Origin of the sequence: Rhizobium sp. Nf11,1, from assembly GCF_050587665.1 — a bacterium.
Classification (GTDB): Bacteria; Pseudomonadota; Alphaproteobacteria; order Rhizobiales; family Rhizobiaceae; genus Rhizobium.
Genome location: NZ_JBOBHU010000029.1, coordinates 1 through 54,033, shown reverse-complemented (window position 1 = coordinate 54,033; position 54,033 = coordinate 1). Strand labels below are relative to the sequence as shown.

Annotated in this window: 65 protein-coding genes, 3 tRNA genes and 1 pseudogene (1 of these 69 only partly in view); 44 read left to right on the top strand and 25 right to left on the bottom strand. The window is 57.1% G+C overall.

The genetic code is table 11. From position 1 onward, the window contains the following. Positions 1-382: the final stretch of an ABC transporter ATP-binding protein/permease gene (locus ACQ7C1_RS28790; protein ID WP_430960745.1), read on the top strand. It extends 1,565 nt beyond the left edge of the window; 382 of the gene's 1,947 nt are visible here — the last part of the coding sequence; its start codon lies off the left edge, out of view; its stop codon occupies positions 380-382. Between the two features lie 149 nt (positions 383-531). Here the strand turns inward: ACQ7C1_RS28790 and ACQ7C1_RS28785 are convergent, their stop codons facing one another. Both ACQ7C1_RS28785 and ACQ7C1_RS28780 read right to left on the bottom strand, forming a co-directional pair. Continuing rightward, positions 532-2,022, bottom strand: a complete 1,491-nt coding sequence (locus tag ACQ7C1_RS28785) for an MDR family MFS transporter (RefSeq protein WP_221128505.1) — start codon at positions 2,020-2,022, stop codon at positions 532-534. 231 nt (positions 2,023-2,253) lie between these two features. After that, a complete protein-coding gene (locus ACQ7C1_RS28780) occupies positions 2,254-2,610 on the bottom strand; it encodes a hypothetical protein (protein WP_246721979.1) in 357 nt (118 codons plus the stop codon). Positions 2,611-2,828: 218 nt separating this feature from the next. Between ACQ7C1_RS28780 and ACQ7C1_RS28775 the strand changes: the two genes are divergently transcribed. Continuing rightward, positions 2,829-3,965, top strand: a complete 1,137-nt coding sequence (locus ACQ7C1_RS28775; protein ID WP_430960744.1) for an acyltransferase family protein — start codon at positions 2,829-2,831, stop codon at positions 3,963-3,965. A gap of 130 nt (positions 3,966-4,095) precedes the next feature. Here the strand turns inward: ACQ7C1_RS28775 and ACQ7C1_RS28770 are convergent, their stop codons facing one another. The 10 genes from ACQ7C1_RS28770 to ACQ7C1_RS28725 all read right to left on the bottom strand — a co-directional run bounded on the left by ACQ7C1_RS28770 (position 4,096) and on the right by ACQ7C1_RS28725 (position 9,269). Continuing rightward, positions 4,096-4,569, bottom strand: coding sequence for a hypothetical protein (locus tag ACQ7C1_RS28770; RefSeq protein ID WP_430960743.1), 474 nt, complete (start codon positions 4,567-4,569; stop codon positions 4,096-4,098). A 305-nt stretch (positions 4,570-4,874) separates the two neighbouring features. After that, positions 4,875-5,348 carry a hypothetical protein gene (locus tag ACQ7C1_RS28765; RefSeq protein WP_430960742.1) on the bottom strand — a complete coding sequence of 158 codons (474 nt, stop codon included), beginning with the start codon at positions 5,346-5,348 and terminating at the stop codon, positions 4,875-4,877. 1,292 nt (positions 5,349-6,640) lie between these two features. Beyond that, positions 6,641-7,015 carry a Rap1a/Tai family immunity protein gene (locus ACQ7C1_RS28760; protein WP_430960741.1) on the bottom strand — a complete coding sequence of 125 codons (375 nt, stop codon included), beginning with the start codon at positions 7,013-7,015 and terminating at the stop codon, positions 6,641-6,643. A gap of 49 nt (positions 7,016-7,064) precedes the next feature. Beyond that, the gene (locus ACQ7C1_RS28755; protein WP_430960740.1) at positions 7,065-7,427 is read right to left on the bottom strand and encodes a hypothetical protein; all 363 of its coding nucleotides are present in this window, start codon (positions 7,425-7,427) and stop codon (positions 7,065-7,067) included. A gap of 376 nt (positions 7,428-7,803) precedes the next feature. Beyond that, the gene (locus ACQ7C1_RS28750) at positions 7,804-8,013 is read right to left on the bottom strand and encodes a hypothetical protein (protein ID WP_430960739.1); all 210 of its coding nucleotides are present in this window, start codon (positions 8,011-8,013) and stop codon (positions 7,804-7,806) included. A gap of 1 nt (position 8,014) precedes the next feature. Continuing rightward, complete coding sequence (locus tag ACQ7C1_RS28745; RefSeq protein WP_430960738.1) at positions 8,015-8,296, bottom strand: hypothetical protein; 282 nt, start codon at positions 8,294-8,296, stop codon at positions 8,015-8,017. 82 nt (positions 8,297-8,378) lie between these two features. Further along, positions 8,379-8,633, bottom strand: a complete 255-nt coding sequence (locus tag ACQ7C1_RS28740) for a hypothetical protein (protein ID WP_430960737.1) — start codon at positions 8,631-8,633, stop codon at positions 8,379-8,381. Next, entirely contained in the window at positions 8,623-8,847 is a 225-nt protein-coding gene (locus ACQ7C1_RS28735; RefSeq protein WP_430960736.1) for a hypothetical protein, read from the bottom strand. Before ACQ7C1_RS28735 ends, ACQ7C1_RS28740 begins: the two co-directional genes overlap by 11 nt. Positions 8,848-9,099: 252 nt before the next feature. Beyond that, a tRNA-OTHER gene (locus ACQ7C1_RS28730) sits at positions 9,100-9,183 on the bottom strand. A 1-nt stretch (position 9,184) separates the two neighbouring features. After that, positions 9,185-9,269: transfer RNA gene (locus ACQ7C1_RS28725), tRNA-Ser, on the bottom strand. 268 nt (positions 9,270-9,537) lie between these two features. Between ACQ7C1_RS28725 and ACQ7C1_RS28720 the strand changes: the two genes are divergently transcribed. Further along, a complete protein-coding gene (locus ACQ7C1_RS28720; RefSeq protein WP_430960735.1) occupies positions 9,538-10,464 on the top strand; it encodes a hypothetical protein in 927 nt (308 codons plus the stop codon). 18 nt (positions 10,465-10,482) lie between these two features. Here ACQ7C1_RS28720 and ACQ7C1_RS28715 read toward each other — a convergent pair whose 3' ends face one another. Then, positions 10,483-10,746: a hypothetical protein gene (locus ACQ7C1_RS28715; protein WP_430960734.1), complete on the bottom strand. Its 264-nt coding sequence runs from the start codon at positions 10,744-10,746 to the stop codon at positions 10,483-10,485. A 340-nt stretch (positions 10,747-11,086) separates the two neighbouring features. After that, positions 11,087-11,599, bottom strand: coding sequence for an NUMOD4 motif-containing HNH endonuclease (locus tag ACQ7C1_RS28710; protein ID WP_430960733.1), 513 nt, complete (start codon positions 11,597-11,599; stop codon positions 11,087-11,089). Between the two features lie 506 nt (positions 11,600-12,105). Here ACQ7C1_RS28710 and ACQ7C1_RS28705 point away from each other — a divergent pair. Beyond that, positions 12,106-12,339 carry a hypothetical protein gene (locus ACQ7C1_RS28705; protein WP_430960732.1) on the top strand — a complete coding sequence of 78 codons (234 nt, stop codon included), beginning with the start codon at positions 12,106-12,108 and terminating at the stop codon, positions 12,337-12,339. A gap of 2 nt (positions 12,340-12,341) precedes the next feature. Here ACQ7C1_RS28705 and ACQ7C1_RS28700 read toward each other — a convergent pair whose 3' ends face one another. Beyond that, positions 12,342-12,551 (bottom strand): hypothetical protein, encoded by a 210-nt coding sequence (locus ACQ7C1_RS28700; protein ID WP_430960731.1) that lies wholly within the window; start codon positions 12,549-12,551, stop codon positions 12,342-12,344. 143 nt (positions 12,552-12,694) lie between these two features. Between ACQ7C1_RS28700 and ACQ7C1_RS28695 the strand changes: the two genes are divergently transcribed. From ACQ7C1_RS28695 to ACQ7C1_RS28680, 4 genes are all read left to right on the top strand, one after another. Further along, positions 12,695-13,885 carry a DNA-methyltransferase gene (locus ACQ7C1_RS28695; RefSeq protein ID WP_430960730.1) on the top strand — a complete coding sequence of 397 codons (1,191 nt, stop codon included), beginning with the start codon at positions 12,695-12,697 and terminating at the stop codon, positions 13,883-13,885. After that, positions 13,878-14,639: a hypothetical protein gene (locus tag ACQ7C1_RS28690; protein ID WP_430960729.1), complete on the top strand. Its 762-nt coding sequence runs from the start codon at positions 13,878-13,880 to the stop codon at positions 14,637-14,639. Before ACQ7C1_RS28695 ends, ACQ7C1_RS28690 begins: the two co-directional genes overlap by 8 nt. Before the next feature lie 62 nt (positions 14,640-14,701). Then, on the top strand, positions 14,702-15,466 hold the full coding sequence (locus ACQ7C1_RS28685; protein WP_430960728.1) for a DUF4145 domain-containing protein: 765 nt from the start codon (positions 14,702-14,704) through the stop codon (positions 15,464-15,466). Between the two features lie 32 nt (positions 15,467-15,498). Next, on the top strand, positions 15,499-15,834 hold the full coding sequence (locus ACQ7C1_RS28680; RefSeq protein ID WP_430960727.1) for a hypothetical protein: 336 nt from the start codon (positions 15,499-15,501) through the stop codon (positions 15,832-15,834). On the opposite strand, the gene ACQ7C1_RS28675 is transcribed toward ACQ7C1_RS28680, so the two are convergent. After that, positions 15,802-16,425, bottom strand: a complete 624-nt coding sequence (locus ACQ7C1_RS28675; protein ID WP_430960726.1) for a hypothetical protein — start codon at positions 16,423-16,425, stop codon at positions 15,802-15,804. The two genes, ACQ7C1_RS28680 and ACQ7C1_RS28675, sit on opposite strands and share 33 nt — an antisense overlap. A 91-nt stretch (positions 16,426-16,516) precedes the next feature. Between ACQ7C1_RS28675 and ACQ7C1_RS28670 the strand changes: the two genes are divergently transcribed. After that, positions 16,517-16,798: a hypothetical protein gene (locus ACQ7C1_RS28670; RefSeq protein ID WP_430960725.1), complete on the top strand. Its 282-nt coding sequence runs from the start codon at positions 16,517-16,519 to the stop codon at positions 16,796-16,798. Here ACQ7C1_RS28670 and ACQ7C1_RS28665 read toward each other — a convergent pair. Next, a complete protein-coding gene (locus tag ACQ7C1_RS28665; protein WP_430960724.1) occupies positions 16,795-17,043 on the bottom strand; it encodes a hypothetical protein in 249 nt (82 codons plus the stop codon). The two genes, ACQ7C1_RS28670 and ACQ7C1_RS28665, sit on opposite strands and share 4 nt — an antisense overlap. Further along, the gene (locus ACQ7C1_RS28660; RefSeq protein ID WP_430960723.1) at positions 17,040-17,621 is read right to left on the bottom strand and encodes an ERF family protein; all 582 of its coding nucleotides are present in this window, start codon (positions 17,619-17,621) and stop codon (positions 17,040-17,042) included. Before ACQ7C1_RS28660 ends, ACQ7C1_RS28665 begins: the two co-directional genes overlap by 4 nt. A gap of 156 nt (positions 17,622-17,777) precedes the next feature. On the opposite strand from ACQ7C1_RS28660, the gene ACQ7C1_RS28655 reads away from it, so the two are divergent. The 27 genes from ACQ7C1_RS28655 to ACQ7C1_RS28525 all read left to right on the top strand — a co-directional run bounded on the left by ACQ7C1_RS28655 (position 17,778) and on the right by ACQ7C1_RS28525 (position 41,410). Then, positions 17,778-17,921: a hypothetical protein gene (locus ACQ7C1_RS28655; RefSeq protein WP_430960722.1), complete on the top strand. Its 144-nt coding sequence runs from the start codon at positions 17,778-17,780 to the stop codon at positions 17,919-17,921. A 19-nt stretch (positions 17,922-17,940) separates the two neighbouring features. Continuing rightward, positions 17,941-18,333, top strand: coding sequence for a hypothetical protein (locus ACQ7C1_RS28650; RefSeq protein ID WP_430960721.1), 393 nt, complete (start codon positions 17,941-17,943; stop codon positions 18,331-18,333). A 202-nt stretch (positions 18,334-18,535) separates the two neighbouring features. Then, positions 18,536-18,904 carry a helix-turn-helix domain-containing protein gene (locus ACQ7C1_RS28645; RefSeq protein ID WP_430960720.1) on the top strand — a complete coding sequence of 123 codons (369 nt, stop codon included), beginning with the start codon at positions 18,536-18,538 and terminating at the stop codon, positions 18,902-18,904. Then, positions 18,904-19,101, top strand: a complete 198-nt coding sequence (locus tag ACQ7C1_RS28640) for a hypothetical protein (protein WP_430960719.1) — start codon at positions 18,904-18,906, stop codon at positions 19,099-19,101. Before ACQ7C1_RS28645 ends, ACQ7C1_RS28640 begins: the two co-directional genes overlap by 1 nt. Before the next feature lie 18 nt (positions 19,102-19,119). Further along, complete coding sequence (locus tag ACQ7C1_RS28635) at positions 19,120-19,383, top strand: hypothetical protein (protein WP_430960718.1); 264 nt, start codon at positions 19,120-19,122, stop codon at positions 19,381-19,383. A 96-nt stretch (positions 19,384-19,479) separates the two neighbouring features. Next, entirely contained in the window at positions 19,480-20,316 is an 837-nt protein-coding gene (locus ACQ7C1_RS28630) for a hypothetical protein (RefSeq protein ID WP_430960717.1), read from the top strand. 471 nt (positions 20,317-20,787) lie between these two features. Then, positions 20,788-21,348: a hypothetical protein gene (locus tag ACQ7C1_RS28625; protein WP_430960716.1), complete on the top strand. Its 561-nt coding sequence runs from the start codon at positions 20,788-20,790 to the stop codon at positions 21,346-21,348. Between the two features lie 3 nt (positions 21,349-21,351). Next, entirely contained in the window at positions 21,352-22,809 is a 1,458-nt protein-coding gene (terL, locus tag ACQ7C1_RS28620) for a phage terminase large subunit (RefSeq protein WP_430960715.1), read from the top strand. Positions 22,810-22,869: 60 nt separating this feature from the next. Then, positions 22,870-23,145 carry a hypothetical protein gene (locus ACQ7C1_RS28615; protein ID WP_430960714.1) on the top strand — a complete coding sequence of 92 codons (276 nt, stop codon included), beginning with the start codon at positions 22,870-22,872 and terminating at the stop codon, positions 23,143-23,145. Positions 23,146-23,216: 71 nt separating this feature from the next. After that, positions 23,217-25,037, top strand: coding sequence for a hypothetical protein (locus ACQ7C1_RS28610; protein WP_430960713.1), 1,821 nt, complete (start codon positions 23,217-23,219; stop codon positions 25,035-25,037). Between the two features lie 14 nt (positions 25,038-25,051). Further along, positions 25,052-25,924 (top strand): hypothetical protein, encoded by an 873-nt coding sequence (locus ACQ7C1_RS28605; protein ID WP_430960712.1) that lies wholly within the window; start codon positions 25,052-25,054, stop codon positions 25,922-25,924. A gap of 15 nt (positions 25,925-25,939) precedes the next feature. Beyond that, positions 25,940-27,073: a DUF4043 family protein gene (locus tag ACQ7C1_RS28600; protein ID WP_430960711.1), complete on the top strand. Its 1,134-nt coding sequence runs from the start codon at positions 25,940-25,942 to the stop codon at positions 27,071-27,073. A 29-nt stretch (positions 27,074-27,102) separates the two neighbouring features. Next, positions 27,103-27,396 (top strand): hypothetical protein, encoded by a 294-nt coding sequence (locus ACQ7C1_RS28595; RefSeq protein ID WP_430960710.1) that lies wholly within the window; start codon positions 27,103-27,105, stop codon positions 27,394-27,396. Positions 27,397-27,446: 50 nt separating this feature from the next. Next, positions 27,447-28,082: a hypothetical protein gene (locus ACQ7C1_RS28590; protein ID WP_430960709.1), complete on the top strand. Its 636-nt coding sequence runs from the start codon at positions 27,447-27,449 to the stop codon at positions 28,080-28,082. Next, positions 28,082-29,902 (top strand): hypothetical protein, encoded by a 1,821-nt coding sequence (locus tag ACQ7C1_RS28585; protein WP_430960708.1) that lies wholly within the window; start codon positions 28,082-28,084, stop codon positions 29,900-29,902. The genes ACQ7C1_RS28590 and ACQ7C1_RS28585 overlap by 1 nt, the downstream gene beginning before the upstream one ends. A 4-nt stretch (positions 29,903-29,906) precedes the next feature. After that, on the top strand, positions 29,907-30,803 hold the full coding sequence (locus ACQ7C1_RS28580) for a hypothetical protein (protein WP_430960707.1): 897 nt from the start codon (positions 29,907-29,909) through the stop codon (positions 30,801-30,803). Positions 30,804-30,866: 63 nt separating this feature from the next. Further along, positions 30,867-31,721, top strand: a complete 855-nt coding sequence (locus ACQ7C1_RS28575) for a hypothetical protein (protein ID WP_430960706.1) — start codon at positions 30,867-30,869, stop codon at positions 31,719-31,721. Next, on the top strand, positions 31,721-32,983 hold the full coding sequence (locus ACQ7C1_RS28570) for a hypothetical protein (protein ID WP_430960705.1): 1,263 nt from the start codon (positions 31,721-31,723) through the stop codon (positions 32,981-32,983). Before ACQ7C1_RS28575 ends, ACQ7C1_RS28570 begins: the two co-directional genes overlap by 1 nt. Next, the gene (locus tag ACQ7C1_RS28565; protein ID WP_430960704.1) at positions 32,973-34,967 is read left to right on the top strand and encodes a hypothetical protein; all 1,995 of its coding nucleotides are present in this window, start codon (positions 32,973-32,975) and stop codon (positions 34,965-34,967) included. The genes ACQ7C1_RS28570 and ACQ7C1_RS28565 overlap by 11 nt, the downstream gene beginning before the upstream one ends. Before the next feature lie 15 nt (positions 34,968-34,982). Further along, positions 34,983-35,537: a hypothetical protein gene (locus ACQ7C1_RS28560; protein ID WP_430960703.1), complete on the top strand. Its 555-nt coding sequence runs from the start codon at positions 34,983-34,985 to the stop codon at positions 35,535-35,537. A gap of 2 nt (positions 35,538-35,539) precedes the next feature. Then, positions 35,540-37,789 carry a cellulase family glycosylhydrolase gene (locus tag ACQ7C1_RS28555; RefSeq protein WP_430960702.1) on the top strand — a complete coding sequence of 750 codons (2,250 nt, stop codon included), beginning with the start codon at positions 35,540-35,542 and terminating at the stop codon, positions 37,787-37,789. Between the two features lie 27 nt (positions 37,790-37,816). Then, positions 37,817-38,737: a hypothetical protein gene (locus ACQ7C1_RS28550; protein WP_430960701.1), complete on the top strand. Its 921-nt coding sequence runs from the start codon at positions 37,817-37,819 to the stop codon at positions 38,735-38,737. Positions 38,738-38,756: 19 nt separating this feature from the next. After that, positions 38,757-39,191, top strand: coding sequence for a hypothetical protein (locus ACQ7C1_RS28545; protein ID WP_430960700.1), 435 nt, complete (start codon positions 38,757-38,759; stop codon positions 39,189-39,191). Further along, the gene (locus tag ACQ7C1_RS28540; RefSeq protein ID WP_430960699.1) at positions 39,184-39,552 is read left to right on the top strand and encodes a hypothetical protein; all 369 of its coding nucleotides are present in this window, start codon (positions 39,184-39,186) and stop codon (positions 39,550-39,552) included. The genes ACQ7C1_RS28545 and ACQ7C1_RS28540 overlap by 8 nt, the downstream gene beginning before the upstream one ends. After that, complete coding sequence (locus ACQ7C1_RS28535; protein ID WP_430960698.1) at positions 39,552-39,953, top strand: DUF5675 family protein; 402 nt, start codon at positions 39,552-39,554, stop codon at positions 39,951-39,953. The genes ACQ7C1_RS28540 and ACQ7C1_RS28535 overlap by 1 nt, the downstream gene beginning before the upstream one ends. 149 nt (positions 39,954-40,102) lie before the next feature. After that, on the top strand, positions 40,103-40,363 hold the full coding sequence (locus ACQ7C1_RS28530) for a hypothetical protein (RefSeq protein ID WP_430960697.1): 261 nt from the start codon (positions 40,103-40,105) through the stop codon (positions 40,361-40,363). A gap of 546 nt (positions 40,364-40,909) precedes the next feature. Beyond that, on the top strand, positions 40,910-41,410 hold the full coding sequence (locus tag ACQ7C1_RS28525) for an NUMOD4 domain-containing protein (RefSeq protein ID WP_430960696.1): 501 nt from the start codon (positions 40,910-40,912) through the stop codon (positions 41,408-41,410). Between the two features lie 27 nt (positions 41,411-41,437). Here the strand turns inward: ACQ7C1_RS28525 and ACQ7C1_RS28520 are convergent, their stop codons facing one another. Next, entirely contained in the window at positions 41,438-42,334 is an 897-nt protein-coding gene (locus ACQ7C1_RS28520) for an ArdC family protein (protein WP_430960695.1), read from the bottom strand. A gap of 104 nt (positions 42,335-42,438) precedes the next feature. Here ACQ7C1_RS28520 and ACQ7C1_RS28515 point away from each other — a divergent pair, with 104 nt between their 5' ends. Further along, positions 42,439-43,965: a type IV secretory system conjugative DNA transfer family protein gene (locus ACQ7C1_RS28515; protein WP_430960694.1), complete on the top strand. Its 1,527-nt coding sequence runs from the start codon at positions 42,439-42,441 to the stop codon at positions 43,963-43,965. On the opposite strand, the gene ACQ7C1_RS28510 is transcribed toward ACQ7C1_RS28515, so the two are convergent. Beyond that, positions 43,960-45,315, bottom strand: coding sequence for a hypothetical protein (locus ACQ7C1_RS28510; RefSeq protein ID WP_430960693.1), 1,356 nt, complete (start codon positions 45,313-45,315; stop codon positions 43,960-43,962). The genes ACQ7C1_RS28515 and ACQ7C1_RS28510 overlap by 6 nt on opposite strands. A 95-nt stretch (positions 45,316-45,410) precedes the next feature. Here ACQ7C1_RS28510 and ACQ7C1_RS28505 point away from each other — a divergent pair, with 95 nt between their 5' ends. Continuing rightward, the gene (locus ACQ7C1_RS28505) at positions 45,411-45,923 is read left to right on the top strand and encodes an HNH endonuclease signature motif containing protein (protein ID WP_430960692.1); all 513 of its coding nucleotides are present in this window, start codon (positions 45,411-45,413) and stop codon (positions 45,921-45,923) included. Between the two features lie 109 nt (positions 45,924-46,032). Here ACQ7C1_RS28505 and ACQ7C1_RS28500 read toward each other — a convergent pair whose 3' ends face one another. Further along, positions 46,033-46,536, bottom strand: a complete 504-nt coding sequence (locus tag ACQ7C1_RS28500) for a hypothetical protein (RefSeq protein ID WP_430960691.1) — start codon at positions 46,534-46,536, stop codon at positions 46,033-46,035. Between the two features lie 142 nt (positions 46,537-46,678). Here ACQ7C1_RS28500 and ACQ7C1_RS28495 point away from each other — a divergent pair, with 142 nt between their 5' ends. The 3 genes from ACQ7C1_RS28495 to ACQ7C1_RS28485 all read left to right on the top strand — a co-directional run bounded on the left by ACQ7C1_RS28495 (position 46,679) and on the right by ACQ7C1_RS28485 (position 47,753). Next, a complete protein-coding gene (locus tag ACQ7C1_RS28495) occupies positions 46,679-47,035 on the top strand; it encodes a hypothetical protein (RefSeq protein WP_430960690.1) in 357 nt (118 codons plus the stop codon). A 186-nt stretch (positions 47,036-47,221) separates the two neighbouring features. Then, positions 47,222-47,530: a hypothetical protein gene (locus ACQ7C1_RS28490; protein ID WP_430960689.1), complete on the top strand. Its 309-nt coding sequence runs from the start codon at positions 47,222-47,224 to the stop codon at positions 47,528-47,530. Continuing rightward, on the top strand, positions 47,523-47,753 hold the full coding sequence (locus tag ACQ7C1_RS28485; RefSeq protein WP_430960688.1) for a hypothetical protein: 231 nt from the start codon (positions 47,523-47,525) through the stop codon (positions 47,751-47,753). Before ACQ7C1_RS28490 ends, ACQ7C1_RS28485 begins: the two co-directional genes overlap by 8 nt. Positions 47,754-48,345: 592 nt before the next feature. Here the strand turns inward: ACQ7C1_RS28485 and ACQ7C1_RS28480 are convergent. Continuing rightward, positions 48,346-48,606, bottom strand: coding sequence for a hypothetical protein (locus ACQ7C1_RS28480; RefSeq protein WP_430960687.1), 261 nt, complete (start codon positions 48,604-48,606; stop codon positions 48,346-48,348). Between ACQ7C1_RS28480 and ACQ7C1_RS28475 the strand changes: the two are divergent. Next, positions 48,574-48,675: pseudogene (locus tag ACQ7C1_RS28475) on the top strand (tyrosine-type recombinase/integrase); the annotation flags it as partial. The gene ACQ7C1_RS28480 and the pseudogene ACQ7C1_RS28475 overlap by 33 nt on opposite strands. A 197-nt stretch (positions 48,676-48,872) precedes the next feature. On the opposite strand, the gene ACQ7C1_RS28470 reads toward ACQ7C1_RS28475, so the two are convergent. Beyond that, positions 48,873-48,948 (bottom strand) — tRNA-Thr (locus ACQ7C1_RS28470). A 119-nt stretch (positions 48,949-49,067) separates the two neighbouring features. Further along, positions 49,068-50,027, bottom strand: coding sequence for an NAD(P)H-dependent flavin oxidoreductase (locus ACQ7C1_RS28465; protein ID WP_430960686.1), 960 nt, complete (start codon positions 50,025-50,027; stop codon positions 49,068-49,070). Between the two features lie 285 nt (positions 50,028-50,312). Between ACQ7C1_RS28465 and ACQ7C1_RS28460 the strand changes: the two genes are divergently transcribed. Continuing rightward, positions 50,313-51,515, top strand: a complete 1,203-nt coding sequence (locus tag ACQ7C1_RS28460; RefSeq protein ID WP_430960685.1) for a regulator — start codon at positions 50,313-50,315, stop codon at positions 51,513-51,515. 25 nt (positions 51,516-51,540) lie between these two features. Here the strand turns inward: ACQ7C1_RS28460 and ppk2 are convergent, their stop codons facing one another. Beyond that, on the bottom strand, positions 51,541-52,422 hold the full coding sequence (gene ppk2, locus ACQ7C1_RS28455) for a polyphosphate kinase 2 (RefSeq protein WP_430960684.1): 882 nt from the start codon (positions 52,420-52,422) through the stop codon (positions 51,541-51,543). Between the two features lie 240 nt (positions 52,423-52,662). On the opposite strand from ppk2, the gene phoR reads away from it, so the two are divergent. Next, complete coding sequence (gene phoR / locus ACQ7C1_RS28450) at positions 52,663-53,883, top strand: phosphate regulon sensor histidine kinase PhoR (RefSeq protein WP_430960752.1); 1,221 nt, start codon at positions 52,663-52,665, stop codon at positions 53,881-53,883. Positions 53,884-54,033: the final 150 nt, after the last annotated feature.

The window sequence follows — 54,033 nt, the reverse complement described above, 5'->3', positions numbered from 1 at the left end:
CCTTGCCAAAGTGGGTCTGGATTATCTGAGCGAAAAGCTCGAGGAAGACGCGCCATGGGATCAGACCCTGTCGGGCGGCGAAAAGCAACGGCTCGCCTTCGCGCGGCTGCTGCTGCATGCCCCCGATATCATCGTTCTCGACGAAGCGACCTCGGCACTCGACGAGAAGAGCCAGGACAGGATGATGGAGACGATAATCGACGAATTGCCGACGGCGACCATCATCAGCGTGGCGCATCGCGCCGAATTGGAAGCATTCCATAGCCGCAAGATCACCTTGGAGCGGCGCGAGGGCGGCGCCAAGCTCGTCAGCGATATCGATCTCGCCCAGCGCAAGGGAAGACGAAACCTGATCCTGCGCGTTTTGGAGAACCGCCGATAAGGTAATTCCAGGAAAACTGCGAAGCGGTTTTCCGCACTTGCGGGGGATACCCGCGACGTCATCCTCGGCCGTGTGCTGCAGAAGGCCGGGCATGACGGAGGAAACGTTGTCAGCAAATTGCCAGGCGCTCCCCGTCAGGAGCAACCGTGTCAATGCGAGGCTGCCTCACTTGCCACCGCCGGCTCTTCGCGCGTATGGCGGTGGCCGACGGGGATCAGCCAGGTGGTGAAGAAGGTCAGCACCGCGACGACGACGACGCCCCAGAAGCTCCAGTGCAGGGCTGCGTCGAAAATGCTGCGGATCGCCGGATCGGCAGCGAGCGCCGAAAGTCCGGTCGGCTGGTTCAGCGCCTTATGAAGGGCGGCCGCCGTTTCGCCGCTCGCATAATGGCTGATGCCGGCATTGAGAATGGCGCCGAGTACCGTGGCTCCGAGCGTATTACCGAGGCTGCGGGCGAAGATGATCGAAGCCGTGGCGCTGCCGCGCATCGACCATTCGACGCTGTCCTGCACCAGCACGATGCTCGTCAGGCTGATCAGGCCCATGCCGAAGCCCATGAAGAAGGAGCCGGCGCCGGCAAGAACCGGCGAGCTTTCGGGCGTCAGGAACAACAGGAAGCAGGCGCCGAACGGAAACAGCAGGCTGCCGACGCGCAGCGTGCGGCGAATGCCGAAGGCCCTGTAGAAGCGGCTGGAGAGCATTACCGCCAAGGGCCAGCCGACGATGAGCATGGTGAGCGTGAAGCCGGCGACAATGGGGGTGCGGCCGAGCACGCCCTGCACATAGATCGGCAGGATGGTGGAAAGGCCGATCAGCGCCATGCCGGCAAGCAGCGTGGCGGCATTGCTGGTCGCGATCAGCCGGCGGCTCCAGAGGGCGATCGAAATGATCGGCTCCGGCGCCCGCCTCTCCTGGGCGAGGAAGAAGAGCCCCGCGACGACGAAGACGGCGAAGAGCGACAGCAGGATCCAGGCGCTCGCTTCGGTTTCCGTTAGCATGACGAGCAGGGCGACGATCGAAATCGAAAACAGCACCGATCCGAGATAATCGATCCTCGCCTGCTTGTGCGCGACGTCCTCCTTCAGGAAGATCATGAAGGCGGTGATCGAGACGATGCCAATTGGCAGGTTGATCCAGAAGATCCAGGCCCAGGAGAAGGTGTCGACGATGATGCCGCCGGCAAGCGGTCCGACGACGGCCGATGTCGCCCAGACGGTAGCCATCGCGCCCTGCACGCGGCCGCGCTCCTCAAGCTTGAAGAGATCGCCGATGATGGTCATCGTCACCGGCTGGATTGCGCCGGCACCGAGCCCCTGCAGCAGCCGGAAGAGCACCAGCGACATCATCGACCAGGCAAAGCCGCAGAGCAGAGAGCCGGCGAGGAAGATCAGGATGCCGCCGATCAGCACCGGCTTGCGTCCGAAAATATCGGAAAGCTTGCCGTAGATGACCGTCGTCGTCGACTGCGCCAGCAGGAAGGCCGAAAAAACCCAGCTGTAATAGGAAAAGCCGCCGAGCTGCCCGACGATGCGCGGCATAGCCGTCGCCACGATCGTCGCCTCGATGGCAACCATGAATGTCGCCACCATGATGGTCGCGACGACAAGCACGCGGTTCGAGCGATGCGCTGCATTCGACATGACGATCCTCTTCGGGTGCTCCGCAGGGCCGGAAAAATCGGCAGGCTGGCTGGATGTGGGACGACGCGCCGTTTGCGGAGGGATGCTGTTCTTTTACGACCTCACGCGGGGCCGGTAAAGCAGTTCTCGCCGCAGCCATCGTTTTTGCGTGCCATCAGGGCGGCAGCCGAAGGCCCGGCGCCGTTCCGCACCGGGCCTTCACTCCGTCGGGAGGCGAGCGGTCGCCCGTCCTCACTGCTGGCAGGCTTCGCTGAGCGAACCGGTCCCTGCGGTGCAGCCCGGCACCTGCTGCAGATCCGGATTGACGCCGCCCGGATTGATCGTGCTGCGGCCGCTGTTGAGATCGAGGCCGCCATTGCCGGTGGTGCTGCCGGTCGTGCCGGGATCGGTGCCGACGGACCCCGTGCCCGCCGACCCGGTGCCGACGGAGCCGGTGCCAGCAGATCCCGTGCCCGAACTGCCCGATCCGCCGATGACAGGCGCCACCGAGAGCCGGCCGCTGGAATTCGCCCCACCCGCCGTCTGGGCCAGAGCCGAGCCGGCAAGACCGATCGAAAGGAGGGATATCGCAATGAGTTTGCAGGACATGGTCTTCTCCATCCTTGTTGTCTCAAAGGGAGAAACCTGCTCGGGAGCGGCATGTTCCGTCCGGATATTCCGCAGTCGAAGGCCTGACGCCAACGGTTCTTCATCGGTGGTCAACCCGCACAAGTTGTGCCACAGCTCACAAAAATCCGTTTAACACTATCCGGTTGCCGTCGAAGATGCTAACCCTGCCCGCGGATACGAATGAACAGGAGTATCTCATGGGCGCGATGAAGGGCGGCAGACGCATTGAATGTCTGGATGGCTTGCGTGGTTTGGCAGCGCTATGGGTGCTGATCGGCCATGCGCATATCCTGACGGGCTTCAAGGTGCCTGTTATCGGAGATCCGGAGCTGGGGGTCGACCTGTTCATCATGCTCTCGGGCTTCCTGATGGTGTTCCACTATCAGCGACGCAAGGCCAGAGAGCCATGGGAGAGCCCGCAAACATGGGCGGTCTTCTGGGCTCGTCGCTTCTTCCGCATCGCACCGCTCTATTACGTCATGCTGGTGATTGCTCTCGTTGTCGGACCCGAGATTTATCAGGCTCGAATGGTCATCGATGCTTTCAATGGCAATCCGCCGCAAGCCGCATCGCGCTATCTGGACGACAGCCTGACCAACTACGTGATGCATCTCTCCTTCCTGTTCGGCTTGTCGCCGGCCCATGCTTTCCGCACCGCGCTTCCCGATTGGAGCATCGGCCTGGAAATGCAGTTTTATGCGGCCTTGCCCTTCATCATGATCGTTCTCGGGCGGTTGGGTTGGCTAAAGGGCATGCTCGTCACCGTCGGCTTGGCCGTCATCGCCGCCTGGGTGGTCCATCACCTGGGCTTTCGCTTCCCAATGCCGTCATTCCTGCCGATGAAAATGCACATCTTCGCCGCCGGCATGCTGCTGGCGGGTGCACTATGGATGCCGCAGGGCAGAGCTTACCTGGCTTTCGCGATTTCGGCTTTGCTGGTCCTTATCCCTCTGGGCGGCGACGTGACCGTGCTGCACGAAACTGTGCGCGTGGGGATCGTGGTGCTGTTCTTTGTCCTGGTCCACGCCGATCGTTTTCCGGGTTCCGCCGGCCATTATTCGCGCTCGGTCAATTCCGTGCTCGGCAACAGCTTCTTCCGAAACCTCGGGGAACTTTCCTTCGGGGCCTATCTCATTCACCTGCTCATCATGCAGCCGGTCATCGCCTGGCTGATCGGAAATACCGACCTCAGCAATCCCGCTCGCTGGCTAATGACGCTGATCGTCACCATCCCGATCGTCTATGTCTTGTCCTTTATGGGCTACAAGTTCATTGAGTTGCCCGGCCAGACGGTTGGCCGGCGCCTGACACAGCCGAGGCAGGTGGCGACCTAGAGCCGCCGGCGCGATCATCAACGGATGGGTTGCTCCACCGCGCCTCCAGCGGCTGCGCCGCTATACCGGCCAAAACTACGGGTCGAGGAGCAAATGCGAATCCGTCGGCAGTGCCGAAGCGGCCATCCTGTCACTCGCCATCGATCATTTTAAACTTTCGTGCCGCCTGAGGGCAGAGCATCGTGAACTGCTCGATCAGCGGCGGCATGCCTGAGGCGCACGACACATCTGCATCCTCCGGTAATGGAAAAGTGACGCGCAGCGGTTCTCCGCCAGGAGGAAAGAAGGACAGGGTGCCCTTGCGGCAATTGGCGGTGGAACGGTAAGTGTCTTTCCCATTTTCTTTCATGTACATCGCCACGCACTGCTCTACGGTCAGTTTCCCTCCGTGTGTGGTCGTCTCGCCTCCCGGATCTCGCTCGCAATATTCCTGGAAGTTGGCCTGATTGACGTTCCCTTCCATGACTGCGGTGCTTGAATTGGTGCCGGTCCTGCTGACAAGCGTTCCGTTCCATCCAGCACATGAAGCGAGCGGGAAATCCTTCGCCTGGGCCGGGGACATGGTAAAGGTGAAAAGAACGATACTCAGAAGCGATATCCTCATAAATCCTCCTTGAGCGATTTCCAGCAAATGTGTGGAGCGGTTTTGCGTCCGGAATTGCGCAAAAATAAAACGATATTTTCATGATTCGAGAAAAACGGAAATGCTCTAATTGCCAAGCCTATTCTCGTTTGATCGCATGCAGATGAAAGCCTGGCCTTGCGTGAAGAAGTACTCAAGCCGTTGAAGCTTTGAGTGAGCCGTCTTGGCGTATGGCTTGCCAAGTCGTTCGGCACGGGCGGCTTCGGCAATTTTTCGGCCGTAGGACACCAGGACTTCGACCGGGTTCTCGCCGGCGCTGATGGATATCAAGGCTGCGGCCACCGTGAAACGTCAGCGGGGAATTTGGAATAGTTACAATTGTTCAATGAATAAAAGGACACGGCGCCGTCTATTTTGTTGGCTGAAAGTTCCCACTCAAACGTATCTTGGCCGCCCAGACCACCTATCAAAGCCATCATGCTAAGCTCCCATAACCTATCCGGAGGGGGAAACGGAAAACCATACAATGTCGCCTTCTTGCCGGCGAAGGTGCCTTTGATGACCCTTTTAATCTCCAGATCGATCCGTATCATTCGATCCGGATAGTCCGGAGGCAACAGCAGGCCGGACTCTCCGATCGAGAACGATATCACGCGTGCCTCAACCACGAGCTTGGCCTTCGCAAACGTGTTGTCACGACATGGAGGCGTAGCGGCTGCCACACCTGGGAAGGAAAGCATCAGCGCAAGAATTATCCGTATGCATGGTCGCAGATATGAGTATGCAAGCATCTTCGGCATCGGTACCCCCATGGTCTAGCCGGTGCCTATTTCAGAAGGATTGTGTGAGACTTAAATGTGCTACCGCCCAACAGCAATCACGTGTCTACGTCGAGAAAGTGGGAACCGGCTTCAACGAGCGTGGGAAAAAGCTATGACCTCTGAATAGAAAAGATTCTGGGAGCGCTTGCGTGGAGGTGTGACAAGCATGAGCCGAGATAACGGCTTGCCGGACCACAAGGCTATGCATGCCTGAAAATTCAGGGGGGCTCCTGGACCGTGGAGAGTTGCTTCTTTTAGATGAAGCGCAATGCATCGTAGCTTTGTCTTCGGCAGGAGTGCCAGGTAGGTTTTAGATTGTTGAGATTGCTTATTTTACGATGGGAGTTCCCTCTGCTTCCATCGCTGTTCGCGCTGGCGTCGCATTTCGTCATTGTTTTTCAAGAGTTCTATAAACCTGGCCCAAAAAGCTGGGAGACGTCACTGCTTTGCGTCCCTATTTTTGCTTATATCTGGGCGAATGTTTTCTCGATCCTGGTAGATCAGACGCCCGCTTCAATGCTGTCGGCCTCGCTGGCGACGGCCCTTCCGTGCGCCTGTTTAGCAATCTATTTCTTCTACTCACGCCAGATTAACGCAAACCTGACCCACAGGTTTCAACCGCCAAGGCGTTAGGCATTGCGCTTTCAGGTCTGGCTCTCGTTGCGCTCGCTGCCTATGGCATGGGTCAGATCACGACATGTACCAACGCGAAGTGCCGAGGCGCGACCGAGTTATTTGGCAATTTTAGATTTAGCTCGTTTTATATGATTTGCCTTTGGGGCGGCTGGATCAGCATGTGTTCTTTTCTTATTCTTCATGAAGTTTTGAGGCGGTTCAAAAGATAACGGGGTTATACCTGCGCCGCCGCTTTCCGGATCGGGACCCAGCGAGTCTATTGATGACCGAGGATGATTATGAGGTTCTGAGATCTTACCCGCAAGCAGGCGGGCTCCGCCGCAAGGGCTGCACCCTCGACTGGAACAGCGTCGAAGCAATACCCTACTTTGGCGCACTGCCTCTGCAACATCAAATCTGAAAGGAAATGGTGCCGCTTACGTGACTCGAACACGTGACCCCATCATTACGAAGGAAGGCGGTTAGCCTGCATTACAGGGCATTCCAGCGCATGGCGAGGTATGGAGATGCAGCCAAATTGCCCGGAATTGCACAAGGTGGCGTTCGGTAGAGCGCCAGCTACGCGCCAGTAAATCCCGACCTCCAATCGGCACCTTAAGCGCAAAGCGGCTTTCCCTCCGCAATGCGCTTTTCTGCTATTTGCAGGGCCATGCATCGTACAGCGCAGCCTGCACCAGCCCCTCGGCACCCTTTTGACGGCTTTCGGGATGATCGGCGAGATACTTGCAAAAGATATCCCGCGCTTGGCGCAGAACCATTCCGTCCGGATAGCAGATAAAGCCGCCCATCCGGTATTTCCGTGAGAAAGTGGGAATGTCGCCTGCTGGCGCATTATCAAGGGCTTCGAGAACTTGAAGGTCGTATCCGCTCTTGTCGATGACGCCCGCCACGTAGCCTAGAACTGCCGGTTGATCTGCCTTACACAGCTCGTGAAGATCATTGCCGGTATAGAAGCCAGCCTGAGCCGTGCCTGCCATGGCGAAAAGCGAAATGGCGAGAATCGCGCGCATGAAAATCCCCCGTGAGTTGCGGGGGATGGTAGCCGAGCGGTGGGCGGAATCAACTGGCGGGCGGCTCCTCTATTGAAAGGGTGCGGATTGCATTTGCCTCGCGTTCATTTGCTTGGATGGCCGCTCTCCGTTGGAAAAAATCCCGCTCCCAATATGGATTCGTTGAGTCGGGCTCTAGTTGCTGGAGCTGAGAGGTCTTCCACTGCGCCACCCGCTCGCGCATTGCTTCCTGACCAGATTTAAAGCCTTCGGCGCGTGCTGAAGCAATGATAGTCATAATCTGCTCGGTTACGTCTTCCTTGGCACCGGTTACTTCGTAAAGCCCCTTCTCTGCGTTATGCACTTTGTAAGATCGGGTTGCATAGTATCGTCCCGATAACGCGGCCTTGAAAATATGCATTGGTTTGGTCATCGCCTAGCCCTCCTGCTTCTGGTGGGAGAGGGCTGGGGCTGGGGATTTCATAGACAGAACGATAAAACATCCTCTGTCAGCATCAATCTCATAAAGCCCGCTCCATTCGTGCAGCTTGGTGGGGTGCGGTAGTCGCGCCTCCGGTCGGAATGGAAGCTGGTGTAAGTCTTTAATCTCTGTAACGCGTTCCACTTCTCTTACTTTCGTTGGTTCATTCTTCGCACCAGCTCCTCAAGGAACTCGGTGCGGTCGTCGCGGCCCATGCGATCGCGTTTCAGTCCTTCAGCCATCAGCTACCACGGGGATGGCAGCTTGGGTGGCTCAACTGGTTTCACCGTCACAAGGTCGATGAAGGACAGTTGAGAGGGTTCCATGGTTAGGAAGCTTTCGCTGTTACCAACTTGCGGAGATCCTGCGAACTAACCCATCCGATAAAGGAAGAGCGGGAAATCGCGCTACCACCGGCCAAAGGATAGAAATGCGTGCCATCGTCGCGGACCTGAAGAATCCTGCCGTCTTTGAGGATGGCAAGCTTTTCGTCGCCATCCCAGCAGGGTTCTGTGATTGGGTGAAGCTTAAGGTCCATCTTACGCCTCCACGTATCGGTCTTCATCCCAGACGCCTGAGAAAACGCACATCTCGTCGCCGTCCTCCTGAAACTCGACGACCGTCAACTCCTCGCCCTTGAAGTCCTTGATAGCGAGAAGGGCAGCTTTGGCTTCAGCCTCGGTGTCGAACTTCTCGTCCAGAACGTCATGGATGATGGCCACGCCATTGCGGGCTTTATAGTCGCAGACGCCGTAGCGCTTGGAATCGGAATAGTTGGCCGGATTACGAGTATCGCGATCGGCAAAGTCGGGGCTGTACATGATGGATTACTTTCGTTGGTGAGAATACTTTCACACAACTATTTCAGGTTGTAAATATAAAAATGAACTATTTTAAGTATACTTATAAATCAAGCCCATAGAACGCCACCTCGCACCAGCCGTACCGGCTTATCATCGCGTAAATTGAGACGATCTGCTGAGGCGATGGCGTCACAGGCTTTGCCGCTTCCAACACGATCACCAGCTTATGGGTTTTCATCGCCATGGGATTGATGACGGCCAGACTGCCGTTCGCGTTCATCAGGATATCGAAGTAGCGCGGGCTCCTGACATGCTGCTTGTAGAAGTCCAGACGCATGGGCACGTCAGCGATCATGGGGCGTGGCCCCTGAGATGCTGAGGGCGGTGATGATGCGCGTGATAATCTCCAGCTCGCGCTCGCTGTATGGCCTTTTGCTGTCATCCAGCAGCACAACAATGGTGTCAGTGTCCGACTGAATAGGAAGGCTGGGCATTACGCGACTTGCCGTGACCTTGAAATGATACCGGGAGGGAGCATCCGGCCCGGATTTGTGGAATTCTACCTTCATCGGCATCCCCGAAATTGGCGTGAATCCCCAACTTAGCGAAGGATGGCGTCCGGCGAATCCCCCTCGGGCCGGACTCTTTTTGGCACAATTCGAGGTAGGGCAGAATCTGGCTCGACTCTCAATAGGGGCACGCCGTCGCCTCGCATCTACCGCGCACTTGGGCGGTCGTGGGAGGGGCTGATAGGCCGCGTGGTCAATAAAAAAGCCCCCGGAGGGGCGATACATGCTCGCCTACGAGCCTAGCGGATAATCTGGCGGAGGGTGAGGGAGTCGAACTCTCACGTCTATGAGACATCACGGTTTTCAAGACCGATAAGCACGCCAATGCGACCCTCCGTGGCGGAAGCAGTAGGAATCAAACCTACTGAGGTTTTACCCCCACACCTTAGCAAGGTGCTGCATTGCCGGTCTGCCATACTTCCGAATGCACTGGCCGGGCGTTACTCCGGCTGTCGTCCAGGTAAAAGCGTGCTGGCAGAGGCTCGTTCCACTCAGCTCCTTTGCAGGTTTGGCTTGTGGGCCGCTCGTCACGCCTGAGCGCTTCCTACTTTCAGCGCCGCAGTGCATCTTGAATCTCGCTTATCCTGCTCTATCCGTCAAAGAAAAAAGACGCGGGGAGGATGCAATCCGGGCGCTTGTAACTCCCTGAATGGTTGCTAGAGATAGACTTATCAGAAGTTGGGGAGACTCATGGCCAGCAAGGCTGCCAAGAAGAAAATGTGCTTTGTCGTCGGCCCGATCGGTGACGATGACAGCGAAGACCGTATCCACGCCGACTGGCTGCTGGAAGACATCATCACACCTGTCTTTGAAGAGCATTTCAAGGAGTTCGACGTTACCCGCGCGGACAAGATCTCCAATCCTGGCCAAATCACGTCACAGGTCATCACCTCGTTGCTGGATGCCGAGTTGGTCATTGCCGACCTGACCACGCTCAACCCGAACGCCTTCTATGAAATCGGCATTCGTCACACGATCCAAAAGCCGATCATCCACATGCATCTCGAAGGCCAGCGGATACCGTTCGACATCGCCCCATTCCGCTCCATCAAGTTCTCGCGCCGGAAGCCTGCCGACATTCGAGCGGCCCGCGCTGCGTTGCTTGCTGCTGTGGTGGAGGCCACGAAAGAGGATCACGAGGTTGATAACCCGGTTACGTTCTCGCGCGGTAAGGTCGAATTCGAGAAGTCGGCGACGCCTGCCGAAAAGGTGATGCAGGAGCAGATGGAGAGCATCAATGCCCGGCTCGCGCTGCTCGAACGGGCAGATAATCCTGTTGCGATGTTTTCGTCGGGGGTGGTGGAGGCTCTGCGGCGCCCACCCCAGAAACCTACGCGATGGGCTGGTGGTTCCGCGATGACCTATCACTTTTCTCGCGACGAGATCGCGATAAAAGTTCTTTCGGACATTCAGTCGGCCGCCCACCTACTTGCTGATGCACGGCGGGCGATGGAGACGCACTTCGAGTCGTTTTCAACTCTTGAGGAAAATCCGGCCTTCGTGCTCTATTCCGTGTCGTTTAATGACAGAAACTGGAAAGCAGCCAACGCGGTAGCGGAGACGCTTCGTGGAATGGAGTACCGTGTGGATATCTCGGCTGCGCGGGCGCCAAAATAAAAGCCCTCCGGAGAGGGCTCATGATTGATGAACGGCGTGGGAAACAAAGACGTCACCTTCATAGACATGAACGCTGGTGACGCGGTTGATCTTGATGAGGAAGTCGATGCAGTCCTTTTGGTCTTGCGTCAGATATCCTCCGTCGCCATCAACAACCACCTGCATGATATCGTGCAGTTCCGGTGGCTGCGGGTTCATCCCGTAGAGGTTCCCCTCTCTATCAATGAACGCGTCGTATAGCGCTGGCACCTGAGTGCCAGAGGCATAAAGCTCGATAATCATGGTGTTGCTCCAAAAAAAGCGGCCCCCTGCAATGCCGTTGAACAGGGGGCCGAGTTACCGGCTACGCGCTTGGGAGGATGCGCAGACGGTCTGGACAGGTGGATTTGGTCGGAGCGGTTAACGTCAGCTCCGTAAGACGCCAGCAGACCGTTACTTAAGCCACGCACTAACCTGAGGGTCAGGGTAACGGTCGCCTACCTGTTGGCAGTCTTGAGCCTTTGTCGCCTCGTGCCAGTTGCTCAGGCAGGTTGCTGAATGCAGGCCGGTGAGGAAGGGTAAGTTAATATCATCCTAGTAAATCTAGGTGATAGCATTTCAACTTAAACGTGAATTGTAATACTCAAGTTTTACCCAGAATTGCCTGTGAGACAAGCGTCGGATGACAGTCATACAGTTTGGCAATCTCCACGTTCTTCCAACCAAGCCGCCTTAGCCCGCACCAATATTCTTTGAACTGATAAGCTAATCCCACGCCTGAGCTGAGGTTTCGGAAAGCAAATGTGCCGTGGCGTATGGCGTCATGCATATTTTCTCGATGCGTCCCCCATATTAAATTGTCGGGCGAATTGTTGAGGGGATCTCCGTCTAGGTGACGTGTCACCGCCGCGTTAAACGGCTTGGGACCATGAAATGCTCGAACCACTAGGTAGTGGAGATACACACAATGGCGTTTGCCGTTGTCATCAATAACTCTATAGCGGAGGTAGCCGTAACGAAGTTGACGGCATGGTTTAAGGATAAAATTTGGGCCGTGCCGGTTGCAGGAATTGATAGCCCGAACTAGGCCGGTATTGCTTACTTCATATCGGGAGTATTGCGGTATTGATCGCCATTGGATAGTCTCGTTTTGCATCCCTTGTACTAACTTACTTGGTTTGAAATGGTCGCGCGCGAACGCGGCCTTACTTATTTTAGATTTAACTTATGAAGCCCCGCAACAAATAACTGCGGGGCTTAATATGACTGTTGGGTAACGGCACTCCCAAGCCGAGATAAAACCACTAAGCTATCCCGTCATCGGACAGCGGGTCCCACACCTCCTTTCTCTACTGGTTGTCTCGGCGCCAGTCGGCGCAGAAACCGCATTCGCGCTGGCAGCGTTTGCAAGGCGGATGGGCGTTAAAGCCGTAATCCTTGGCACGCCGGACAGTCATAGGCGGGGGAAGGTTGGGAAGCTCAAATTGAGCCTCAATATCGTCGCGGAGAACCGCGCGGGAAGTTTCCATGATGCGCCTCCTAGATGGTTGCAGCTGAATCATGAGACGGATCTATCCACACGTCAAAGTTTAGTTCGTCGCTTATCGGGGATTAGCGGCGCATAGGAGAATCAGGCATGGTCCGGCATCGAGGGAGGGACCGATGCGAACGATTTTGCTGTTGCTGTCCGTGGTGCTGAATGTCTGGCTCGGCGTGACCGTCGTCAGGCTCGAACGGTTCCATTACGCTTCTTTGCTGGGCTACTGTGAGCAATACGGCGTCGAGAACACGCCTGTTGTCCGACTGCAAAAAGAAAAGTGCCTAGATGAGACCGAGACGCGGGTAAGCCCGTGGTGGCACATCTACTACGCGCTGACGGATACGATCCGAAAGTAAGGCTACTTTACGCGCCGGGGATTGGCGGCGGCAGCGCGGTAGCCTGCGGCAGTCGTCTTAACCGGCCCTTTCTTGCCCTTGCCCGAAGCTTCCCTGAAAGCAACCTTGGCGTGGCCTTTTGCGACGTTTTGCTTTTGCGGGGGCTTTTTCCTTTTCGCCCGCTCTGCGTCATCTCGGGCAATTCTTGCTTTCGTCGGGTCTTCGTAGTCCATCTGTCACCGGCAGGCTGGGGATAACTTTTAGTTGCGGTGATGTTGTCTCTGAATCATCCTGTTTGCAAGGGGTGCGGTCCGATGCCCGTGCCCCAGTCCAAAATTTCGCATCGGTGGACATAAACGAATGAAAGCATCGGTATGTGGGCTCCACACAATCGGTAGTCGCCCGCCTCATCCAAGGCGACAGTCTCGAAATACTCAGTCAACTAGCAGAATGCAGCGTTGACGCTGTAGTTACAGATCCTCCTTATGGGATCTCCTTCATGGGAAAGGCATGGGATGGCGACGACATCGTACGCACCATGCAATCCAAGCTTAGAAAAACCACCGAGAGAAACGACGGTTTTGCCCGTCACGACGGCGCGGCGTTTGCCGCAGGCACTTATGATCTCAGCGCGACAGGGATGATGCATTTCCAGAAATGGACACAGGAATGGGCGGAGAAGGCGCTGCGGGTGCTTAAGCCAGGCGGTCATCTAATCAGCTTTGCAAGCCCCAGAACTTATCACCGCATGACGGTAGGAATAGAAGATGCGGGTTTTGAGATACGCGATCAAATAATGTGGGTGTTTGGGAGCGGATTTCCCAAGAATCTCAATCTGGGAGGCGGTCGAGGCACAGCTTTGAAGCCTGCGCACGAACCGATCGTCGTGGCGCGAAAACCGTTCAAGGGCACAGTAAAACGGAATGTCGAATTACACGGCACGGGGTTTATAAATATTGACGCCTGCAGAACAGCCGAAGGCCGTTGGCCAGCAAACTTCATCCACGATGGGAGTAGGGAGGTCTTAGACGAATTTCCTGATGCAGCGGGTCAGCAAGCCGACATCACTGGCGCCGAACCTAGCAACCTTACGAATGGAGTCTATGGTGAGTTTGCATGCCGGCAACCGTTTAACCGGAGGAAGGAGACAGACACGAGCGCCGGACGGTTTTTCTATTGCCCTAAAGTCAGCAAGTCAGACCGGGAAGAAGGTCTTGACGATCTTGAGAGAAAAACGACCGGTAGAAGTGGCGGCGCTCAAAAGGCCGTAGAAGCTGGTCAAGAGTATGGTGGAGGGCAAGCGGTAGGACTAAACCGGATTGTGTTGTCAAAGAACATTCACCCGACCGTAAAGCCAACCGAGCTTATGCGCTACCTATGCCGCCTCGTGACACCTGCAGGCGGAGTGATCCTCGACCCGTTCATGGGTAGTGGAACAACGGGGAAGGCAGCGTTGTCGGAGGGGTATAGGTTTATAGGTATCGAGCGCGAAGCCGGATACTTCGATATTGCAAAGCGAAGGGTGCAGCCACTTCCTCTATTTGGCGGGGAGGTTCACTGTGAATAAGTTACGCAAGCCACCCAACGGCTTCACGATGGTGCCGAACGCGCTTATCCGATCCGCCGCCCTTAGCCTCAAAGCAAAAGGCCTCTACTGCCTTCTGTTCGCCAAACCGGATAACTGGGTCTACGTGGAGGAGGCTCTCATCAAAGAAAGCGCTGACGGGCGCGAAGCCTTCCGATCGGGGATCATGGAACTAGTGAGGGCTGGATGGCTGACGAAGGTGCAGGTGCGCGATGAAAAAGGCGTCTTCAGCCACATCGACTGGTGCTTGTCCGTGGACGGGAAACCCGTCAACGGTTCATCCGTCGATGGAGAAGCCGTCGCCGGAAAATCGCCTACTAATAATACTGATGATAATAATACTGAATTGAAAAAGACATACACCCCCAAAGCCCCCAAGGGGGCGGCGTCGGGATTCGATGAATTCTGGGCTGCTTATCCGAACAAGGTTGGCAAGCCGAAGGCGCTCGCCGTCTGGAACCGCTTAAAGCCGGATTTCGATGCAGTCATGGCCGGCCTCAAGTGCTGGAAGGCATCGGACCAATGGACGAAGGACAGCGGCCGCTTCATTCCGCACCCGACGACCTGGCTTAACAGGGAAGGGTGGAATGACGCCATTGCTGGGGAGCAATCGGCGGCATCGCCAGCCGATCTCGAAGCGACACAACGCCGTATCGATGAAGCTCAGCGTCGCAATAGGGAGCGCGACCGGCTGATGGTGGAGGAACGGCGTCGTCAACTTGGGTTGCTGACTTAGGTCTTGATTTTAATACCGAGGAAGGTGCATTGCGGAATGAGTTACACGCAAGATTCGAGGGAATGGTGGAGCAGAATCTCTGGCTTGAGGAATACGAGCAAAAACTCCCGGCATTTATCTGCCCGCACTGCAATACGGGCAGATTGGCGCTAACGAAAAAGGGCATCAGCCGAAAAACGCCACATTACCTTCATCAGCAGTATAGGGAGGCGGAACTGCATGATATGGGCGCGGGGATTTTCCATGCCTTCATGGTTTGCCAAATGGAAAACTGCGGAGAGGTCGTATCCGTCACCGGTGACTTCCGCGTGCAATACGATTACGTGGGTACAGACTACAACCGCGATCCTATCGTTGACGAGGATCTAAAGCTGACGGTGCGCGCAATAATGCCTGCGCCACCTATAATCAGTTTTTCGGAAGCTCTCGCAGAGCGTCCCGCTGGCCACCTGCTGAAATCATTTGAGTTGTTTTGGGTCGATCTCGGATCGTGCGCGAACCGTGTTAGGATCGTGGTGGAAACCCTGCTCGACCAATTGAGCGTACCTCGGCAACGGACTGGGAAAAAGGGCAACCTCGTTGACATGAACCTGATGGACCGGATTGACGAGCTTGACAAGATAAAGCCGGGACATGGAGACGCCTTGCAGGCTCTGCGTGAGGTGGGAAACGTCGGTAGCCACGAAGGGGTGGTTGATCTGTCTGATCTGCTGGATTGCTACGAATTGCTAGAGGCGACCCTAGAAGAACTCTTGGACGACAAGCGCGCCAAATTGGCTTCAAAAGCCGCTTCGATAAGAGCGAGGAAGGGCCGCCCAAGCACTTGACGACCGTGAACGGATAGGGAACATAAGCGCCCATGAATAGGCGCAAAGGTGAACTCACTCCGTCAGCCATCGACCGTGGATGGCCCTTCCAAATCATCCAGCCGCAGGAGCTGTCCTCCGGCAAACTCTACGCTGAGCAGATGGAATTCTGCGAGAAGCAGAAGCTCATGCGATGCGTTCGTGGGCACTCGATCTTCCACGATGACCGGCACTACAACGTCCATTGCTTTGCCACCAAGGCAGGGGCTCAAGCTTTTCTGGATCGTTTCGGCGGGGAGTGGTTCGACCCGAAAGAGCGGGGGAAGGGGCTGAACTGGAACCGCTGGAACAAACGATCAGCGGGCGCGAAAGCCTCGTCCAACCCATAGCAGAAGATATCCCAGCACAAACACCACCAGTGGCGGGAGGAGCGCGAGTTCGAGAGCACCTGTAATTGCTTCTGACCGCTTCTTGCTCACGACCAACGCACGGGCTTTCGAGGCCAGCTCATAAACTTCCTTGGCTTGCTTCGTCTTGACGTCTTGGGGTTCACTTTTTCCGACGAAAAGAACGCTGTCCGGCAAGCTGAGGTCGATCTGCTCGGTTACTCCACGGGTCACACCCTCCTCAAGCAGGCGGTAGTCGTCCGTGTAACGCTCCACCATCACCGGCTCCTTCGCGAAATTTATGGTGCCGATAGCTGCCATCACGCGCTTCGCTGCGTCATCGCCTGATGAGCCGGTCATGGAATAGGTAAATCCGTCCGGCGTATTGATCTTGTAGTTCGACCAGGCGTTTTGCGCGGCTCTCTTCTCAATCTCGGCCTGCTGGCGGGCGAATGAGATGTCCTTGGGTACATAGTAGCCACGTCCGGTGACGTAGGGGTGTGCGATACCTTCATACGCCAGAATGACGGCAAAAATCGCCCACAGCCCGCTCACCACAACCCACAGCCTTAGAAGACCACGTGCAATATTCATAAGATGCGCCCCAACCGGAAGCCGCATTATGCATGGCGGCCGATTCTCGTCCAGATTGACTGCGATAGGCATTCAGCCTCAGAATCTAAGGGTGAAGAAGAACCCCGACCATCTAGCTCGTGTCGCTCAATTGCGGTGCGCGGTGGCGTCGGAATGGGGCCATGAATGTTCCGGCCGCACAACCTGTCACCACCCGATCGGTATTGAATGGCGAGGGATGGGGCAGAAGGCGAAAGATCAAGAGGCGATCCCGCTTTGCGAGGCTCACCACCAGCATTCCCGAAACGCCATACATCTGATGGGCAAGAAGCCGTGGGAGCAAAAATATGGCTCCCAGCGTGAACTGCTGGAAGCCACTCTGGCGCAGCTCTAGGCTCTGCCCGGCTGGAAGTACGGAGCGCGGGCAGGGTTTGGCGTCCGATGCGCATAGCCCTTCTTCTGCGGGGGTTCCGGAGGAATGTACGGCGCTTCTTCAGTGACCTTTCTTTCCTCGGCCTTCAGGGTCGCAAGAATTCGGATGAAATCCTGTCGAAGCTCCGGGTGCGCCATGAAGAGGCGGAAAACGCGGATCTGCTCCGCCTCGATGTCACGCAGACGCTGGAGCTGCGAGGGCGTCATTCCGACACCTGAGAAATTGCAGAGAGCGTGGCGTATTTCTTGTCATGCAGGATCTTGTAGACACCGTTCCAGAAGCGATCAGCCAACAGGTTGTTATCGAAGTGGCGGTTCTTGATGGCCTGCAACTCGTCAAGGCTGGTTGCGGCGGAAAGCTCCCGGAGCAGCTTCTCCAGCGTGTAGGAGGAGGAGTCTCCGTTATCGTCCTCTGTCACCATGCCAAAAAGGCAGAGTAAGGAGTAGCGACGCCCGTAGGTCATTGCGGCGCCGTAAGCCTGTGGGTCGTTCTGGCGCTGGGTTGGAATAGTAATCGTGCTGGTGATTTCCTCTCCGGTCTGGGCATGGCGCAGGATCGTTTCGAGGGTGCAGCTACCCGACGCGCTGGCAACAGGCCGCTGGATGATAGCGAGATGATTCCGCTCAAGATGCGGCTTCAAAAGCTCCATGACGCCCTGAAGGTTGGCGAATTTACCGTGGTGACTGGTGGCGTTTGCTCGGAGCGGGTCTAGGTGGGCCTGCACATTAATAAGGGCTTCTGTCACGGAAGCGTTGGCGGCCGCCGTGTCGGATTTCGTGGTCATGGATGGATGCTTTCGTTGGTTTTGGCACCGTCTCCGGCGCTGAAAGAATCCTGACCCAACTTTAAGTAAGCCGCAACTAAAAAATGTGCGAAATAGTGTTTACAACTAAAAATAGATGTGTGAGGATTCACCTACCAACAGAGGAGAACAATCCAAATGATCGACTATAGCCTTCCAACCTTCAGCTATGCGGGCGCTCTTAAGCCCGAGCCGAAAGGTTTCACCCGCCGCCAGCATATTCTTGCTTGTCTTGCCGGTTTCGCCCTTGGCGCCGTCCTGATGGCCGCCGCAATCCTGTAACCCAACGAAAGCGAGGAATATGAATGAAGCAAAAGCCCTGACGTTAGAAGCAGGGAAGTACTACCGGACGCGTGATGGGCGGAAGGCCTTTGTGTCAGGAACAAATCCCTTCTCGGAAGGGTCTCACATCAGAGCTATCGGCGTTGTTTACGGGAATGGCGTTCAGGGGTGGGACCTGTCTGGAGCGTTCTCATCATTAGGTGGTCACGGACTGGACCTTGTAGACGAATGGGTCGAGCCGAAGCGCATCAAGGGCTGGTTAAACGTCTATCCTGAGAATGACGAGAGCTTCGATATCGTGAAATATCACCCAACCCGAGAACAGGCGGACGTTTCCGCTCTCTCAACCCGCATCGCCTGCATCAAGATCGACGTCCTTGAGGGCGAAGGTCTCAACGGGGAGGTGGCGTAATGAGCAACTTCCTGAGCGCGGTAGTTATCGCAGCACTGCTGGCCGCAATATCGTTTGGGACTGCTGTCCTTCAAGAACGTCGGTTCCAAACCAAGCTGATCGTAGATCGGGACACCGGGTGCAATTACTTAGGGACGCCTGCTGGTGGATACGTGCTTATGCGTGATCCAAACGGCTATCCTCAGTGCGGGGAGGACGCCCGATGAAGCTCAGATCCCTCCTGAACTGGATCGCTCCCCAGCCCGAAGAAACCCGGATGGGTCTGCTCATAAAGCGCCTCGTGGAAGGGAGCGCGGAGCAGATCCTGAGGCCTTTCGCGGCGGAATCCCACTGCGGCAAGATCCTGGCTGCGATGGAACGCGGGCAGCGCATTACATCCCTGAGCGCTTTCGCTATCTGCGGCGCCGTTTCTGCTGACCGGCGTATCCGTGAAGTGACCAAGCGTCTGCGCAGTCAGGGCCGTCCCCTGCAAGAGCGCTGGATCAAGACCAAGTGCGGCGCACGGGTGAAGGAATTCTGGCTTGATGATCCGAAGAACTGCCGCCGCAAGCGTGTGCGGGGAGGCCGGTGATGGAGTACAAATTCGCCCGCTGGGGATCTCTACTGCAGCGTCGTGGGATAACCATCCGCCTGCGAAACGCCGTTATCAATGACTGGGAACTTTGCATCTGGTGGCCATGGAACTGGGCTTTGATTCTGATCACTGCGCCGTATACCTTGTACAAGCTTCACCGCCTGCGCGCACTTGACCGGCGCCTGAAACGATAATCAACGAAAGACCAATATGTGAAATTCGATACCGTGGAGATCGTCACCAAAGAGGCGTTCGTGGAACACCTCTTTGGGAAGGTCGAGCAAAACCACAAGACGACAAAGACCGGCAACAAACGGCATGGCGGCATCCGCGCCACGGCCGATCATTACGGTGTGCCGGAGGGCGAAATCTCGATGATCCTCAATGGCGGACGCAATCCCAGCGCCCGTGTCCTCGAAGCCGAAGGGCTGGAGAAGAAGGTCGTCTATGTCCGGAAGGAGAAGCGCGATGCGTAGTCTCGTTCTCACCGTGGTCGGCCTGGTCATCGTTGCCATCGCCGTGACTGCTGCATTTGCGGCGTCAGAGTTCATCCCGCATCAGGAGGTTGTGGGATGGTAGACAAGAAAACTGCGCCGGAACGGATGGACCACCGCGACCTAAAGCCAACGCCCGAAGAAAAATTGATTAGGGATGCTCTCACCTCAGCAGGAATACATTTCAAAACCCACGTGCTTGACTTGGACTTTTATCTGCCAGACTACGATCTTTTTATTGAAAGTAAGGGAAGCCAGCCTAAACCCAACAAATCAGGGAATACCCTCAACCAATTACGGCGAACACCGAATATTCTTCTGGTTCAAGGGTATGAAGGGACGAAATCCTTTGTTCGACTTTTGATGTCTTCACACCCCGTCCCCAGCGAAAGTGATGAGGCCGTGGCGCGTCCTGCTAATGTAGACCGCTACATGCGTTCAATAGCTGAGTTTGGAGAAGTTTTTGTAGAACATAAAGACGATATGTATTGGCTGGATACTTTGCATTCCTACATCCTTCAGCTTGAAGCCTGTCACCGCCAAGCCCCCGCCGCTACCAATTCCGAGGCGCTGCGGGAGGCTTTAGAAGAACTGCTAGAGGCCGAACACCTCGACGCTCTTGAAACCACTCCGACGAAAGACCGCATCACAGTGCGGCTGGTGGAAGCGCGAGAGAAAGCACGTAAAGCCCTCGCCACCCGCGCCCAGCCCGCAGAGGTGAGCCCGTGGCGGGACATCAGCACGGCTCCGAAGGATGGGACAGAGGTGTTGTTGGGGCATCCTGACGGCAGCATACAAATAGGACGCTGGAACGGGTCGGATGGCTGGGATGATGGCAATTTCGATGACCACTTCCGGTGGCCCACCCACTGGATGCCTCTCCCCGCAACCCCCATAGAAGGGAAGGTGGCGTGATGTTCGAACTCGTTCTCATCTACAGCTTTATGGCCAGCGCCTGCTCGAATCCCACGGCACCGATAAGTTCAACGATACCCGTCTACGCATGGAATCCGCCAACACGCAATCATTCTTCCGCAGACTACCGAGGCGATAGGATGAATGGAGATTGGATCGTGGTGGTGTCCTGTACCCCGTACCAGAAGAAAACCTATTTAACGGTGGATAGGTACCCGACGCTAGCGCAGTGCATGAAGCGGGTGGCACGGGTTGGCAACCAAGACAACCTTCAAGCCATTTGTAGGAGGAAATAGGCAAGAGAGGGCCTGCCCTCCTGCCATCAGCGGCGAGATGCGGGTGGCAAGCGGAAAGCTCCTTCGCGGGGAACCGGCTGCACGTAGGAAGCTGGGCGGAAGGGGCTTGGAGCGCGTGAGGGCAGAGCCCTAGCTTTTTCTTGCCAAGCTTAGAAGCCTGCGTCAGGTTACAACTATGAGTGATAATACCCCTGTAATCCGTCGCACTGGTAGGCCATCGGATTACTCCATAGAGGTCGCGGAGGACATCTGCGAGCTTGTCGTTCAGGGCAATTCCATCCGCCGCATCGCCGAGCTGGATATCATGCCGACAGAGAGCACGATCTATTCTTGGCTGGCAAAACACACTGAGTTTTCGGAGAAGTACACAGAAGCCGTCCAGCATCGCACACAGAAGTATCTGGAAGAGTGCGTTGATCTTGCTGACAATATGCCTGACGGGATCATGTTTATCGGCCTCGATGGAAGGCTTTATGAGCGCATTGAGGTGTTGCAGCTGTCCGTGCAAGAACGGAATGAAGCGCAATTACAGCCGATCGGTCTGACAAACGAGCTTATCAATAAGCGGAAACTGCAAATCGAGACGCGCTTGAAGGCGGCGGCACGGATGCACCCGCGAAAGTATGGCGACAAGTCAGAGGTTGATCTCACCACCAAGGGTGACAAGCTCCCGGCCGGTGGGCTCGATCCCGAAACGCTCGCCACCGCTATGCGGATGTTCAAGGAAAGCCTCTAATGGGTGAATGGCGTCGATCGCCTTGCCCGCAAGCTGGTTCTCGAAGAGAGCCTTCTTGATTTTACGCGCTACAGCTTCAAGGCACGCTTCGGCTTCCCATTCATCCTGAACGACCACCACTACACGATTTGCAATGAGTTGCAGGATCTGGTGGAGGGGAAGAGCGTCAGCAATGTCGGCGCGCCTGGTCCGACAGAAATCCTCATCTTCAACATGCCTCCGCGCTACGGGAAAACCGAGCTGGGCATCGTTAACTTCCTCCCGTGGTGCTTTGCCCGCAATCCTCTCGCGAAGTTCATCCACCTCAGCTACTCGGACAAGCTCGCCCTCGATAACAGCTCCCAAGCCCGTGAGCTGATGAAGCACCCAGATTACCGGGAGATATGGGACATCGGCTTTAAGCCCGATGCTGATGCTAAGGGGCTCTGGAAGACTGACGTAGGCGGTGGACTGCTCGCGACTGCGGCCGGTGGGGCTATCACCGGATTCGGGGCAGGGTCCACGACCCTCGGCAGCTATGGAAAAGACTTCGCGGGGGCGATCGTGATTGACGACCCGCTCAAGCCTGACGACGCGGATAGCGAGGTGGAGCGCGAGAAGGTCAATGACCGCCTCGGCAATACGATCATTTCTCGCCGCAACAGCCGCGAAACGCCAATCATCCTGATTATGCAGCGCCTCCACGAGGCGGATATGACCGGCCATGTGTTGGCCGGAAAGACCGGCCTGCGCGTTCGCCACATCACGCTCGCTGCGCTGAGGGACGATGGGACGGCGCTATGGCCGCACAAGCATGATGTCGATGAGCTGAAGGCTATGCAGGCTGCGAACCCGTACATGTTCGCAGGCCAATACCAGCAGCGGCCGGCTCCTATCGAAGGGGAATATTTCAAGCGGGAATGGTTCAAGTTCTACGACGAGATTCCCGCCGGTCTCGAATACTACGGGACGAGCGACTATGCCGTCTCAGACGGCCACGGTGACTGGACCGTGCATGCCGTGTTCGGCATTGACCGGGCAGGGGACATCTATGTCGTGGACCTGTGGCGGGAACGGGTAACGTCTGACGTCTGGGTGGAAGCATTCCTCAATCTGGCGGCTCGGTGGAAGCCGAACATGTGGGGCGAGGAAAAGGGCCAGATCATCAAAAGCCTCGACCCGTACATCAAGAAGCGCATGCAGGAGCGGAACGTCTACGTGTTCCGTGAGCAGCTTGCCAGCTCTGCGGACAAAGTGACCCGAGCCCGGTCGATACAGGCGCGAATGTCTGCTCGTGGAATCTATCTGCCTCGCGGGAAGGCGTGGATCGAGCCACTTATCAGTGAATGCCTGGTCTTCCCCAACGGCACGAATGACGATCAGGTCGATGTCCTCAGCAAGTTCGGGCAGATGCTCGATTCCGTCATCAATGCTGCGATCGCTCCCCGTGCTCGCCGGAACGGAAGCAGCTGGACTACATAATCCTATTGCCGACAATCAAAAGTTGCGGTTAGATTCATACACAACGAAAGTAAATCACACATGACCAAGCAAACGAAACGCGTTGAGGTCCAGAAGGCCCTTAACGGTGAGGCCGCTCCGGTGAAGGAAGACGAAGACGAGAAGCCCGGCTGGGCACGTCCCGTCACCGCTGAGGAGCTTAAGATCGCGGAGACCGATGAGGATTACCGCAAGGCGCTCAATGACGAAGGCGGTTTGACGCTCGTGCCGATGAAGAAGGCGAAGGACAATCACACCGTCGAGCAGATCTCCGACAAGGTGTATCCGCACAACATGGTCATCGCTAAGCACCTGTAAACGACCTGGACTGGAAATCGGCCACAAACGAGGCGACGCGCTTTCAATACGCCAGAGAGCTGGCGGAGAGCATGATCGCCTCGCGTATTTTTGGCAGCTACTTTGACGAAGCGGCCGAAGCGCACGATTTCTACGATTCCAACCAGTGGACAGACGAAGAGCGTGCGGAATTGGAAGAGCGCGGGCTCATTCCGTACGTGTCGAACCAGATTGCCTCCCGCATCAACAACGTGACCGGCTCCGAGATCGTCACCCGTACACGTCTCAAGTTTACGCCTCGTACGTCCGACGAGAACGCTGTCCAAGCAGCCGATGCCATGACAAAGCTCGTCATGTGGCTGCAAGAGGCCAACAGCAGCAGCTTTAAATGGTCGCAGCTCCTGCTCAAGACCCGTATCAGTGGCTTGGCCTATCACCATCTCCTGCCGATTCAGGACACCATCCGGGAGGAAATCTATTCCGGCCTCGACGGTTTCTTCGACTACATGGACCGGACCATCAATTTCACCAACAGTCGCGGCATGGGGCTGTGGAAGTGGATGAGCCGGGAAGAGCTGCGGCTTAAGTGGCCGGAGAAAGCCGAATCCATCGACAGCGCCTGCGGCGGGTTTTCCAGCGATGCACTGCTGCCGCCGAGCAATGTCTTCAGCCGTCGCCTTACGCTTGGAAACACGGGATATTTCGATAACGACAACGATCTCCTGCTGGTCGTCTACTTCTACTATCGCATCCCGAAGAAGTTCTACAGTTACCTCTCTAAGAAGGGGCAGTCGGTGAACACCTTCTACAAGGCTGAGGCGGAGAAGAACGCCAAGTCCAAGAAGGATATTGCCGAGAACATGGGCTATCAGGTCCGGCAATGCATCTTCTCTGGAAACATCCTCTTCGATGAGGGTGAATACCCGTATCAGCTGGACTATTACCAAGGCCTCCTGCCGATCACGGCACTTTGCATCAACCGCGAAGACAACACCGGGAAGCCGTATGGGCTCGTTCGGTCGGCAAAAGATGACCAGAAGCTCTTCAACAAGAAGCAGGCAAAGATCAACTGGCACCTCGATGCCCGTCAGATCGTCGCAGATAGCGATGCCATCGATGACATTGAAAACCTAGCTGAGGAAGCGGCCCGTCCTGACGGGATCATCCTGAAGCGTCCGGGCAAAGAGCTAAGGATCGAGAAGAACCTCGATGAGATTCAGGTGCACGCCGCGTCCCTCGAAGGCCATATCCGCTCGATCGAGCGCAACATGGGAATCTTTGACGAAGCTACAGGGGCTGAAACGAACGCCACTTCCGGCCGTGCCATTCAACTGCGGAAATCAGGCTCCCAAACGACGCAGGCGATGACCCTAGACCTTCTTCGTCAGGCCAAGCGGGATGCTGGCCGCAAGATGGCTCTCATGGCGCAGATGAAGTTCACCGACCGCATGATGTTCAGCATCGTCGGTAAAGATGGGCAAGTCGAGGTTCAGCAGATCAATGAGCCGGTCCTTGGGCCAGATGACAAGCCGGAGGAAGATCCCGATGGCAATATCATCCGTAAGCCGGACATCACGACATTCCAATTCAGCGTAAACCTCGAAGAAGCGCCCGACACTGCGACGCTCGATCAGGACGCCAAGCAGCGCCTGGCTGATTTGATCGTGGCAGGAGCCAATCCGGCCAACTTCACTCCCGGTATGCTCAAGACCCTCGGCATCCCCGAAGAGAACGACCTCTACCAAGAGGCGGCTCAGAATTTCCAACAGAAGCTTCAACAAGCCCAAGCCGCGCTGGCTGAGAACGAAAAGCTCAAGGCCACCCTCGCAAAGCTTCAGGGTCAACCACAGAATTCCGGGGGTAATCCTGTCCCCGTAGTGCCGACCGGGGGCGTACCCGGAAATGTCCAATGACGGGGATTAGAGTAATGACGACGACTGACGACGCACAACAGAACCAAGAGCAACAGAATGCAGTTGCCGAAACGGGTGAGGCCAATGAGGGCTGGACCAGTACCGGCTATGAGCAGGAAGGGCAGGAGGGCGAAAGCCAGACTGCTGCCGATGGTGAGGAAGGCGACAACGGTGAACAAGGTGAGCCCGCAGGCGCTGGTGAAGGTGAGGCGGAAGCCGAACCCAAGCCGCTTTCTGCTGAGGACAATCTGAAGGCAGAGGTCAAAAAATACCGCGACCGTTTCTCCGCCACGAAAGGAGAGGCAGAAGCTCTCCGGAAGCTGGCGCGAAAGATGGAAGACGAGGGGCTGCTTGACCGGAAGGAGATCGCTGAGGAGCTGGAGATTGATCCGGCTTATCTAGATGCCGTTCTGGACAAGAAGGAGTTGCCCGAGCCCGGAGACATCGCACACGTCAACGTGCTGCATGAGCGATTCAAGGAAGATTATGCGAACCCGGTTATCCAGAAGGCGCTTGAACGTGCTTATGGTGACCAGAAGGCTCGCGAGGAGATCCTGAAGGCATTCGACTACGCTGTAGCGAATGATGAGGATCTGCGTAATCGGTACATGAACACGCAGCCCGACGACGTGCTGTATTTCGCGATGGACGAGGGGAAAGCCGCCCTGGACGAGTTCCGTGCGGTCGAAGCCATCGGCAGCAGCCCGCGCAAGATGCTGGCTCGTATCCGCGAGCTGGAATCTGAAAACGAGACCCTTCGCAACCGGCCGGCCGCCAACGTCAATACTCAAGAGCAAGAACCCGCATCACGAGAAGTGCGGGAAGAACAACCAATCCTCGATCCGCTGAAGGAGCGCGAACAGCGCCTCCGCGCATTGAGGAACTAACGAAAGTAATTAGTTATGGCCACTGCTGCCATTCCTACAACCAGCTCTCTCGCCCGGAAAACGTGGGGCGATACGGCACTTCGAGCTAGTCTCGAAAAACACATCCTCTTTGCCTTCATGCGTGACGGCAAGGCGGGTACAAACATGCGCTCTCCGATCATCGTGGAAGACTTTGACGTTGGCGCTGGCGATACCAAGTCCTATCCGTTCTTGGCTCTGAAGGCGAGCAACCCGATAACCGGTGATGCCCGCGTACAAGGCACTGGTACGACCAACACCTATGCCAGCGATGAGATCAAGGTTGATCGTATCCGCGAGGAAATGATCGAGCCGAACGTCACAATGACGGAACAGCGCACGAAGGTTGATATCGAGGGCGATATCTCCGAAGCACTGGGTGAACTGGCGTCACGAGCCAGCGCCATCGCGATCGTGAAGGCACTCACCGACACTTCTGTGGGCCGCACCGCCAACCGCTATACGTATGGGTCTCTGGCATCGAACTATAATGCCACCCACGCTACCGCTCTCGCGAACGTGGATGCCACGGATGACAAGGTCAGTTTGGACATGATCCGGCGCGTGATGACGAAGGTGAAGACGAAGAGCAGCGGTGTCGGGTTCATGCAACCGGCCGAAGTCGTCACCAGCGATGGTAAGACGCGCAAGTCTTACATCGGGTTCTTCCACCCGAATGCGCTGATCGACCTGAAGGAAAGCGCCGACTACAAGAACAACGTGAACTTCGGTCAGAACGACCTCTGGAACGTGATTGACGGCTACGAGTACATCGGGATGTACGAAGGTCTGCGTATCTATGAGTTCAACCCGATCGACGGGCAGAATGACCTTCTCCTCGTCGCCGGTGCCGGTGCTGGCGGTATCAACGTCGCCCACAACCTCATCCTCGGCGCAGGCGCTCTCGTCTATGCTCGCGGAAAGGTCAAGAAGCCGAAGGGCAACACGAAGTACAGCATGAGCCAGAACGGCTCCATGATGGTCACTACCGTTGATGACGACCACGGTGGCGATGCTGCCTGGGCTTACACCAAGGTCGAAGGCTACCGTAAGCTCGTGGACAACACTGTGTCGGGTGGCGAGGACTTCGCCGTCCACCACTGGTTCACCAGCGCTGCCAGCGGCCTGTAAGACGAACGGGGATGCTTCGGCCTCCCACAATGAAAGCTCAGAAAATGCAAGCTAACCTGCAACTCACTGACGGAACTGTCCGTCCGGTGCCGATTGATATCGCCGTTGTGGCGGTGACATCCGGTGGCGCGACGAAGACCGTGACGTTTAACAACATCAAGGCGATCAAGCTCGTGAAGCGAGTGGTCATCGTGACCAGTGCCGGTGTGCACCGCCTGCCTTCTGGTGCAGTAACGTCCGCAACTAACGTTGTGACCGTGGCTGACGGCTCCTTTGCCAACGGTGACACGATCATCGCTGAAGCAATCGGCTACAACAGCTAATCCCTCGGGGGCGGGATAAGCCCCCACAAATTTCAAGGAAAGCCTCTGATGTGGACGTCGCCACCATCATCACCAACATCAAAAGCCAGTCGCTGACCGGCAATACCGGTGCGCCGGACGATGATGCGAAGATCCTCCGCTACGTCAACAACGGCTACATCCGCATTATAAGCCGGGCGATTCAGCTCTATCCCGGCTTCTTCCGCAAGTTCATCGACGTCACCGTCACGGATGGCGTGGCGATCTGGCCATATAGCCTCCTCAAAATCCTCTCTGTCGCGGACACCGGCAACAACAACGCAAGGCTCACTGCCAAGTCACTTGATGAGATTCAGGAGACGGACTTCGGCCTCACCGCAGTCGGCAACCCGGCCTATTACGAAGAGATCATGAACGGGCTGGTGACGTATCCGCGCAACTCCACGACGCTCAATGTCGGGTGCGTGCTGATGCCGCCGCTGCTGACCGCCGACACGCAGGAAATCGACATCCAGATTCCCGTCCCCTACCACGAGTGCATCCAGTGGGTAGCCCAGAAGATGATGGCCTTCGATGAGCGGGACAAGGTGACGGGACTTGAGATCCAGTTCACCGACGCGGAGTTCGATGAGCTTATCAGCGGCTACCTCATGTTCCTTTGGAACAAGCTTCCTGCCGAAAAGCGCCGTGTAAAGGCGGCCTTGTAATGGTAGCAACCCGGCCCGGCCTGTTCGATGGAAGCCTGTTCACGCTGTTCCCGCGTGCGCTGTCGAATTCCTCGCTGAGCCCGACCGTCCTGAACGCCTCCCAATACGCCCGGAAGCTGGTCAACATTATCCCAAACAAGAAGAAAGCAGGCTCTGGCGCTCTCCGCTACGGCATGGGTAAGAAAGGCCCGGTATCCGTTGTCGAGTTGATCGACGGCTGGGAATACCGCCGCTCTGACGGCACGATCGAGACCATATCGCTGGGCAGCGACAACGCGCTTTACCGGTATGATGAGGCGCTGGACGCCTATGAAGAGGTAAAGACCGGGCTCTCGGATCTCGGCCTCGTTGGTACCACCACATTCAACGGCAAGCTGATCTTCTACAACGGCCTCGACGCCAATTTCGCCTATGACGGTACCGACTTCACAGACCTCGGCGAGTACGTGGAAGACCGATTGGCTGGAAACTACACGTGGATCTCCTCTAGCAGTTTTAGCCTCAAACCGGCAGGCGGCCGGATGGATTACCCGGATGACCGCAAGGTCAGGGTCAAATTTGCGTCCTCGGACCCGATAGAAGCGACCGTCTCCAGCTCATCTCTCGTCGCGGATACCCTGACCGTTTCGGTAACAGGCACGCCGTTTCCGTCCTCCTCGGAAGTTATCGAGATGATCGAATACTTCGATGAGCCACCGCCGTTCTCCTTCATCACCACGGCGAATGACCGCCTGTGGGCATTGAGCGAGGGTGTGTCCCGGCCGAAGGTTTATCGCGGGCCTGACCCGATGAAGATCTCTTACACGCCAATCCCCAACAATGAGAATTCATGGTTCGACCAGGGGACGGATACGAGCACGCAGGAAGTCGCGTACATCAACATCCAGAACAAGGCGAACCTGTTCGATGAGCTGCTGGCGATCGGCAACTACAACGGGGCGATGGTCTTTTATGGCCGGCTGCGGACGTACATCTGGCAGGGCTACGATCCGGGTGAAATCGGCGGGTTCATCCCGGTCAAGACGCTGGCGGTGGGATTGGTCCACCAGAAGCTCCGCCAGCCGATGCCGAACGATGAGGCGATCGTGACGCCATTCGGCCTCCGCACACTCTCGGTGCAGGCGCAGACCGATGGTATCGAAGTCACCAGCGATATCGGCAGCACGGTGGACGGCGAATTCAGCGACAAGATCCGCGCCCTTCTTGCTGACGATGAATCCTACCGTAAGGCCCGCAGCTTCTTCTACCAGCGGGACGGAATCTTTGGGTACAAGCTCGATGACACCGGCCTCATGGTCTATGTCCTGAACGACAAGGCAAAGGGTTGGACACAGTTTTCTGGCTATTTTGCGGATGCGAACAGCTTCATCCCGCTCGGCGATGACCGGCTGATTATCCAGCGGGGCGAACAAGCCTACCTTTATGCGAATGGGACGGATGCGCTCGTCGGTGAGGCGTACGCTGACGATGAGCAGCCGATTGACGCGCTGTGGTGGCTCCCGTGGCTGTCGCGAAGCGCCCGATGGGGCAACCGAGCGGTCGAGATTCTGCTCGAAGACACTGCTCCGAATATCACTATCATGCTCGACCGGATGATCGACTTCCGGGAGCAGAACGTCGTCACAAGCCAGGTGCCGGTCGTCGGTGGCGGCTCTCAATGGGACGAAGCTCTTTGGGATGAGGGCGAGTGGGATTCAGGGACCGTCAACCCGGTCGTCTCAGACAAATTCCTTGCAGACAAAGCCTTCTGCTACCGCCTGTCGTTCTCGACGACAGAGGGGCCGGTGAACCTGCTCGGGCTACGACCAATAGGAAGATAAGTAAATGCGTATGTACTTCATCACCGCTGCGCTTGTGACAGCATTTTCAATCGGAACAGCCAACGCGGCGGTATGGGAGCGCCCGGCTGGGGGCTACACCCCGACGAACCACTCGGTGAACACGACCAAGTACCAGATCGACCGCGCGAATGGCGTAGCGATCAGCTCCGCAAAAGTGGACGGCGACGTCAACAAAGCATTTGAAGGGCTGAACAGCCTCGAAGCGCGTGTCGCACCCTCTGTAGTTGGTCAATCAGGGAAGTTTTTGAGCAACAACGGCTCTTCGACCTTCTGGGGGTTCATTTCACCGAGTTCTGTCAGTTCTGGGGCTGCAACATCGGGACAGGTGCTGAAAGCCAACGGTTCGGGGTCATCTGCGTTCGGTCTTCTCGATGCGACCAGTTTTGCGAACCTCGGGGTGTCTGGCTCCTATATCGCGCCGATCCTGACCGTGAACACGGCCGGTCAGATTACCTCGATCACGTCCACCAACGTGATTTCCGGAACGACGGTTAGCGCCAGCACCGTGAGCGCGACGAATGTGTCTGCGACGAACCTTGAGGTGAGCGGCACGATTATCAGCACAAGCCTGCTCCCGGTCGCGACCGGCTATATCAGCACGACCACCACCGGATGCTCGATCCTGAAAGGCTCCGGCTTGAGCAGCTGCACGCGTATCAGCACGGGCGTTTATGGCGTGAGCTTTACGACCGCGATGGCCGACGCGCTCTATAAGGTGAATTGCAACCTCGATAACTACAAGGTGGCATCTTGGGCGGCGACTTCAGGCGGGGTTGCCCGTCCGAATACGACCACCGGGTTCTATCTCGGGGTGCTGAACGGGACCGGTACCGTGGACTATCAGGACAGCAATCGCATCATGTGCGTGGTGTACCCGTGATGCGCAAAATTGTTGCCAAGGATTCCGGCTTGGCTGATATTCAACGTAAGGAAAGTTCGATGCGTGGGGTTGTTCAGTAGTATAGCGAAGTTGTCGTTCACTCCGGCTCTTCTGGCTGATGCATTGACGCCGAAGGCGGCAAATACCCCAACTCCAGCACAGGCTCAATTTGAGCCGGTTATCAATGAAATTGCAGGTACGAAATCAGAGCGTGTTAAGCAGCCGGACGGGACGTGGGCTACAGTTATCAAAAAACTCCCTCTATCTGCCGAAGATCAGGCCTATTACGACGAGCTACAGAACCTTCGGGCAAGCTCTCTCAATTACATTAAGGATCTGACCGAGAATTATGACGTCGCTAAGATTCCAGGCCTTCAGCAATACTTGAAGGACTACGAGACCTCCGCAAATCAGGCGATTGATCGCGCCGCAGGGGTGACAGCCAATCAAGAGGAAAAGACACTCGCTCGGTATGGTCAAGCTGACAGTACAGCAGCGGCGAACGCTCGTGTTGGTCGTGCTGCCACAGTGATGGATCAACGCGCGTCCCTTGGACGTGACATGAGTGCTATCGAACAGAACGCGCGTAATGACGAAATCTCGCGTCAATCCGGTCTCTACAGTCTGGCAACGGGCGGAATCACAGGCCAGCAAAATACGCAACTCGGATCGGTAGCGGGTCTTCTATCGACCGGATTGGCCCAACAGGCGAACAGCCAAAACTATAACAATACTCTCGCCGGGATTGCCGCAGCGAACGACGCGGCCCAGAAAAAGCAGGAGCAGGCGGGGCTCAACAACATGGCCACCATCACTTCATTGCTTGCCGCCCCCGCGACAGGGGGCGCAAGCCTTGCTCTTCCCAGTCTCTTCAACGCTGCCAGTAAGAGTGGCTTTGCAAAATACGGAGCGGCATAATGGCACTCTCAACTCTCCCCCAGCTTCCGTCGCTATCTGACGCCATCAACGGGGCAAACGCGCTCGATGCGCAGGCCAATCGGTATCAAGGCATTTCCGACTCTTTCAAAGAGGGCCAGCTGACGCCGCTCACGGCGATCGCGAAAGGGCTGAGTAGCGCTGTGGCGAGCGGTAAGTCCGAAAAGGCTGCTGCCGCCCGTGATGCCGCACAAGCGAGACTGAACCAGATTCAAGAACTCCGTTCCCAGATGGAACAGCATCAGATGGAGGTCAAAGACCGTCTGCTGGCTGAACAAGAGGCGTCTGCGACGGGTGAGCAGCTTGCCCGTGCAGCCGACCAGGCCTCGGTCGGCGACGATACCGGCATTCGCAACTGGCTTGCCTCGAACCCGCAGTCTGCGAAGGTGTTGAGCCGTGAACTGGGAAGTCCTGTCGAGAGCATGACGTTCAGCAGGCTCAACGGCGTGGACGTTCTGATCCCATACGGGCGTGATGCTGAAGGCAACATGGTGACAGGCCAGCCCAAGCCCTTGGATGATGTCCTCAAGGCGTATGCACCGCAGGCTTATGCCGCCCGCTATGCCACACGGCAAGCGAACGCTCTTGCTGAACAACAAAGTCGCTTGAACGAGGCTAAGATCACGACGCAGGAAGCTCAAGCTCGCAATTACGATGCTCAGGCAGAGGCGAAAGCAAATCCGGCTCCAAAGGTAGAAAAGCCGCTACCTCAAGGGGCGCTTAAAATTCAGGATGAAGCCCTGTCTTCAATCGGTTCCTTCGCGGGCCTCAATGCGGACATCGACGGCCTCACAAAGATGATCGATGAAGGCAAGTTGGACACGAGCCTTCGCAGCCGAGCCGGAGCATCAATCCGTGAGACGCTGAACCGCAGCACTGAAGAAGACCGCAATCTTTCTACCCTCGACAGCAAGCTTGAAGGGCTCCGCAACGGCATTTTGCTGCTTGCCAAGGGCGTGCAGACAGACGGGGACGCGCTGCGAGCGTTCAATGAAATCACAAAGAACAAGAACGACACAGCACTGGTTCGCCAACGGTTGCAGGACATCAAGGTGCAGAACGAGCGCAATGCGATGCTACAGCAAGCGCGTATTGATAGTCTGAGAAACGAGTACGGAAAAGAGCCGATGGACTATAGCGCCATCAGCAAACAGCCCGCCGCAGTCGGTACGGGAAAAGCCGCAAACCCCTATGCGAACATGTCGGATGATGAACTGATGAAAGTCATCATGGGTGGACAATAGCGCGGTTTTAGAGGCAGTACGGCGAGGCCTCTTAACGCCTGAACAGGCGCGTGCCCGTTTGCAGGCCCCTAGTCAACCCGCGCAACAGGAAGACGGCAACCGCTCGCTCGGAGACAAGATTCTGGGTCGCGCCATGCAGGCTGCACAAGGTGCAACCTTTAATTTTGCCGATGAAGCGGGTGCGGCTATCGCGGCACCTGTGAACATGGCCATCAATGCCGTCCGGGGAAGGGAAGTCGGCACATTTAGCGACAATTACACCAAGGGCCGCGACGAAATCAGGAAGTTAAATGAGGAGCAATCTGCCGCAGAGCCAATCCGCTCCATAGCGTTGCAGGGGTTAGGTGGGCTGGCACAAGGCGTGGGTAGCGCTGTGAAGGCGGCTCCTACGGTACTTGGCCGTATTGCACAAGGTGTTGGTACAGGCGCGGGTTATGGCGCATTGGCGGGAGCTGGTGCAGGGGAGGGTGTGAGTGACCGCGTGGGCAAGGCGGTTGAAGGCGGTGTGGTTGGTGGCGTGACGGGTGGTGTGTTGTCTGCCGCTGGGGAAGCGGTTGGCGGCGCTGTACGGGTTGCCAAGGGCGTGAAGGCTCCCCGTCCGACAGCCGATGAACTCGGGCAGGCAGCAAGAAGCGCATACGAGGAGGCCGAAAAGAGCGGCGGTGTTTTTCGCTCGTCTGTGACAGATAAGTTCATTAATGACGCGGTGAAGGGCCTGAACCCGCAAACAGATGCAGGCAAGCTCATCGCGGGCGAAAGCGAGCTGTCCAAGATTTCAGACAGGCTGCAATTGCTCAAAGGGCGAAAACTTTCACTGGCAGAGGCGCAGGAAATAGACGAATACCTGGGCGAAATGATTGATAGCTACGTGGATGCAGGGCGTTTGACGAAGCCAGGTCGTAAGCTCCTTGATGTGCAGACGGCATTCCGTAACAGCATTGAAAACGCTCCGCCGCAGGCGATTGAAGGCGGCAAACAAGGCTCTGAAGCACTCAAGGAAGGCCGCCGCCTATGGTCGCAATCGGCCCAGCTTCGCGACATTCAGAAGATTTTGACCCGCGCGGAGCTATCGCCCCAACCTGCCAGCGCCATTAAGTCGGGGTTCCGTACAATGGTGAGCAATCCCGCTCGCCTTCGTGGCTATTCCGCGGAAGCGCAGAAGCTGATGCGGGAAGCAGCGCGAAGCGGGATTGTGGGCGACACACTCGGTACCTTCAGTACCCGGCTCCTCGGTCTTGTCGGCCTCGCAACCAACGGCCTTGGCGGTGCAGTGGCTGGTGATGTAGCTGCAAGCGGGATTCGTGGTATTGGCACGGACCTCCAGATGAACCGCGCACTTAAAGTTACGGACGCGATCACCGGGTTCAAGCCTGCGGTAGCTGGGCCTGCGTCCAATCCCGTGACTATGGGGCTTACCCGCGCCACCACGGCAGTCACGACGCCTGATGATAAGCCGAAGCGCATTGCTCCCGTCACTCCTATGCAAACCCCAAGCAATGACAACCGTGTTCCGGCGCCTTCGCGTTCACCCGTCTCCGATACACTCATCGACAAGATCGTGAATGTGGAAAGTGGCGGCCGCGCGGATGCCAAGAACCCGAACAGCAGCGCACGCGGGGCAGGGCAGTTCATCAAGAGCACATGGCTCAATCTGATGAAGGGCGAACCGGAAGCGGAAGGCAAATCCCCTCGGGAAATCCTTGCTCTGAGGGACGACAAGGACATCAGCCGCCGCATGGTCCAAAAGTATGCGGACAAGAATGCTGCGGTCCTCTCGAAGCGGGGTGTCCAACCCACCGATGCCACGATTTACCTTGCCCACGTCCTCGACGGCCCCGTTGCGGCGAAGGTTCTGAAAGCCGATCCATCAACACCAGTACGCAACTTGCTCAAGAGAGATGTGATCGCGGCGAATCCCTCAATATTTAAGGGTAAGACAGCCGGGCAGGTTCTGGCGTGGGCTGAGCGCAAAACACGGGTATAAGGAAAGACGGATGAAGTGACATATCAAAATAACCCTCTATTCCAGCCGAACAGCCCTCCCGTCGCGGCGCCGACTCCCGCCGACATTGCTGTAGCGGAAGCCAGACAAGCTGCCTTGGACGCGCAATCCGCCGCAACCGATGCCGCCGAATCGAAGGATGCGGCAGATTTGGTTGCGTCTCAGGTCGCGGCGCAAATCGATGCGGCTGAAGATATTGTTGATGAGGTCGAAGCAGCTGCGACCGATTTCACGCCCATCGTGTTTGCCGGAACGTCCCTGACGATCAATGCGGCGAACGCCGCCACTTATAACGGACGTTACCTCAGCTGTACGGCCAGCAGCGCTGTCACTATCACTTATGGGAACGACATAACGGGCAGCTTCTTCAGTCTGATTGGCCAGGACGGCTCGGGCCGAGTCACCTTGTCGGCAGGCTCCGGCGCGACCATGCGCAATGCTCAGCTCCTGTTCAAAACACGGGGAACAGGGGTCATCGTCAGCGTAGTGCTCACAGGCAACGCCACAGGAACGAACGCTGTCTACTCGCTGAATGGAGACGTGGCCGTCTAGCCATGTACCAAAAGCTCCTCGCCACCTTGAAGCCATCCGCCTCAACCGGCGTCCGGTGGGATTTGTGGTACGCCAATAATACCGGCTTTTATATGAGCGAGGGCAGCGAGATTGCCCTCAAAATCACGGTAGCCAACCCGACGCCCGGATGCAGCATTCGTTGCTATGAAACCGGTGCAGCTGCTTCCGAGAATAACAACAACTGGTCGAAAAGCTGGACAGCGATGTGCACCGAAGAGGCTGCGCGGCATACCGGTGTCACCTACACCCCTCAAGGCGATAGCAGTCACCCATCAAGCCGGACGGGGATATTCACCTTCGCAGCGGATTACGATGGTCAACCCATCATTCTGGCCCGGACGGCGCAATACGACCTGACCACAGAAGGCACCGTGCAGCTTGATGTATGGATCGATAACCCCAGCAGCGGCTCGATCCTGCACGGGATTGTCAGCCTCCAGATTGCCGATGTGTCCGTGACACCTCCGGGCACGCCGACATTCCGGGTCAATTCTCCGGGCGGGTTCATCAATGAGGGCGATCCGATTAGCATCACTCTGCAAACGGAAAACATCGCGCCTGGCACATTCTGCACCGTGCAGATCGTCAATACAGCCGCTGCTTCGGCAGACTGGGTGGAAGCCAATCATGACCAATGGGCGGCGGCATGTGCGGCCGCGAACTGCACCTACTCAATCCGCACGTCTTCGTCCGGAGGCATCACGTTCGGCCCCGATTATGATGACGCCAATCCCATCGTCTACACGCGGACCTCGAAAGCGGACAACCTGACGGAAGCCTCGACGGAGCAGGTGGACTATATTTTTGGGAATTTCAGCGACCCGACGATGCGGATTTATTCGAGCGCGGTTTCCTACTGGCTGATCGACACGAGCCAGAACCCGACGCCTCCGGCATTTCAGATCAAGATGTCTCCAAACAATCCGAATCCCGGAGACACGATCACCTATACCTTAAAATCGGAGACCGGAGCGACAGGCGGCGGAACTGTCGTGTTTGCGCAAGGCGGGGACGCCAGCGACGCAGATTTCAACATCAGCCTGGACGATCTGCTGACCAACCTAGCAGCCACACAGCCGGCCAATCTGTCCTATGATGCCTCCACCAACACCCTAACCGTTTCCGCGAGTTGGAATGGCACGTCCAGCACGACTCGCATCCTGAACCCGGCCACGACCGCGACCAAGCACACTATAAGCCTCGCCTCGGCAGGTGGGGGTGCTGTCTTAGTGGTCGCTGATGATGTCTGTTACATCGGCGGCTCCGGCGCAGTGGCGCCTTTCACGTATGCCTCTGGCATCAACATCTCTGGCGCGGATTTCGGGGCGTTCCTTATCAACTCGAACACCGTCCTCGACTACTACGCTACGAAGGACTTCCACATCTCCCGGTTCCCGGTGAAATGGGAATACCTGCAAAGCACGGCATTCGGCTCCCTCAACAGCACCAATACGAACGCCTTCATCGCCATGGTGAAATACTGGACCAACACCAAGGGCCGGTATGCGATTGTGGACCTTCACAGCTATTCCAAGCTGAACAACGTCCAAATCGGCATCACGGGCAGTCTCGTGCGCCCGCAAGCGCTGTGTGACTTCTGGATAAAGCTTATCGGCGCCCTTGAAGCCGCGAGCGTGGATATGAGCAAGGTAATCCTTGATCTCATGAACGAGCCGACGAACCTTGCGGCTGATTGGCGGCGGTATGCTCAAGCGACGGCCAACGCAATTCGTGCCCGAACGACCTTCACCGGCATGATTATGATCGAGGGTGTCAGCGGATCCAGCGCCATGAACTGGAGCGCGAACAAGAACGATACCGAGCTGGTGAAGTTCTATGACCCGGCCAACAGCTACGTGTTCCAGCCTCACCAGTACCTCGATTCCAACGGCAGCGGCACCTTGGGAAGCTGTGCGGTGAACAGCTCCTCCCGCATCTCCTCCGTTACGAACTGGGCTCGCACCAACAGCAAGAAGCTCTTCCTCGGGGAAATCGCATGGGGTGACGACAGTATTGCCGGTAACGAACAGTGTGCGGTGGAATATCAGCAGATCATGAACCGTCTGACGGTTTCCGATGCGGATGTATGGATTGGCTACACCTTCTGGGGAGCGGGCCAGTTCTGGGCGGCTGGATACCCGTTCAAGCTCGATCCCTCGGCATACGACGGCAGCGCCCCAGACACTCAGCAGATGTACGAGTTGTTGCCGTACAACCAATTTACAGCTTAGAATCACCGATAACGAAGGGGTAGCCTCATGAAATTCAAACTAGCCTTGGCGGGAACGATGGCCGTAATGGCGGCGTCGTCTGCAATGGCGCAGAACCTCTTGAACTACCCGGTGATGACGATTTCAGGGAGTGCTGGTCTTCCGGGTGGGACTGATGGACAGATCCAGACCAATAGCGGAGGCGCATTTGGGGCTGCGTCGAACATCTACTACAACTCGACCACCAACGTGCTTGGCATCTCCACGACAGCACCACAGGGAACGTTTGAAAACGCCGGACAAACCTTGCTCGGCCTCGGGGCTTATTCGACATCATCGGCATGGAGCGTAGTGAAGAGTGCTGCGGCATCCTTGGGTAGTTCGGCGGCATTGGCTACGTGGTTCCGCAGCCCGCTGGCACTGTCATTCTCTAACACGGTGGGCGGTAACATCGGTATCGGCCAAATCCACACCACCGGAGGCCTTCCCTCAAACCAGCTTTACGCAGAAATGCAGGCATGTGGCTCAACGGCGAGCGGGACAATCGTCTGTAAGCAGCGGGCCTTTGGAAAGCGCACTACCGAAGCGTGGACTACCACGGCTCAAGGCGACCAGGTCGAGCTTTCCATTACCCCCATCAGCACAACGCAGAACATCCGCCAATTCGTCGGGGATAGCAGTGGCACTTGGAAAATCGGTACGCTTCTGAACAGCACCCAGACAAGCACGGCTCTTATCGCCAACGGTCGTGTGTTGATTAACTCGGCTGTCAGTGCTGACCCCAGTGCATCCCTGCACGTGAGCGGGACCAGTATCCTCGGTATCTGCAATTCGAGCATCACGTGCGGCTCTTCGCAGCAAGGCGCGGCCTGCTGGTCTACGGTGAAGAAGTCGTATGCCGGATGCGATGGCGCGGGGAGTTGGGTGGTGCAGACGTCTACCACCAGCGTCAGCGCCAGCGCCCTATAATCAAGAGAAAGACCACGGGATGAAACAATATCTCGCCCTTACCGCGCTGGCCCTGCTGGCGCCGCTGGCAGCGCACGCCCAAGCACAGCTGGATCGCTTCGATATCAAGAACAACGTGATCCGAGCGGTGAACAACAATGGCGGCGTCCAGTGTGGCAGCACGGCGGCAGTCAGCTACACCGTGCCCAGCACCAGCAGCACCATTTACATCCGGTTTGATCCGACGCCTTCCGGCCATGACTACTGCGCAGAAAACACCGCACAGCCTGTCTGTGGCACCAGCCGGCCAACCACGACGTCTAGCACCAACGCTTGGGAGTTTAATCCAATTTCCCGCCGCCTGGTGGATGTGAACAACGGCAGCAGCTACCGTCCGAACCGGATTTGGGTGCAGGCCCGCAATTCCAGTGATTGCGTAATCTGGCACTATAACTCCGGTATGCCGAATGAGTAGGAGCCAGTCATCCTCGTCCAGCAACGAGGTTTGGCGCGAGAAGCTGGCTGAAAAGCTGGATCTGGTGCTAACGAAAGTCGGAACCATCGAAGGGAAGCTAGAAGGTCTCCCCAACCGGGTTCAGATCCTCGAAACGATGGCAACGCGCCTCGATACGACCGTCACGACGATGGTTGGCAGTGCAACACGCCACGAGCTGCGGACGGATAAAATTGAGGAGCGGCTACGCGATGCGGAAGACCAGCTCACTACCCTCAAGGGGGAGCGTAGGGGCATCAACTGGATGCTCGAATTTCTCAAAGTCGGCGGTGCTGGTGGCGTAGGCGCTGCAATGGTGAAATTCTTAGGCGGACCTTCATAGTGCGCCAGCTCACCCTCCGCCGCATCCATACCGCCAACGGCGCTACGATCGGCGTTTTGAGCGGTCTTTCCCACACGCTTTACACCCTTGAAGAGGCGTGGCGCGAAAACCAGCCGAAGATCAGCTCGATTCCGGCGGGAACCTATCAATGTGTACCCCATGGATGGGAACCAGGCGCAACGGTATCAAAGCCGAAGGTCTGGCAGCTTCAGAACGTCCCCGGACGCTCCGCCATCCTAATCCACGTCGGCAACACCACGAAAGATACTGAGGGCTGCATTCTGGCCGGTATGGGGATGATGGTTACGCAAACGCTTTCCTCGATCTCGGACAGCCGGATCGCCATCGACCTAATGCGGAAAGAGATCGGCGCGAACCCCTTCCTGCTCACCATTGAATAAATGTTGGCAGGATTCCTGATGCGGGTTATCGTTTAGGTGCCTTCTGATGGGGAAGGTGTTGGTCAGGGGCATTCATGGGTGTGCCCCTGTTTTTTCGTTGTCGCCGAATTCGGGTCGTGATTCACTGAAGTACAACGAAAGTTCTTCAAATGAATGCACTGATTTCCCTGCTGACAGCTTTGCTGCCGCAACTCCTCCAATATTTCACCAAGAACAAGGGGCTCAACACCGTCACCGGTGCCGCTGGTGGCTCATTGCTGACCCTCGTCGTTCTTGGCATGCAGACCGCTGGGTATGACCAACTCATCACCTTCCTGCAGAACTACGGGGAAAGCGGATTGATTGCCGCCGCTTTCATGGCCGGACTTCGCGTGGCGGTTCAGGTCTACAAGGCTGCAAAACCGAACTAGGTTTTCTTCATCGCTAGCTGTGGAGAAGTCGAATAAGTCGAAACCTGTTGGGCGGCGCCGATTGCAGCGGGAAGTGCGGAATTTGGGGATTGCGGGTACAGCGTGAAAATAGTGCTGACAAGTCAGTAAGTTAACGCAGAACTGGCCGTCGAAAAATATGAACGAAAACCGAACGATCACATCTCGGTCATTTGTGCAGGCTTGCCAGAATCACATGAATTGCAGTAATGCGTAGCAGTAGCAGTGCACACATTCTTTTTTAAGGAAAAGTGCGCTCATGGAACAAAACTCCCTCGCATTTGAAGGCTTCGGCATCAAGGCAACCGCCTTGGGCACATTGCCCGTGGCTGGCCTTTTGGTCTTGCTCGCCATTTACCTCATTACACGAACCGTCCTGCGGCACCGGGAGGTTTCGCAACGGCCTCGGCGTGGCAGGGGAAAATAGCTGTCCACGACGCTTTTATTAGACGTCGCACGACGGTCGGCGCATAATAAAAGCGCCTTGGCAGAGGCGCTAATACATAAACCAATGAGAAGTATTGGAGAATGCAGCTTGATATTGCCGCAGAATGGCGTGTAATACCACAATATCCCAATTATGAAGTGAGTAGTATTGGGCAGGTGAGAAGCCTAAGCAGGTGGAAAATACTACGCCCTAGATTGCGTAACAAATACTGGTCGGTGAGCATATTCGACGGTCGCCGGATTCTGAAAAAACCGATCCATCGGTTAGTCGCTTTAGCGTTCTTGGGCTCTCCTCCACCAGGCAAAGAATTGGCATGTCACAAGGATGGGAATCGGGACCACAATTGGAAGCGCAATATCTACTGGGGAAGTCCGAAAGATAATGCGCAGGACTCTGTGCGACATGGGACAAAGGCGAGGGGATCGGAATCCAGTGCAGCAAGGCACGATGAAGGTAAAGTGAAGGCGATCCGCTGCCTCGCAATCTTAAAGATCTCAGATTGTGAGATTGGTAGGCTGCTGAACATGCCGCATCCCACTGTAAGGGACATACGGCTTAGGAGAAGCTGGAACCATATATAAAGAGGGGGTATCCGACCCCCTCTATCGTTATGCAGCGGCTTCGCGCTGCTGTTCTTCCGGATCTGGAAAGGCTCGCCTCCAGAGATAGTCAGTTGACTGACCTGCATAGCTTGCAGCTGTGAAGATCGCCCGGTTATCTTCCTTGAGAACTTTCAACCAGCTTTCAATGTAGGCTGCTGATCTAAATCCTGCCGGAATATCCATTCGAGCTGACAGGAACGCGCTTCCGAGTTCCGCCACCAATTCCTCAAAGCTGTAAGCTTTGTCACCAAAACGCTTCCCGAACTGGCGATCCAGACGGTTTTTATGGCCGGTCCAGTGCGTTGATTCGTGAAAGAGCGTTTGCCAGTAGGCCTCCTCGCTCTCGAACTGGTTGGCGAAGGGCATGACGATCTCATCGCCGCCCGGATAATAGGCCGCGCGGTTGCCGCCGTTCTTGATCTTGATGCCGGTGCCTTTCACGAAGTCCGACGCCTTGGTGTAGATCTCGACCTGGCTCTCCGGCCGCTCCTGCTGTTGCAGGTATTTTGCGGGAACATCATCCAGCTGATCGAGGCCGAAGACAGGGTAGGTTTTCACTATCGTCGTGGGCTTGTCCTCGCCGCTCTCCTCGTCCTTCTTCGTTCCGTGCTTGGTGAAGATAACGTGGGTGGCCTTCTCGCCCTTTCTGACCTTGGCACCGATGGCGTTGATCTGGTGGTACGTGGCGTACTGGAGATTGCGGAAGCCCCGCTGTGACGCGGCAAGCCACAACAAGAGGATGTTTCCGCCGCTATACATCCGGCCGGAAACGAGGTTGGTGGGTATCATACCGACGCCCTTGAGTTTGGCATCCTTCCACGGGCGTACCCATGGCGGTGTGCCTTCCTCGATCTGGCGGATTACCTCGGCTGTGACCGACGCATAAAGATCTGCTGTTTTCATGATTTGCCTCGCAAGAGGCCGCGAAAGATCATCTAGCCAAAGGTATCCCTCGGGCCTGCGAAAAGTGTGAAGATTGTTCTGGCTAGACGTGAGAAGGTTACGACATGAAGTTCTGCATAGCCATTACTATATGGCCGTTTACGGTTGCTTGCCGTTTCTTTTGGTACTTCTTCATTTCCGTGCTGTGGAACTGCTGGGAGGCACTTCGATTTCCGTTGGCTGCTTGGCGAAGATATAAAAATCCGCCTCAGCCGACGCACGGAAACGCTCAATACGAGACCGACAAAAGCCTTAAGAAGAAGGGATATTTCAAAAATTACGGCTTCTTGGCGTGCGTGACCGACAAGGGACGGCACGTGTTCACACGTCCGGAGCGTACGGTCGTAATGCTGGCGCCCCCTGGAATCGGAAAATCGCTACACTTCATGGCGGATATCAGGGCGAAGATGAAGCGACCCGACGCAAAACTGCCCCATCTTGTCATTGGCGATGCATCTGACGAGCTGTTCAGGAACTGCGCAAATATCTTGAAGGAGCGTGGCTACCAGACATTCAAGATCTCGGTTCCGCAACCTGACGATTGGAGCAAGTACGATATACTGTCTGATCTGGATACCAGAATGGGTCAGGAGCACATTCTTGAACAGCAGATTGATAATATCTGCCGCCTTCTTGTCCCAGACGAGAAAGGGACCAAGCAGCCGCACTTCTACGAGTTCGCGCGCCTGCTCGTCAAATGCGCGATAGCGATAAACGTCAAGTATGAGGGTAACAACAAGCCTATAGCGGAAATCCTCATCGAGTTGATCGATGAGGAAAAGCGGAGCGCTATGATCAAGCGGGCCGCTAGGTACGACGATCCGATTGTCTCTGTCGCGCTTAAAACGATGGAGAGAATGCAGGATAAGCCGGAAGGCCTGTCAATGATCACGACATCGTTGCGGAAGTTCGAAGGGTGGACCAATTCAGCCGTTCGCGGAATCACGAATTACGGGACAGATGTTCACGGCAACTACAGCCGTGGATGGCGGTTTGAGCAGTTGCTCATGAGTGAAACGCCCGTAGCACTATTCATTCACAGCGGAACGAATAAGACCGCCGCTGGTCCTTTGGTGCGGTTGATCTACGGCAACGCGATCAATGCCGTTTCAACGATCTTGGACTCGGGAAGGAAAATGCCGCGCGAATTAGAGGTGATGATCGATGAGGCTGGGCTAGCCGGATATTGCGACGCAATCTCCCACGCGTTCAACCGGCTTAGGAAGGCGGGAGTGCGTATCCGGATGTGCTTTTTAAGTTTGAACGAGTTCGAGACGATCTATCCGGACGCTGGCGACATCATCTCGGGAAGTGACCTAATCACCTTTGGAAGTTCGAACGAATTGAAGCTCGCCGATCTCATCAGCAAGTTGACGGGCGAATACACAGTTCAGAGCAAGAGCGAAAGCGAGAGCCAGAACGGAGAAAGCAGAGGCCGATCTGAGCAGCCACGGGCTAGGCTCAAACCGTTTGAGTGGCGCAGTATGGAGGAGGGACGTGCTCTCGCGCTCCTCAATAATATCATCGTTATGGGACGCCAGCCCTGGAAGCGAGTGGTAGTCAGAAAGGTCGAAACCATTAAATTCCTATAGGCTCATGCCGCCGTCTTCCGACAGGCTTTCATCCAGCAACTGAACCTCGGCATCATAGCCGGCCTCAAGCAAGAAGGTGCGATACTCGTCAGCGGTGATCGCGCCTTTTTCGTATGCCTCGACAGCCTGCTCCAGCGTGACATCCGATGCCGCCAGTTCTATCCCGTTCCGCATGGTCCCTTCTGCAAGCTCGATATCCTCCTCGGTACCGTAGATCCGCAGAAGCTCGGCCTTGTGAGCATAGGCGGCTTCCTCAGCTTTGATCGCCTGCTGCGCCAGCTGCTCGATCTTGCGGTCATAGGAGCGGCGGGTGTGTTCGACCTGATCCGCTTCGAGCTTCAGGTTATGCGCCGTGATCTGTGCCTGCTCGGCTTCTTTCCGGGCACTGGTTTTGAACAGGGTGTAGCCGAAGACCGAGAAGGAGCGACCTTTTAGGCTCCCGTCTTCGCGCTGGTGATTGGCGAAATGCTCCTGCGCATTCTGCGCGTTCATGAGCTTCGGCAAGCTTTGCTGATAATATTCACCCGCCTCGGCAGTGAGCCGTTCCTTCTGCTCCAGCAGCCACGCATGCCGCTCGGTCGCCTCCTGAAGCTTGGCTTGAGAGCGGCGGAGGAATTCCAGATCAGCCTTAACGTCATGGATGAATTTGATGGTCTCGACCGGATCGACTCCGACGAGATCGCTGGTGACATACGGCACATCATCCTCGCCGTCTCCGGCGTCCTCTGGTGCAGGGGGAGGTTCTGGCATGTCCGGCAGGTCATCCACATCGTGGCCCTCATCTAAAGGCTCCTGAGCAGGTTCCTGCACGTTGTCGTTATCGGCTTCTATCGAGAGCCCGTCGTGCACCTTGATGCGCACGTCGTAGCCGAGCTGTTCGAACATGTGGTTTGCCACGCGCTCCCATTCCAGCTTGATCTGACGGGTCGCATTGCGTTGAGTGGTGCCAAAGACCCTTTTCCCCGTCTCTACATCCCGGTCGATGAAGATCATGTGCGCATGGTGGTTATCGCTGTCGAAACCGTGCAGCGAAAAAAGAAACGGGCAGCTATTCTGGCCGAGATGACGACCAAAGGCGGTGATGACCGAGATGGCGTGTTCCTGGGGGATGCCGTGTGGCACCAAAATTACAAATTTGTCGATGACCCTCCCGTTTTTGCGGACGCCATTCTCGTAGTCGTAGAACCACCGCTGACGCTCGTTGTACTGGTCGGGCATATGCTCCCAGTAGACGTATTGGGCAGCACTCTCACGCTGCACATAGCGCGAATGGGCGCGTGCAGTATAAGGATCGGCTTGAAGATCTTTCCGAATATAGCTGTGCTTTAAGAAGGCTGTAGCGGTGCCCATAGATCATTGCCCTTGTATAGGCATAGTGGCACAATAGAAAAAGAACGTACTGGGAGGCAGTACGCTCAACATCAAATCAATAAACGCATATTGAAGTGACTTATTCATCATCAGACATCACCCGCTTTCTGTCAAAAATTAAACTAACGGATAAAGGATGCTGGGAGTGGCAAGGCGGGGTCAACACCGCAGGCTATGGCCAGTTCGCCATCCACAGGGGCGGCAAATTCATCAACAAACAAGCGCACCGCGTTTCGTATGAAATGTTCAAAGGCGACGCGGCAGGTAAGAACGTCTGCCATACCTGCGACAACCGCTACTGCGTCCGGCCGGAGCATCTGTGGCTGGGGACGCAGGCGGAGAACATCCGTGATGCCGTCGCCAAGGGACGACTTAGCAATCCGGTCAAGACGGTTTGGTACCGGAAAGGACGAGGCCGAGACGAGGCGAGAGCCTACGCGGTCCTGTGGCTTTTGGGCAAAGGTTGGAACATCAAGAAGACCGCACGGTACATCGGCGTGTCGCGTGCGCTCGTGAAGAAGATAAAGATCGGCGAAATATGGGGGCATCTGGGCAGACCCGCTACGCTAGTGAGTTTACTTGCGTAGCGGCTAACCGGCGTTTTGGAAAAACGCTTTATCTTGCACTACTACGACTGCCGCAGTTTACCGCTAACCCCCGTTTCCATCAGTTGCTGCAAAGGCGCACAGGAGTGCTTTACGTGTCACCAGCCTCTTCGCGCATCTGGCGGAGGATTTCATTGTTGTCAGCGATCTGTGCATCCAACTTTTCCCGCCATGCGCTCCCGCTGCCGCTGATTTTTTGAACCAGATCAGCCGACTCTGGTGTGAGAGGCATTAGTTTCGGTATATCTAAAAGATGGTCTACGGCTTGTTCGAGGGCGTGGATGCGGTTGGTACTCAGTTCGAAAAGGTCTTTTTGCTGCTCGGCAACTGTCATCCAGTATCCGACCTCGCGCGTCGTGTGGGACGCGATATCGGCTATGCTCTTTAACAGCGCTACCTCGTTTTGAGACGCAGGGGTGGCTTCGGTAACTTCGCCGGGCACTTCTGGTTCGGGTTCAATGATCGTGGGATCTTTGATGTAAAGTTCGAGTAGTTTTTCGACGGTTTTTCCGATCTGCCGATAAGCAACCTTTTCTCGAAATTTCGCGGCGATGGTTGGGTCTACACGAGGATTGAATTGAGGATCTTCAGGCATCAAGAATCTCCGTAGCATGATACGTTGCTACGGTAGCAACGTACTGTTTGAAGTAGCAAGTCTTTGAATTGATGGTCGAGACATCCGCTGCACGTTGCGGTTGGACGGCCCGCCCGGCCTACCGGGTATCAAGGACGAAATCATGAGAGACTTGCTCACGAAGAACCAGCGCCTGTTCGTGAAGGCGATTGCCACAGCTGCTCAAGGGCGACAAGTTCTCGCGCCGGTTAGAACGGCCGGAGGTGATCTGCCGCCTTATGAGCTGGACGCTTTCAGAAAGCACCGGCCTAACTTCCATACCCAGTGGGGGCTGCTTCCGGCAGTCTTCAGGAAAGCCGAACGGTCGCCGAAGACGGGTCGCCCCGTCGCGTACTACGACCTCTTCTACACGGACCACTCCACCGGCATCCGCTGGGTGAAGACATTCCGGTATGGCCTGAGACATGGCGCTCCCCATAAGGAGGAAGAATTCGAGTGGCGGGCTGAGAACCGCCGATGAAATCCTTCGAGATGATCCTCGGATCTGCTCTGCGGATCTTCGAGCTACTTATCCGCGCGTACATTGACCTGCTCGCCGCCCTTCTTCGGGCGGTGGGCAGGGTACTGGCCGGCCTCACCGGCAGCGCGATCGAGAAAAGGCGTCGGGCGTCCAGCCCACGCCGTTACCCTCATCGGAGTACACACAATGGAAAAGTCGGGACTAAACCCGGCCCACGGCGTCGCCGTCGCTGGCGCGCTGCTCGTCGGGCTCAATGAACTCGCCTACCTGATTTCCGGGAAACCAATCGTGTACTGCGGCCTCAGTCCATTACTGGCGCCGCTTTACGGAAGCCTGGCAATTGTGGTTATATATGCCGTGTCAGCATACGCCGTCCTCCAGCTGTTCCGGGGGCAAATCATCCACACCTTTGGCGGTCTGGCTATCATCTTCGGAATAGTCGAACTGCCTGCATTCCTGACCGTCGTGTTGGGTCATGGAGGCTATTGTGGATGAAGATCGTATGCTCGAAGAAATAGCCAATGAGTATGACTTCAGGCTTTTCCGCCAGTATGAGGAAAAGCAGGTCGCTCATATCCTCAAGAAAGACATCAGCACCCTCAAGCGCTGGCGCAAAAAGGGGATGATCAAATACGTTCCGATGGGCGAACGTGAAGTCGCCTACCATGGAATGGAAATCGCCAAGGCGATCCTCAAGGGGATTCGCCGGGATGTCTAAATACCAGAAACGCCAATTCCAAGTCGGGGACTACTACCTGTCTCAACGCGAGGGTAGCCCGGCTTGGTATGGCACCCACTACGACGCAGCTGCCAAGCGTACCAAACGGTTTACGCTTGGCACCGATGACTTTGACGAGGCATGCAAGCTGCTGGCCGAATGGTATCTCTTGAACCGCGAGGTGAAGGAAGAAGCGCCCGACAAGGCGCTTCTCTCCGATGTCGTCAAGCGGTGGTATCGGGAGCATGGCACGCACCTGCGGTCGTCCGACCATGCCCAAACGTCCGTCAGTTACTGGGTGGAGTTTTGGCAGGGTGCCACCGTCTCGGACGTGCGGGACGTGAAGCGGCAGGAGAAATTCCACGCATTCCTAACCGGGAAGGGGATGCTCAATAGCAGCGCCAACCGAGTTTTGGCGGTCGGGAAGGCAGCGATGAACCGTGCGTTCAAGCGTGGTGAGCTGACCAGTGTTCCGCATGTCCTGATGATGAAGAAGCAGGACAGCGGGCCTCGTGGCGACCCGATGTCGGTGGAGCAGCTACGACTGCTTTACGGCGAAGCCGCTCCCCACCTGAAGAACTTCATCCGCTGGTCACTCGGTACGGCGGCAAGGCCCGAAGCTATCCGAACGCTCCATGCCACGCAGATTGACCGCGAGGCGGACATCATCAAACTTAATCCAGATGGCCGTGAGCAGAACAAGAAGAGGAGGCCCCGCGTAAAGCTTCCGCCAAGCCTCGCCGATGAGCATTTCGATGGTTTCCTCGTCCAATATCACGGAGAGGTCGTTGCCTCCATCAAAACGGCGTGGAGACGCGCTGTGAAGCGGGCGGGCCTGAAAGGGCGCTTCCATCCGTACTCTCTACGCCACACCTGCGCCCGCTGGATGCGCCGTCATGGAGTGAGCATGGACGAGATTGCGCAGCAGCTTGGGCATACGGATAAATCGACGGCAGTGACCGCAATTTACGTCAGTGACGATCCAAACTACCTTAAGCACGCATGTGCCTCGTTGGACGCTCTGGTGCGTGAAGTCATCGCTGGCGAGCCAGTTACGCGCCACCTTGTTTCGTCGGCCAACGATGGAATGGCAGAAAACGAAGTAAAAACAAAGGTGGCTGGTGCCGCTTACGTGACTCGAACACGTGACCCCATCATTACGAATGATGTGCTCTACCGACTGAGCTAAAGCGGCATTTGGCGGCCGAAATGTGCGGCCTGCGATTTGCATGGCGCTGATACAGGCATTGTCTGAAGATTTCAAGCACCCTGTCATGCCTTTGGCAAAAAAGAGGGGAGGGGGGTGGAAGACCCTCAGAGCGAGAGGCGGGCGCGGGCGGCCCTGTATTCGGCCTCCAGCCGGTCGACGAGATTTGCCACCGGCTCCACCGCCTTGACGGCGCCGATGCCCTGGCCGCTGCCCCATATGTCCTTCCAGGCCTTGGCGCCGCCGGTCGCCTGCTCGAAATCCATCTTGGAGGGGCCGGCGACGGGCAGGTTGTCGGGATCCATGCCGGCGGCGATGATCGAGGGCTTGAGATAGTTGCCGTGCACGCCGGTGAAATAGTTGGAGTAGACGATGTCGTTGGCTGCCCCGTCGACGATCGCCTGCTTGTAGGCGGGCGCGGCGCGCGCCTCTTCTGTTGCGATGAAGGGCGAGCCGATATAGGCCATGTCGGCGCCCATCGCTTCTGCGGCCAGAATGGCGCCGCCGGTCGCGATTGCGCCGGCAAGCAGCAGTGGCCCGTCGAACCATTCGCGGATTTCCTGGACGAGCGCGAAGGGCGACAGCGTCCCGGCATGGCCGCCGGCGCCTGAAGCCACCGCGATCAGCCCGTCCGCGCCCTTGCGGATCGCCGAATGGGCGTGGCGGTTGTTGATAATGTCGTGCAGCACGATGCCGCCATAGGAATGCACGGCGGCGTTGACCTCGGGCACGGCGCCGAGCGAGGAGATGACGATCGGCACCTTGTATTTGACGCAGAGCGAGAGGTCGTGCTCCAGCCGCTTGTTCGACATGTGGACGATCTGGTTGACGGCAAAGGGTGCGGCCGGCCGTTGCGGATGGGCGGCATCGTGGCGGGCGAGCTCCTCGGTGATCTCGGCCAGCCATTCGTCGAGCTGGCTTTCCGGCCGGGCGTTCAGCGCCGGAAAGGCGCCGACGACGCCCGCCTTGCATTGCGCCAGGGTCAGCGCCGGATGCGAGATGATGAAGAGCGGTGAGCCGATCACCGGCAGTCTGAGTTTGTCCTTGAGGATCGGGGGCAGGGCCATGGTTTACCGCTCGTATTGACGTTTACGAAAACGTCAAACTGATAACAGAGAAGAAATGCCGATAAAAGAGCAGCCGCCACGTCTTCGTCGATTTCACGCCGATATATCAGGCGGAGATGGCGGGCAAGGTAAGCCCCGCGAGCCGCAAAAGCTGGCGATTATCGCTGCCGATCAGCGGCGGGCGGGCTGCAAGGCTTGCGGTTTACCGCGCTTGCCGCTACCGAATTTTGATGGAGAACGGCGGGGACGACAGTCCGATGCCGGGTTCGAAGTGAAGGACTTGACGTGAGCGGATTAGAAACGGCCATCAGAACAGCGCTCGAAAATGCCGATCGCGACAATCCGGAGGTTCGAGCGAGGATCTACCAGTCAGCCCGGCAGGCGCTGGAAGCCGGCCTGCGCAAGCAGGATATCACCGATGCCGATGCCGTCGCCCATCACCGCCATCGCCTGGAAACCACCATCCACGCCATCGAAAGCGAGGAGCGCGAGCGGCTTCACCCGCGCCAGAGACCGCCTGAAGTGCCGGTGCCGCCGGTCGTCGACATGCCGGCGCCGCCGGTTCGCCGAGGGGATGTGGCCGATATCGACAGCTTGATCGACAGTCCGGTGGCGGCAGGCGAGACCCGCGCGCCCGAAGTCATCATGCACCGCAGCAGCGACGAGTCGCGCCTCGACGACGTGCATGCGAGCAATGCCGATCATCTCGCAGCCGCCCCGGTCGGCGACGAGCGGCTCGCGCGCGGTCAGCGCGCCGCCAACATGGATTTCCGTCCGGAGCGGGCGGCCGGCCGCCGCAAGCCTCGCAAGTTCTTCTCGAGGCTTCTCGTCTGGTGCGTCCTGCTGGCTTTCATCGGCATCGGCGCCTGGTGGGCCTATACGTCGGGCCTGCTCCTGACGGCGGCCGAGCGCGACACCAGCGTCGCCAATCCGCCGGCCAGCACCCAGCCGGAGGATTTCACCGGCGATGACGATAGCGCCGATAATGCGGCTACCCACACCGATCAGCCGGTGACCATCGATCCGCAGAATAGTTTTTCGGCTGATTGGATCCCGGTGTTCAAGCCGGACGAGGCCGACAAGATCAAAAGCGGCCCGCGGGCGCGCACCGAAAAGATCACCGAGAATGACGGGCCGGCCGTGCGCCTGATTTCCGAAAGCGGTGCGGCTGACGGCAATATTTCGGTCAGTGTTCCCGCCTCTGTACTGCAGCAGCTCGCCGGCAAATCCTCAACCATCGCGCTGACGCTGCAATCGACCACCGATGAGCCGACCCAGGTGGCGGTCGAATGCAATTTCCAGTCGCTCGGCAATTGCGCCCGCCATCGCTTCAGCGTCACCCGCGAAAAGTCGGATGCGCTGCTGCAAGTGAGCTTCGACCGCTCGCTCGCCCCGAATTCGCCCGGCACGCTAGTCGTCAACAGCGATCTCGATGGCAAGGCGCGTGGCATCAACCTTTTCGCGATCCGCATCCTGCCGGGGCGGTGACGCCTCTTATCCAGCGGCCGGTGACCTATTTCAGGAATCCAGGCCCCGAACCGATGATCTCCTCGTCGATCTCGCCGAGTGCCGCTTTGTCCTTGCCGTCATAGTCGATCCTGTCGAGCATGTGACGGATGAGCTGCAGACGCGCACGCCGCTTGTCATTGGCGCGGATGACGGTCCATGGCGCGAAATCGCTATGGGTTTCCTTGAGCATGCGATCGCGCTTTTGGCTGTAATCGCCCCACTTCGTCAGCGCCGCGACATCCATCGATGACAGCTTCCAGACTTTCAGCGGATCGTGCCTGCGATCATGGAAACGCTTGAGCTGCATCTCGCGGCCGATATCGAGATAGAACTTGAAGAAGAAGATACCCTCATGGGCAATGATCTTTTCGAGCTGCGGCGCCTGCTTGAGGAAACCTTCATATTGCTGCGGCGTGCAGAAGCCCATGACCGGTTCGACGCCGGCGCGGTTGTACCAGGAGCGGTCGAACAGCACGAATTCGCCCGCGGTCGGGAATTGCGCGACATAACGCTGGAAATACCATTGCCCCTGCTCGCGCTCGGTCGGCTTGGCGAGTGCGACGACACGCGCAAGGCGCGGGTTCATATGCGCCGACGAGGCCGAAATGGCGCCGCCCTTGCCGGCCGCGTCCCGCCCCTCGAACAGCGCCATCACCCGCTTGCCGGTCGCCTGAAGCCAGAACTGCACCTTGACGAGTTCCACCTGCAGTTTTTCCAGCTGCTCCAGATAGTCCTCCTCGTTGAGCTTCTTCTTGTAGGGAAACCCGCCGGACTCGAGGGCGTTTTCCTCCACCCAGTCCGGCAGGACCGGATCATCGACGTCGAAGATGCGTTTCTTGCCGCGGATATCGAGCTCCACCGCCCTGCTTTCGACAGTCTCGCCCATATGCTCCTCCTGCGCTGGTGGTCCTCTTGCCGTAGGCGAACATATTTGCCGTTGAAAATCAAATCTTTCGCTTTTGGCCGGTGATTTTTCCCGAGCCTGCGCTGAAGTCTTTCGCTTGACCGGCGCCAGCCGAAAACTTCTGTCATGAATTGCCGCTATCAGGCAGAGTTCAATATAGAGAAAACGAATCGACGCCTCGAGGCCCACTTGCAAGACGAAACCCCCTGGAGAAAAAGCCTGCTGGCGCGCATCCGGCGCGAACGTCCGGTGCTGCTTGCGGCCATCCTCAGCGCGCTTGCCGCCCTTGCCGCCGGGATGAACAAGTGGGTGGTGCTCGTTCTCCTTCTCGTCATGATCTTGACCGCGCTGTTCAAGGAGGCGCCTGTCGTCAAGGCGGAACCCGTCGAGCCGGCGGCAGCGGAGCCGCAAGCACCGCCAAGCCGCCTGCCTGACGTTTCCGCCACGCTTGCCGGGCTCGATATTCCCGCCATGGTGCTGTCGGACGACGCCTCGGTGCTGTTCCAGAACCCTGCCGCCGAAAAGGCCTTCGGTGAGGTGGCGCTCGGCGCCCATATGTCGGCCCGGCTGCGCTCGCCCGGCGTGCTCGACATGGTACGCGAAACTATCGCCACCAACGCGCCGAACCAGATCGAGCATGCCGAGCGGCTGCCGTCCGAACGCGTCTATATCGTCCGCAGCGCGCCTGTCGAATTCCAGGCCGAGGGCCAGCGGGAGCGGTTTTTCATCCTCTCCTTCCGCGATATATCTGAGGTCCGCCGCATCGACCGCATGCGTTCGGATTTCGTCGCCAATGCCAGCCACGAGCTGCGCACGCCGCTTGCTTCATTGCGCGGCTTCATCGAAACCATCCAGGGACCGGCGAAGAACGATCAGAAGGCGCAGGCGCAGTTTTTGGGCATCATGCTCGATCAGACCACCCGCATGAGCCGGCTGGTCGATGACCTGCTGTCGCTCTCCCGGCTGGAGCTGAAATCGCACCTCGCGCCGGATGAGAAGGTCGATCTGGTGCCGCTGCTCGGCCATGTCCGCGACTCGCTGGTGCCGCTCGCCAGGGACGTCGGCGTCGATATCGACCTGCATCTGCCGGATGGCAAGGTGGAGGTGCTGGGGGATCGCGACGAGCTTGTCCAGGTCTTCGAGAACCTGATCGAGAATGCCTGCAAATATGGTCAGGAAGGCAAGATCGTCGACGTCTGGCTGAAGAACGGCGCCGGCGCCCCGGTGGAGGTCAGCATCATCGACAAGGGTCCGGGCATCCCGGCCGAGCACGTGCCGCGTCTGACGGAGCGCTTCTACCGCGTCAGCATCGAGGACAGCCGCTCGAAGAAAGGCACCGGCCTCGGCCTTGCCATCGTCAAACATATCCTCACCCGCCACCGCGCCCGGCTGATCGTCAAGTCCGAAGTCGGCAAGGGCACTGATTTTACGGTGCGGTTCTAGCGTGGTACGCGACGCGAGCGATAAGCGATGCGTACCGCGGACGCTGCCCCTCACCCTAACCCTCTCCCCGTAATCACGGGGAGAGGGGACGTGCCATGCGAGAGGCTCGCGGGGAGCCGAGAGGTTGCGGCATATCCCCTTCGCCCCGCG

Excerpts from the sequence above, each read along its gene's own strand:
- ACQ7C1_RS28685 (WP_430960728.1), top strand. The coding sequence starts at position 14,702 with ATGGTGGAGCAGAATCTCTGGCTTGAGGAATACGAGCAAAAACTCCCG.
- ACQ7C1_RS28740 (WP_430960737.1), bottom strand. The coding sequence starts at position 8,633 with ATGATCGCTGACGTGCCCATGCGTCTGGACTTCTACAAGCAGCATGTC.
- ACQ7C1_RS28580 (WP_430960707.1), top strand. The coding sequence starts at position 29,907 with ATGCGTATGTACTTCATCACCGCTGCGCTTGTGACAGCATTTTCAATC.
- ACQ7C1_RS28760 (WP_430960741.1), bottom strand. The coding sequence starts at position 7,015 with ATGCGCGCGATTCTCGCCATTTCGCTTTTCGCCATGGCAGGCACGGCT.
- ACQ7C1_RS28515 (WP_430960694.1), top strand. The coding sequence starts at position 42,439 with ATGAAGTTCTGCATAGCCATTACTATATGGCCGTTTACGGTTGCTTGC.
- ACQ7C1_RS28615 (WP_430960714.1), top strand. The coding sequence starts at position 22,870 with ATGACCAAGCAAACGAAACGCGTTGAGGTCCAGAAGGCCCTTAACGGT.
- ACQ7C1_RS28495 (WP_430960690.1), top strand. The coding sequence starts at position 46,679 with ATGAGAGACTTGCTCACGAAGAACCAGCGCCTGTTCGTGAAGGCGATT.
- ACQ7C1_RS28480 (WP_430960687.1), bottom strand. The coding sequence starts at position 48,606 with ATGGAAGCGCCCTTTCAGGCCCGCCCGCTTCACAGCGCGTCTCCACGC.
- ACQ7C1_RS28630 (WP_430960717.1), top strand. The coding sequence starts at position 19,480 with ATGGTAGACAAGAAAACTGCGCCGGAACGGATGGACCACCGCGACCTA.
- ACQ7C1_RS28705 (WP_430960732.1), top strand. The coding sequence starts at position 12,106 with ATGCGAACGATTTTGCTGTTGCTGTCCGTGGTGCTGAATGTCTGGCTC.
- ACQ7C1_RS28585 (WP_430960708.1), top strand. The coding sequence starts at position 28,082 with ATGGTAGCAACCCGGCCCGGCCTGTTCGATGGAAGCCTGTTCACGCTG.
- ACQ7C1_RS28500 (WP_430960691.1), bottom strand. The coding sequence starts at position 46,536 with ATGCCTGAAGATCCTCAATTCAATCCTCGTGTAGACCCAACCATCGCC.
- ACQ7C1_RS28750 (WP_430960739.1), bottom strand. The coding sequence starts at position 8,013 with ATGGACCTTAAGCTTCACCCAATCACAGAACCCTGCTGGGATGGCGAC.
- ACQ7C1_RS28780 (WP_246721979.1), bottom strand. The coding sequence starts at position 2,610 with ATGTCCTGCAAACTCATTGCGATATCCCTCCTTTCGATCGGTCTTGCC.
- ACQ7C1_RS28785 (WP_221128505.1), bottom strand. The coding sequence starts at position 2,022 with ATGTCGAATGCAGCGCATCGCTCGAACCGCGTGCTTGTCGTCGCGACC.
- ACQ7C1_RS28545 (WP_430960700.1), top strand. The coding sequence starts at position 38,757 with ATGAAACAATATCTCGCCCTTACCGCGCTGGCCCTGCTGGCGCCGCTG.
- ACQ7C1_RS28720 (WP_430960735.1), top strand. The coding sequence starts at position 9,538 with ATGGCCAGCAAGGCTGCCAAGAAGAAAATGTGCTTTGTCGTCGGCCCG.
- ACQ7C1_RS28745 (WP_430960738.1), bottom strand. The coding sequence starts at position 8,296 with ATGTACAGCCCCGACTTTGCCGATCGCGATACTCGTAATCCGGCCAAC.
- ACQ7C1_RS28650 (WP_430960721.1), top strand. The coding sequence starts at position 17,941 with ATGAATGAAGCAAAAGCCCTGACGTTAGAAGCAGGGAAGTACTACCGG.
- ACQ7C1_RS28765 (WP_430960742.1), bottom strand. The coding sequence starts at position 5,348 with ATGCCGAAGATGCTTGCATACTCATATCTGCGACCATGCATACGGATA.
- ACQ7C1_RS28675 (WP_430960726.1), bottom strand. The coding sequence starts at position 16,425 with ATGAATATTGCACGTGGTCTTCTAAGGCTGTGGGTTGTGGTGAGCGGG.
- ACQ7C1_RS28640 (WP_430960719.1), top strand. The coding sequence starts at position 18,904 with ATGGAGTACAAATTCGCCCGCTGGGGATCTCTACTGCAGCGTCGTGGG.
- ACQ7C1_RS28700 (WP_430960731.1), bottom strand. The coding sequence starts at position 12,551 with ATGGACTACGAAGACCCGACGAAAGCAAGAATTGCCCGAGATGACGCA.
- ACQ7C1_RS28520 (WP_430960695.1), bottom strand. The coding sequence starts at position 42,334 with ATGAAAACAGCAGATCTTTATGCGTCGGTCACAGCCGAGGTAATCCGC.
- ACQ7C1_RS28655 (WP_430960722.1), top strand. The coding sequence starts at position 17,778 with ATGATCGACTATAGCCTTCCAACCTTCAGCTATGCGGGCGCTCTTAAG.
- ACQ7C1_RS28680 (WP_430960727.1), top strand. The coding sequence starts at position 15,499 with ATGAATAGGCGCAAAGGTGAACTCACTCCGTCAGCCATCGACCGTGGA.
- ACQ7C1_RS28595 (WP_430960710.1), top strand. The coding sequence starts at position 27,103 with ATGAAAGCTCAGAAAATGCAAGCTAACCTGCAACTCACTGACGGAACT.
- ACQ7C1_RS28600 (WP_430960711.1), top strand. The coding sequence starts at position 25,940 with ATGGCCACTGCTGCCATTCCTACAACCAGCTCTCTCGCCCGGAAAACG.
- ACQ7C1_RS28625 (WP_430960716.1), top strand. The coding sequence starts at position 20,788 with ATGAGTGATAATACCCCTGTAATCCGTCGCACTGGTAGGCCATCGGAT.
- ACQ7C1_RS28715 (WP_430960734.1), bottom strand. The coding sequence starts at position 10,746 with ATGATTATCGAGCTTTATGCCTCTGGCACTCAGGTGCCAGCGCTATAC.
- ACQ7C1_RS28465 (WP_430960686.1), bottom strand. The coding sequence starts at position 50,027 with ATGGCCCTGCCCCCGATCCTCAAGGACAAACTCAGACTGCCGGTGATC.
- ACQ7C1_RS28710 (WP_430960733.1), bottom strand. The coding sequence starts at position 11,599 with ATGCAAAACGAGACTATCCAATGGCGATCAATACCGCAATACTCCCGA.
- ACQ7C1_RS28735 (WP_430960736.1), bottom strand. The coding sequence starts at position 8,847 with ATGAAGGTAGAATTCCACAAATCCGGGCCGGATGCTCCCTCCCGGTAT.
- ACQ7C1_RS28490 (WP_430960689.1), top strand. The coding sequence starts at position 47,222 with ATGGAAAAGTCGGGACTAAACCCGGCCCACGGCGTCGCCGTCGCTGGC.
- ACQ7C1_RS28610 (WP_430960713.1), top strand. The coding sequence starts at position 23,217 with ATGATCGCCTCGCGTATTTTTGGCAGCTACTTTGACGAAGCGGCCGAA.
- ACQ7C1_RS28660 (WP_430960723.1), bottom strand. The coding sequence starts at position 17,621 with ATGACCACGAAATCCGACACGGCGGCCGCCAACGCTTCCGTGACAGAA.
- ACQ7C1_RS28645 (WP_430960720.1), top strand. The coding sequence starts at position 18,536 with ATGAAGCTCAGATCCCTCCTGAACTGGATCGCTCCCCAGCCCGAAGAA.
- ACQ7C1_RS28525 (WP_430960696.1), top strand. The coding sequence starts at position 40,910 with ATGCAGCTTGATATTGCCGCAGAATGGCGTGTAATACCACAATATCCC.
- ACQ7C1_RS28775 (WP_430960744.1), top strand. The coding sequence starts at position 2,829 with ATGGGCGCGATGAAGGGCGGCAGACGCATTGAATGTCTGGATGGCTTG.
- ACQ7C1_RS28770 (WP_430960743.1), bottom strand. The coding sequence starts at position 4,569 with ATGAGGATATCGCTTCTGAGTATCGTTCTTTTCACCTTTACCATGTCC.
- ppk2 (WP_430960684.1), bottom strand. The coding sequence starts at position 52,422 with ATGGGCGAGACTGTCGAAAGCAGGGCGGTGGAGCTCGATATCCGCGGC.
- ACQ7C1_RS28530 (WP_430960697.1), top strand. The coding sequence starts at position 40,103 with ATGAATGCACTGATTTCCCTGCTGACAGCTTTGCTGCCGCAACTCCTC.
- ACQ7C1_RS28555 (WP_430960702.1), top strand. The coding sequence starts at position 35,540 with ATGTACCAAAAGCTCCTCGCCACCTTGAAGCCATCCGCCTCAACCGGC.
- ACQ7C1_RS28755 (WP_430960740.1), bottom strand. The coding sequence starts at position 7,427 with ATGACCAAACCAATGCATATTTTCAAGGCCGCGTTATCGGGACGATAC.
- ACQ7C1_RS28540 (WP_430960699.1), top strand. The coding sequence starts at position 39,184 with ATGAGTAGGAGCCAGTCATCCTCGTCCAGCAACGAGGTTTGGCGCGAG.
- ACQ7C1_RS28550 (WP_430960701.1), top strand. The coding sequence starts at position 37,817 with ATGAAATTCAAACTAGCCTTGGCGGGAACGATGGCCGTAATGGCGGCG.
- ACQ7C1_RS28510 (WP_430960693.1), bottom strand. The coding sequence starts at position 45,315 with ATGGGCACCGCTACAGCCTTCTTAAAGCACAGCTATATTCGGAAAGAT.
- ACQ7C1_RS28605 (WP_430960712.1), top strand. The coding sequence starts at position 25,052 with ATGACGACGACTGACGACGCACAACAGAACCAAGAGCAACAGAATGCA.
- ACQ7C1_RS28665 (WP_430960724.1), bottom strand. The coding sequence starts at position 17,043 with ATGACGCCCTCGCAGCTCCAGCGTCTGCGTGACATCGAGGCGGAGCAG.
- ACQ7C1_RS28570 (WP_430960705.1), top strand. The coding sequence starts at position 31,721 with ATGGCACTCTCAACTCTCCCCCAGCTTCCGTCGCTATCTGACGCCATC.